Source organism: Pseudomonas frederiksbergensis, from assembly GCF_900105495.1.
Taxonomy (GTDB): domain Bacteria; phylum Pseudomonadota; class Gammaproteobacteria; order Pseudomonadales; family Pseudomonadaceae; genus Aquipseudomonas; species Aquipseudomonas frederiksbergensis.
This window is the reverse complement of the sequence record NZ_FNTF01000002.1, coordinates 801715-859385: the sequence shown is the minus strand read 5'-3', so window position 1 is coordinate 859385 and position 57671 is coordinate 801715. Positions and strand designations below refer to the sequence as shown.

Sequence of the window (57671 nt, the reverse complement as noted above, 5' to 3'; positions counted from 1 at the left end):
ACCACCCCAGTCAACCGCGTACAGGCCGGGCAGTGGCATGGTCGCCGAAGCGCCGGTGATTGATCGTTTCAAACTGCGACTGGAAACCCGTCCGACCCACGTCAGCCGTCGTGATTACGATTTCGAAAAACCACGTCTGAAACTCGACAGCGAGACTACAACCCCGCTGCTGCCGCACCTTGAGGACTACGCTTTCCCGGGCCAGTTCACCCATCGTGAACGCGGTAAACAGCTGGCCAATCGGGCACTGGAACGCCATCGGTCCGATTACCGGCAAGCCAACGGACGCAGTGATCAGAGTGCCATGCGCTGCGGCCATTTCGTCGAGATGACGGAACACCCCCGCGCTGACTGGAATGGCTTGTGGCTTCTGACTGAAGTCGAACATGTTGGCCTGCAACCCGCAGTGCTTGAGGAGTCAATCACCGACAGTCATCCACAGGATGGTTTCAGCCAGGGCTACCGTAACCACTTTGTGGCCACACCTTGGGACGTGATATTCCGACCCGCCCTTGAACACCCCAAACCGAAAATGACGGGAAACCAGCATGCGGTCGTCACTGGTCCGGCCGGTGAAGAGATCTACTGCGACGAGTACGGCCGAGTCAAGGTTCAACTGCTCTGGGACCGTGACGGTCAGCACAATGAACAATCGAGCTGCTGGCTGCGCGTCGCCAGCGGCTGGGCCCATGAACGATATGGCAGCGTGATGATCCCTAGAGTCGGCATGGAAGTGCTGGTGGGGTTCTCCGAAGGCGATCCCGACAAACCTTTCGTCCTCAGCTGTCAGCCTAACGCCTCGACTCCGGTGCCGCTGGATCTGCCCGCTGAGCACACCCGCAGCATTTTCCGTAGCCAGAGCACTCCCGGCGGGGGCGGTTACAACGAATTGCGCATCGAGGACCGGAAAGGTGCCGAGGAAATTGCCCTGCGTGCCCAACGGGATTTTGTCCAGCTCGTGCTCAACGATGAACGCGTTCAAGTCGATAACCAACGCACGGTGGTGGTCGGCGGCCTATCCAGCCACGACCTGCGGGGCGAAGAACAGCACCTCACCCACGGCAACCGCTTGACCGAACTCAAACAGAACGATCACTTGCTGGTTCATGGCGATCGCCATATCCGAACCACCAATCACCTGCTCGATGCCACTCGGCACATTCACCTGACTGCAAACGAACAAGTGGTCATCGACGGTGGTCAGCGCGTGGCGATTCAGGCTGGCGGTCATTGGCTGACGATAGGCCCGGAAGGCATTTTCAGCAGCGTACCTGTTGTGCAGGGCGGGGCTCCGGCCGTGGGCAGGTCGGCTGAGCCTTTGATGCCGGGCGCCTTGCCGCTGTTGAAAGTGACGTTCGATGCGGCCCAGCAGCGCCATGCGTTGATTTCAACCCGCGCCTCGCGCTGCCTGATTTGCGAGGCCGGCCAAGCATGAACCTCTCGACCTCTCTGCCTGAAGACCTGCCATGGAGCGAGCAACAGGCTTTCCTGTTGCTGGACGGCGCGACCTTGAGCGACCTGCCGCAGCGCTTGAAACAACTCAGTCCAGGCGCAAATATTGTTGCGCTGTATAACTGTGCGCCCTTCACTGCGCTGCGCGATATCTCGCCAATGCTGGTGGCGATCCAACAACCTGACGAACCGATTATTCAGTTCTATCGGCAACAGGCGCATGAAGAATGGGCCGTGCTGTTGTTCAGCGCCGCGCCTGCGCATGACGTCGCCCAACACTTGCGCAAACTGCTGATCGTCGAATTGCCCGAAGGTCTGCCGGTGGCCCTGCGTCTGGCCGATGCGGCAGTGGCGCAGGCATTGTTCGCGAGTGGCGATCAGCGGTTGTTCGGTCCCCTTTCTTGTGTGGTGATGGCCGACAGCGTCAGCGCCATTTGGCAGCGTCATCAACCGCGACTGCCCGAATACCCGGAACTGACCACGCCCTATCGCCTGAGCCCTGAACTCAATGCAGCATTGGACCGGGTTGATCGACGTCGCGCGTTGCTCGAACTCGACGCTCATTTGCTCAAAAACTTTCCGGAGCGTCATGGCGGCGAAACCGTGGCTCAGCGTTGGTCAATGCTTGAACAGCTGGAGGCGGAGGCCAGCACGCTGGGTTTGAGCAGCCAATCCGAATTGTTTTATTACGCCAACGTCATGGCTCGGCTGGACGGATCTCCCCTAGGCCAGCATCCCGAGATCAATCGATTGCTGCATAGCCCCTCCCTGCAACCCATCGGCGAGCGCATCGTACTGGCCGCTGACCTGGCCCGCCAATGGGCAAATGAAAGAGGTCGTCCATGAACAAGCCACACCCTGCCGACCTCGCGGCGGCCGCCGCGTCCAAATCCCCCATCGGCTCCCTCGGTGCGTGCCCGCTGCGGCAAACCCACGTGCAGTTGTTGCCCTTGCGTTACGGCCTGGTGGAAAAGCCCCTCGATCCGAGTGCCGAGCTGAAGCTGCCCTACGCCCTGACGACCCGCCCGCTGGGCATCCGCTTGCTGCGCGATGGCTGGTTGTACGTCATCGACAGCGTCACCGGCCATTTGCACGAGTATCAGGTGCTCAACGGAGTGATCAGCGCCTTGCTGCACAAGGGCGCCAAGGTCGATGACGATCAGCGCACGCCCATCGAGGAGCGTCCGGCCTTGGTGTTTTCAAGGCGCAGCACCTTGCAGGTGAGCTTTGCCGAAGTGCAATGGACGGCAGCCAAATGCGCGCAAGTGCTCGACAGCCGCGCCGAGCGCGACCACTTCATGCAAGCCGTCGATCTCGGCCCGGTGCATTGCCAAACCGGTGGCACGCACTTGCTGACGGTCGCGCAAGGCAAACGGTGGCTGGCGGAGATTGCGACCGATCCGGCCCGGCAGGTGCAAGCCGCACAAGACCGCACTGAACAGGAAGCGGAGTCGCCACCGGACGCCGTTCTATTGCCGACGCTGCACGTCAGCGATGCCCCCGAGCACGAACGTGAACCCTATTTGTGGGAGCAGCCGCGGCGTTTTCGCGAGGCGCACATCGGCGAGTTGCTCGGGCGGGTGCGCCCGGCTTATCAGGACGACACGCTGTTTCTGGTGGTGCAGGACGACCTCGGCGTGCTGCGCGACCTGGCCGACTATCAAGACACCGTGGTCGGTTGGGTCGACGACTGGAGCAATGCCGATCACAACGAACGCGATTACCTGCTGGCCTGCTACATCGAATCCCTGAGCCAGCTCAGTGCGGCAGATATCGGCAACCTGGCCGACGCCAGCGACGATCCGCGCGTCCAGGCGCTGTTTGCCGATCTGCAACAGTTGCCGGAGCCGGATCGCGAGCACACCCGCAAAGCCTTGCTGGAGTACCTGAACAAGGGCGGCAAGGTCGCGCCGCTGGACGCTCCCGTGCCCCCGGCACTGGAGCAAGCACGTAAAGAAGCGCAGGCCGAAGCGTTCAAATTCGCCCGGTACCAGGGCGCCACACCCGACTTCACCGCCCACAGCCGCGCCAGTGACGAGGCCGACCGGCGTTACTACGCGCGCCACCATTTCAAGCTCGCCCCCGACGCTTTCGTCGACCGTCACCTCGATACCTTGATCAAGCTCGGCCACGAGCAAAACAAGCGCATCGTCGAGGTGCTCGAAGGCTCCAGCTTCAGTGGCAAACGCGGGGTCAACGACTTCATCCACCGGCCGGCCATGGACGCTGCGCTGTTTCAGCATCGCGACGACCTGGGCCGCTGGAACCGCTTGCTCGAACGCATCACCGCCGACCGCACCCTGCTGGTGGCGGCCGGTCGCTTCCATCGCTCGGCCTGGTATTACGACGCGCAGGATCAAGCGCAATGCCACCAGGCCTTCAGCGCCGAATACGCCTGCCTCAAGGACATCTGCCGCAGCGACCACGCCAGCGAAAAGATGCTGGGCTATCTGGAGCAACACCCGGAACTGACCCGGCCACTGTTCTACACCTTGCCCCTGCGCCTCCAGCCGGAACGGGCCGCGCAATACACGACGTTGTTCAACGCCGGCATGGGGATGTTCAACAACCTGCCGCACTGGTTGGGCGAATTACACAACATCGAACAACCGCACCTGCCGGCGCTCGACGATCTGCCCGAGCCCACCCGCGCCGTCGCCGACGCGGCCCAGCACAGCCTCAGCCCGGCGCTGAACCTGGGCCTGAGCCGCGCGCTGGAAGGCTTCGACCTGGCGGGCGGGAAAGTCCCCGACCTCGACGAACTGTTCCGGCGTCTGCCCAAAGCCTTGTCGCCACGGATCCTCGACGCGGCGAAAACCACCGGCGTGACTTTCACCGTCGCCAGCCCGGCGGAACACGCGGCACTGCAAACCAACCTCAAGGAACTGCTCAGTGAGCGCGACTACCTGAAAATGCTGACCCGTGAGCGCAACCAGTTCACCCACAACAAAAACCGGGCGGGGCACAAGACGCCACGGGCGGTGGAATTGCAGACCGAAATCGTGCGCGTGCGTGCAGAGCTGACGCTGCTCGAAGGCCGCTTGGCCGGGGCGCTGAGCCCGATTGCGGAGCTGCCGGATCAGTCGATGCGTCTGTATGGCGCAACGCCGGCTCGGGCGGGGGTGACGTTGGTGTTTCCGCCGGCGCAGCAGTTGGAGGTGCGGAGTTTGCTGAAAGATATTCGGCTGGGGGTGGGGTCGGTGCCGAATGCGAGTTTGATTCGGAGCGAGGGGATGGGGTCGTTGGTGTTTTTGGTGCAGGGGGTGAATTTGGTTTCGGTCATGAGGGAAACGTTTAACCAATCACGAGACAAGCGTAAGTTGGAGCCGTTGATTGGTGCGAGTTTTACGACTGGTGCGGCGGGATTCACCGCGGCGCAAAGTCTGGCTGATACGGCGTTGAAGGCACGTAGCGCCGCACTCGTCGCGGGTCTTCAGCATCATGCTTTGCAGAATGTGCCTGTGCAGATGGGCAAGATGCATGTTGGTTTGGGTGGCTTTACCTACGTTTTAGGATTTGCCTCTTCAATGGTCAGCCTCATCAACCACCACCAGAATTGGCAACAGGCGACGCGTAGCGGGAATGCTGCGGCGCAGAACAGTGCAGCCCTCGCGACAGCGGGCGCTGCAGGCATGACGACCGTCAATGCCTATGGCTTGAGTCACACCGGTCGTGCCGCGATTAACGTGTTGGTCGCAAAAAACAGCGCCGCAAGAACCGCCGCCTGGGCTGCTGCGGGCACCCGTCTCTCCACCGTGTTCTTCCGCTTCAACCTCGCTGGCGCCCTGTTCACCGTGCTGGAACTGGGGGCACCTGGCTATACAACCGCTACAACCTCAGCGCTCACGATAAGTGGCTGAAAACCACGCCCTGGAGCCTGGATGCGGATGAACGCGGTGACCATACCCTGGATGACTATCAAGGTTACCTGGCCTATTTGCTTCACGCCCCGTATGCGCAACTGGGGCCGAACGCACATGACTCCTGGCTGAAAAACCTGCTGCTAAAGGCCAGGCCCAAGGACATCCATCTGGTGCTGCCAGGGTTCCAGCTCAATGATTTTCAGCCGCCCCTGAGCGGTCAACCGGCTCATCGCCTGGGCATCGGCGCCCACCGTCTTTCCGTTCCTCTGCACAGCCGTGGAGTACCGCGTGAGCGCAAGGACGTGGTCAGTGAGGAAGTCGCAAACAGCCTGCGCATCGTGCAAACAGGCCCCGACCGACTGGTGCTGTGCCTGCAATATCCGGTGGATCCCGACGCCGAATTCACCCCGGCGTCCGAAACGCTGGAGCTGGCGGTCTGTATCCAGACCTTGAACGCCAAGGGCGGGTGGTTTTCTCGTGTTCGGGTCATTCACCTTAACCCCCGTGCGGCGGGACGTTACCCTGCGCTGCCCCGTCAAGCCGTCACCGAGCATCCGCCCATGTTGCTGGTTGAAACCCATTTGCTGGAGTCGGCCGACCATGCCCATCAAGATTGATAGCCCGATGCCTGCGCCGCAACTTGAGCAATCCCGAAAGGCGGGCGATGTGGAGCCTTTTCCCACTGGGAAGATTACCTATCTCGCGCCGTTGCCCCTGCCGACAGCGCTACCGCCGCACGGTCCGCATATCGGGGATCTGAATGAGGTGTTCATGGATTTTGGCTTAGGATCGCCTCAGGTATTTTCATGGCAGGTCATATTAGGATTACCGTTCAGTGGTGCTTTCATGATCACGTTCCTAATCCCGCCAGCGATTGGGTGCATGGGCCTTATGTTCGGATATGACTTCGCTTACACATGGGAATTTGTCATTGATTTATTCTTCGCCATCTATGGATATGCCTTAGTTACCGGCTTCTCCGCCTTAACCATCCTCCTCTGCACTTGGCGCCACACTCACAACAAACGCGCCGCCATCATCCCCACCCGCTTCAATCGCCAACGCCGCGAAGTCTGCTTCATGCCCGAAGACGCCACCGACCCCGTGTTCGTCCCCTGGGAATCCCTCTCGGCCTGGGTCATCGAGGCCCAGGGCGCCACCCAATACGGCATCCACCGCCAATACGGCATGGGCATCGGTTTCCAGCACGGCGAGACCCTCACCAGCGTCGAATTTCCCTGTTTCGGCCTTTCCCTGGCCATCAGTCACTGGGAAGCGATCCGCGGCTATATGGAATACGAAATCCACGACCTCAAACCCATCCAGGACCCACAAGACCTGCAAGGCCCCGACGACCCGCCCCACGAAGGCCTGCACACTTTCCACAACGCCCGCGCGCGCCTGCACCAGCACATCCGCGACGGCCAACGGGGTTGGGTGTCCGGCTTCTTCTGGTACCTGTACCACGTGATGACCCTGTGGACGATTCCCAACCACCTGACCGAATGGGAAATCCGCCGCCTCCAGCAACTGGCCCCGCAGGCCCTGCCCGAAGTGATGCGCCAATGGTCCGCGCCGTTGCCGAAGGAGCAATGGGCGAAACCGAGTGAAGAACTGCTGCGCCTGAGCGCACAGGTCCGCGCCCTGCACAAACGTCAGCGACGACGCCCGATCACCGAGATCTTTGCTGAAGTGCAGCGCTTGAATCCGACGGGCAAGCGTCGCGCATGAGCTATTACAGCCGTAAAGCCCTGCTCGACTATCAGGAAAAACACCCGGAACTGATCCAAAGTGGCAAAGCGACTTATCGCCTGGGGATCGGCGCCCACCGTCTTTCCGTTCCCCTGCACAGCCGTGGAGTACCGCGCGAGCGCAAGGACGTCGTCAGTGAGGAAGTCGCAAACAGCCTGCGCATCGTGCAAACAAGCCCCGAACGGCTGGTGCTGTGCCTGCAATATCCGGTGGATCCCGACGCCGAATTCACCCCGGCGTCCGAAACACTGGAGCTGGCGGTCTGTATCCAGACCTTGAACGCCAAGGGCGGGTGGTTTTCTCGCGTTCGGGTCATTCACCTTAACCCCCGTGCTGCGGGACGTTTCCCTGCGCTGCCCCGTCAAGCTGTCACCGAGCATCCGCCCATGTTGCTGGTTGAAACCCATTTGCTGGAGTTGGCCGACCATGCCCACCAACATTGAAAGCACCCTGCCTGCGCCGCACCTTGAGCAGCCCCGAAAAGCCGGAGATGTGGAACCGTTTCCCACTGGAAAAATCACTTATCTCGCGCCGTTGCCATTACCGACAGCGATACCGCCGCATGGTCCGCATATCGGCGAGCTAAATGAGGTGTACATGGACTTCGGGTTGGGATCACCGCAAGTCTTTATGTGGCAAATGACTCTAGGCTTACCATTCAGCGGAACCTTCATGGTTGTATTTCTTTTTCCGCTATTCACTGGGTTTCTAGGAGTTGTTTTTGGTTACGGTTGGGAAGATATCAGGGGCTCAGTGACCGGTATTTTCGATGAAGGCTATGGCTACGGGCTAGTAACCGGCTTCTCCACCCTAGCCATCGGCCTCGGCGTCTGGCATCACAACCACAACAAGCGCGCCGAAATCATCCCAACCCGCTTCAACCGCCAACGCCGCGAAGTCTGCTTCATGCCCGAAGGCGCCACCGAGCCCGTCTTCGTCCCCTGGGAATCCCTCTCGGCCTGGGTCATCGAAGCCCAGGGCGCCACCCAATACGGCATCCACCGCCAATACGGCATGGGCATCGGTTTCCAGCACGGCGAAACCCTCACCAGCGTCGAATTCCCCTGCTTTGGCCTTTCCCTGGCCATCAGCCACTGGGAAGCCATCCGCGGTTACATGGAATACGAAATCCACGACCTCAAATCCATCCAGGACCCGCAAGACCTGCAAGGCCCCGACGACCCGCCCCACGAAGGCCTGCACACTTTCCACAACGCCCGCGCGCGCCTGCATCAGCGAATCCGCGATGGCCAACGGGGTTGGGTGTCCGGCTTCTTCTGGTACCTGTACCACGTGATGACCCTGTGGACGATTCCCAACCACCTGACCGAATGGGAAATCCGTCGCCTCCAGCAACTGGCCCCGCAGGCCCTGCCCGAAGTCATGCGCCAATGGTCCGCGCCGCTGCCGAAGGAACAATGGGCCAAGCCGAGTGAAGAACTGCTGTGCCTGAGCGCACAGGTCCGCGCCTTGCACAAACGTCAGCCACGACGGCCGATTACCGAGATCTTTGCCGAGGTGCAGCGGGTCGATAGCACGGGCAAACGACGTGCATGAGTTGTAGAGGCGTACTTGAAGGCCCGTTTTTCAATTTTAACTCCTGGGCCATGCGTTAATTGTCGACGGCACTAACAAGCGGGCAAAACAATTGATGTAGGAAAGTTCCTGGTGCCCTGTCCGTAACTTCTGTATTTGTAGAAGAATCCATGCAGTTTTGTTTTACATGTGCCGCATTGCAGGGCGCTTTTAAGTTGACGGCTGTCGTTCATCGTTTTATTCATTGAAAACGTAATATTTCGGAATACTCCTACATTCATCAGTTTTTATTTTTGGCATGCTTCACGCCTTTCTCGGCAGCGAATCGACAATGAAAACGGCGTTGATTGTGCCAAGTGAAAGAGAAGCCTCTAGCCCAGTGGTTATAGGCGGTCTGTCAGACGAGGAGATGTTTTCCTGGCATCGTGCAATATGTAGGGAGATTTCCTACAAGCAATAGAGATGTTTCGTCTTGCTGCTTAATAGATCGCTTGCTAGTTGTCATTCTGATAAACACAAAATGCAAACTTTTAAAAAGTGCGATCTCAAGTCGGTGAGACTTTACTCAACTCGTCGAGAGCGTTTTGTGCCGCTGGCATCTGACTGTAATTCTGACTAAAGGCCATGGATGTCTTATTCAAACAAACTTTCCGCTCATTACCTCGAGCTCGCCAGAACCTCTGTTTCCCAAGAGTGTTTTGCGGGCGAGGATGTTCGTTTTTCGAACGAATATGAGGCATTGGAAAGTGAGCTGGGTAAAGCCTCGTCCATGCACGAAAGCGGTCAGGTCGACTGGCAGAAAATCCGCGAAATCAGTGAAAACCTGCTGCGCACCCAGTCCAAGGATTTGCGTGTTGGCGCGTGGTTGACCTGGGCCCTGTACCAGCGCGAATCCTTCCCGGGGTTACTGGCCGGCCTCGGTGTGTTGCACCACCTGTGTGAAAACCATTGGGCCGACGTTCATCCAAATAAACCCCGCACCCGGACCGCCGCCATCAACTGGTTGGTGCCGCGGCTCGAGCAAGTGCTGAACGAAAACGTTGCGATCAAAGAGCAATTGCCGCTGTTCCGCCGTCTGGTCGAACATCTGGAAGGCCTCGACGCCGCTTGCACCGAGCACTTGGGCGACGATGCGCCGTTGCTGCTGCCGATCTCCCGTCGCTTGAAGAACATGGTTCAGCGCGCCGCCGACAACCAGCCCGAGCCGGGTGTAGTGGGGGCTGCGGTGGCACAGGTCAAACAGGCTGCCACGCAGTTGCTTACTCCTGGCGCGCCGATCGACAACGAGAAAGATGCCCACAAGGCCTTGCGCGCCCAGCAAGACAGCGCCCGTCCGTTATGTGCCTGGTGGCTCAAGCAGAAAGCCACCGACCTGCGCGCCTTGCGCCTCAATCGCACGTTGTTGTGGTTGCCCATCGACGCGGTGCCCGAGCGCAACGCCGAGCAGATCACCGTTCTGCGCGGGGTGCCCGCCGACAAACTCAAGTCCTATCAGGACCGCTATGACCAAGGGAAATACGCTGACCTGCTGGTAAAGCTGGAGGCAAGCCTGGCGAAGGCGCCGTTCTGGTTTGATGGCCAGCGAATGGTGTGGGAGTGCCTCCAGGGGCTCAACGCCGAGATGGCCATGCGCGAAGTGGAAATCCACTTCGCGCTGTTGATTCAGCGCCTGCCCGGCATCATCGAATTGCGTTTCCATGACGGCGTACCGTTCGCTGATCCGGCCACTCGCGCCTGGGTCAGCGCCTACGTCATGCCGCATCTGCAAAGCGCCAGCGCGCCGCGCAAAGTCGAAGTCGCCGACAGTCAGACGGCCTGGGAAGTGGCCCTGGAAGAAGTCTTGCCGATTCTGCGCAAGGACGGCCTCAAGGCCGCCGTGCAGATCCTCAAGCAGGGCTTGCAGGCCGCCCACGGCGGGCGCGTCCGGTTCTCCTGGCAGTTCGCCCTCGCGCGGCTGTGCTTCATGGCCAAGAAATACGAACTGGCCAAGACCCAACTCGAAACCCTTGACCAAACATTACAGGACTCAGGCCTGCACGCCTGGGAGCCCGATCTTGCGCTGCAAGTGCTGCATTTACTGCATAGCTGCTGCGAGTTGCTGCCGCAGAACCATGCCGTACGTGAACGCAAGGAAGAGATTTATCGCAGGTTGTGCCACCTCGATCTTGAAGTGGTACTCGAATAGGCCCCCGGGCCACAACCGCAAGGAGAAAAGCCATGGCCAAAGAAGGCTCGGTAGCCCCCAAGGAACGCATCAACGTCACTTTCAAGCCTGCCACCGGTGGTGCTCAGGAAGAGATTGAATTGCCGTTGAAACTACTGGCAATCGGTGACTACACCCACCGCAAGGACGAACGTAAAGTCGAAGATCGCAAGCCGATCAGCATCGACAAGATGACCTTCGACGAAGTGCTGGCCAAGCAAGAGCTGAGCCTGGCGTTGAACGTGCCGAACCGTCTTCAGGAAGAGGGCAGCACTGAAGAACTGGGCGTGCAATTGCGCGTGAACTCGATGAAGGACTTCAACCCGGCCAGCCTGGTCGAGCAAGTGCCTGAGCTGAAAAAACTGATGGAACTGCGCGACGCGCTGGTGGCCCTCAAAGGCCCGCTGGGCAACGCGCCTGCCTTCCGCAAAGCCATCGAAGGCGTGCTCGCCGACGACGAATCCCGCGGTCGCGTACTGAATGAGCTGGGCTTGAATGCCACAGCCCAGGACGCCGTCCAAAACGTCTGAGCCTCTATCAGTCAAGGAAGCCAACAATGAGCACTAGCGCAGCACAGCAAAATAGCAAAGAGAGCGGCGAATACAGCATTCTCGACAGCATCATCGCCGAAACCCGCCTGACCCCGGACGACGAAGCCTACGACATCGCCAAGCGCGGTGTATCGGCCTTCATCGAAGAGCTGCTCAAGCCGCAGAACAACGGTGAGCCAGTCAAGAAGGCCATGGTTGACCGCATGATCGCCGAGATCGATGCCAAGCTCAGCCGTCAGATGGACGAAATCCTGCACCACCCATCTTTCCAGTCCCTGGAATCGTCGTGGCGTGGTCTGCAGTTGCTGGTCGACCGCACCAACTTCCGCGAAAACATCAAGATTGAAATCCTCAACGTCTCCAAAGAGGACCTGCTGGACGATTTCGAAGATTCACCGGAAGTAATGCAGGCGGGCCTGTACAAGCACATCTACACCGCGGAATACGGTCAGTTCGGTGGTCAGCCGGTGGGCGCGATCATCGCCAACTACTTCATGTCCCCAAGCTCGCCGGACGTGAAACTGATGCAGTACGTCTCCAGCGTTGCCTGCATGTCCCATGCGCCATTCATTGCCGCGGCCGGCCCGAAGTTTTTCGGCCTGGAAAGCTTCACCGGTCTGCCGGACCTGAAGGATCTGAAAGATCACTTCGACGGCCCGCAATTCGCCAAATGGCAGAGCTTCCGCGAGTCGGAAGACTCCCGTTACGTTGGCCTGACCGTGCCACGTTTCCTGCTGCGTAACCCGTACGACCCGGAAGAAAACCCGGTCAAATCGTTCGTGTACAAAGAAACCGTCGCCAACAGCCACGAGCACTACCTGTGGGGCAACACCGCCTACGCATTCGGCACCAAGCTGACCGACAGCTTCGCCAAATTCCGCTGGTGCCCGAACATCATCGGCCCGCAGAGCGGTGGAGCGGTTGAAGACTTGCCGTTGCACCACTTCGAAAGCATGGGCGAAATCGAAACCAAGATTCCGACCGAAGTATTGGTCAGCGACCGTCGTGAATATGAACTGGCCGAGGAAGGCTTCATCTCCCTGACCATGCGCAAAGGCTCCGACAACGCGGCGTTCTTCTCCGCCAGCTCGGTGCAGAAGCCGAAGTTCTTCGGCATCAGCGCGGAAGGCAAGGCCGCAGAGCTGAACTACAAGCTCGGCACCCAATTGCCGTACATGATGATCGTCAACCGCCTGGCTCACTACTTGAAAGTGCTGCAGCGCGAGCAACTCGGTTCGTGGAAAGAACGTACCGACCTCGAGCTGGAACTCAACAAGTGGATTCGCCAGTACGTGGCCGACCAGGAAAATCCGAGCGCCGAAGTGCGCGGCCGTCGCCCACTGCGCGCCGCCCAGATCATTGTCAGCGATGTTGAAGGCGAGCCGGGCTGGTACCGCGTCAGCCTGAACGTGCGCCCGCACTTCAAGTACATGGGGGCCGATTTCACCCTGTCGCTGGTTGGCAAGCTGGACAAAGAGTAAGCGGAGCGACTCATGACCGGATACGGCAGCCTTTTCGAACGCCTGGGTGGCGATGCCGACAAACGCGTCGGCTGGAGCCTCGAGGTCTGCGCCATGGCGTCCGTGGCTGCCCATCTGGCCAAGATGCTCAGTACCCGGGCGGGCAGCGTGCAGACACTGTCCGATTACGGGCTACCCGATCTCAATGACATGCGCCTGAGCCTGCACGACTCCCTGAGTCAGGCCCGTTTGGCCATCGAAAAATTCATCGAAGCCTACGAGCCACGCCTGAGCAATGTGCGTGTCATTTCCCTGCCGCGTGACCACGATCAGCTTCGCCTGTCCTTCAGCATCGAAGGCCTGCTGGAAGTCGATGGTTTCAAGCGTCAGGTCAGCTTCGCCGCGCGCCTGGATGGCAGCGGTCAAGTCAACGTCAGTTAACGACAAACAGGTATTGCGCGTGTCCTTTAACCACTACTACCAAAGCGAACTCACCGCACTTCGCCAGTTAGGTCGTCGATTCGCCGAGCGTAGCCCGGCGTTGGCGCCTTTCCTGGGTCAGGCCGGGCGGGATCCGGACGTGGAGCGGTTGCTGGAAGGCTTTGCATTCCTGACCGGCCGCCTGCGTCAGAAACTCGATGACGAGTTGCCGGAACTGAGCCATTCGCTGATGCATCTGCTGTGGCCCAACTACATGCGGCCGCTGCCGGCGTTCAGCATTTTGCAGTTCGATCCGTTGACGCGATCGGGGCCTGCGGTAATGGTCGAGCGCGACACGCCGGTCGAGAGCATGCCGATCGATGGCGTGCGTTGCCGTTTTCGCACCAGTTATCCGACTGAGGTGTTGCCATTGGATCTGGCCGCGCTGACTTACTCGGTGAAGGGGGACGGTTCGCTGTTGAGCCTGCGTCTGGAGATGAGTGCCGACGGTCATCTCGGCGAGCTGGAACTGAGCCGTTTGCGTCTGCACTTCGCCGGTGAGCGCTACATCAGCCAAATGCTGTACCTGAGCCTGTTGCGCAACCTGGAAGGCATCGAGCTGATTCCGCTGGACGGCTCCGGCACACCAGTCAACGGCGTGAACGGCACGCCGATGGCATTCAAGATGCCGGGCGACTGCGTGCAGCCACTGGGTTTTGCCGAAGAAGAAGCATTGATCCCGTATCCGCTGAACACCTTCCGTGGTTATCGCTATTTGCAGGAGTATTTCGCCTTCCAGGACAAGTTCCTGTTCGTCGACATCAACGGTCTGGACCTGCTCAAGGCCCTGCCGGAAGACACGCTCAAGCAGATGCGTGGCCTGGAGTTGCGCTTCGATATTCGCAAAAGCGGCATTCAGCGCCTGCGCCCGACGCTGGACAATGTGAAGCTCTACTGCACACCGATCGTCAACCTGTTCAAGCACGATGCGTTGCCGATCCGTCTCGACGGCACACAGGACGAATACCTGCTGCTGCCGGCCAAGTTCGACTTGGAAAACTGTGGCGTGTTTTCGGTGCAAACCGTCACCGGCTGGAAGCCAGGCGGCGTCGGTTATCAGGAATACGTGCCGTTCGAATCGTTCGAGCACGACCCGAGTTTTGACGTGCCCAACAGCCGTCCGCACTACAGCATCCGCCAGCGTTCGTCCTCGTTGCACGATGGCCTCGACACGTACCTGAGCTTCGGCATTCGCCACACCGAAGGCCACGAAACCCTGTCGATCGACCTGATGTGCACCAACCAGAACCTGCCGCGCAAGCTCAAGCTCGGCGACATCTGCCTGGGCTGCGAAGAGACGCCGGAGTTCCTGCGTTTCCGCAACATCACCCCGGCCACCCCAAGTTATGCGCCGCCGCTGAACCGTGACTTCCTCTGGAAGCTGATCAGCAACATGTCGCTCAACTACCTGTCGCTGGCCGACGTCAATGCGTTGAAGGTGATTCTCGAAACCTACGACCTGCCGCGCTACTACGACCAACACGCGGAAAAAGTCAGCAAGCGCCTGCTAGGCGGGCTGAAGTCGATCAAACACCAACACATCGACCGCTTGCACCGAGGGTTGCCGGTACGCGGGTTGCGCACCGAGCTGACTATCGACCCGCAAGGGTATATCGGCGAGGGCGACCTGTTCGTTTTCGCTTCGGTTCTCAATGAGTTTTTCGCGCTTTACGCCAGTCTCAATTCGTTCCACGAGCTGCGGGTAAAAAGTACACAGGGAGAGGTGTACCAATGGACACCACGCATGGGCCTGCAGCCCCTGCTTTAAGCAGGCTGACCCGGGTAATACGCGAATATTCGCTGTTTCAGGCTGTTTTGCTGGTAGTCGACCGGCTACGCGAGGCGCACCCGTGCCTCTGCGAAGACGATCTGTACGACCAGCTGGAATTCCAGGCCAATCCGAGCCTGGGTTTCCCTGGCAGTGACGTCGATCGCGTGGAGTTTTTCGAAGAGCACGGGCAAATGCGTGCGCGTTTGCGTTTCAACCTGATTGGCCTGGTGGGTTCCGGCTCGCCACTGCCGGCGTTCTACGGCGAACAGGCCCTGGGCGATAGTGAAGACGGCAATCCGACCCGCAACTTTCTCGACCTGTTCCACCATCGCCTGCAACGGCTGATGCTGCCGATCTGGAAAAAATACCGTTACCGCGCAAGCTTCCAGAGCGGCGCCCTCGACCCGTTTTCGTCGCAGCTGTTTGCGTTGATCGGCCTCGGCGGCGAAGAGATCCGCAAGGCTCAGGAACTGAACTGGAAACGCCTGCTGCCGTACCTCGGCTTGCTCAGCTTGCGGGCGCACTCGGCGGCGTTGATCGAAGCGGTGCTGCGTTACTACTTCAAGCACGCCGAACTGACCATCGAGCAATGCATCGAGCGCAGCGTCGAAATCCTCGACGAGCAGCGCAATCGCCTGGGGCGCGCCAACAGCGTGCTCGGCGAAGACCTGGTGCTGGGCGAACACGTGCGTGATCGCAGCGGCAAATTCCGTATTCACATTCGCGAGCTCGACTGGCAACGCTTCCACGAATTCCTGCCGATCGGTTTCGGCTACCAGCCGCTCTGCGCGCTGGTGCGGTTCACCCTGCGTGACCCGCTCGATTACGACATTCGCCTGGTGTTGCGCCAGGAAGAAATCCGCGAACTGCGCATCGGCGAGCAGAACGCCTGCCGCCTGGGGTGGACCAGTTGGCTGGGCCGCGAACAAGCGGACGGTGTGGTGACCCTGGGCAGCAAAATTCATTAAGGACAGATGACCAATGATCAACGTAGACCTGCAACAACTTATCCAGGCGCTGGACGCCGAAACCCGTCGTGACCTGGAAAGTTCGGCCGAACGCTGCGTCGCCCGTGGCGGCAGCAAGATCCTCGTTGAAGACTTGCTGCTGGGCTTGCTGGAGCGCCCGCAAGGCTTGCTCGCCCGAGCGTTGCAGGATGCTGAAGTGGATGCCGGCGAACTGAGCGCCGCGCTGCAATCGCGGGTCGAGCACAGCGCCTCGCGCAACCCGGTGTTCGCCCCGGAGCTGGTGCAGTGGCTGCAAGACGCCTTGCTGGTGGCCAACCTCGAATTGGGTCAGAGCCAGGTCGAGCAAGCGGCGTTGATCCTCGCATTGCTGCGCAATCCCATGCGCTATGCCGGCAGCCGCTACCAGTCGTTGCTGGCCAAACTGAACATCGAGCGCCTGAAAGAGTTCGCCCTGTCGCAGCAAGAACAACCAGCCACCGGTAAGCCCGCCGTGCCCGGCGAATCGCTATTGCAGCGCTTCACCCACAACCTGACCCAACAAGCCCGCGACGGCAAACTCGACCCGGTGTTGTGCCGCGATGGCGCGATTCGGCAGATGGTCGACATCCTCGCCCGTCGCCGCAAAAACAATCCGATTGTGGTCGGTGAAGCCGGCGTCGGTAAAACCGCGATTGTCGAGGGCCTGGCCTCGCGCATCGCGGCGGGCGAAGTGCCGCAAGTCTTGAAAGGCGTCGAGCTGCTATCGCTGGACATGGGCCTGTTACAGGCGGGCGCCAGCGTCAAAGGCGAGTTCGAACGTCGCCTCAAAGGCGTGATCGATGAAGTCAAAGCCTCGCCGAAACCGATCATTCTGTTCATCGACGAAGCTCACACACTGATTGGCGCGGGCGGCAATGCCGGCGGTTCCGACGCGGCCAACCTGCTCAAGCCAGCCCTGGCCCGTGGCGAGTTACGCACCATCGCCGCTACCACCTGGGCGGAGTACAAGAAGTACTTCGAAAAAGACCCGGCCCTGGCCCGTCGTTTCCAACCGGTGCAACTGCACGAACCGACCGTCAGCGAAGCGGTGACCATCCTGCGTGGCCTGGCTCAGGTCTACGAGAAGAGCCACGGCATCTATCTGCGCGATGACGCGGTGGTTGCGGCGGCCGAGCTATCTGCGCGTTATCTCGCGGGTCGCCAGCTGCCGGACAAGGCCGTTGATGTGCTCGACACCGCCTGCGCTCGCGTGCGCATCAGCCTCGCCGCTGCACCGGAAAGCCTTGAACGCCTGCGGGGTGAACTGGCTGAAGGTGGCCGTCAGCGTCAAGCCCTGCGTCGGGATGCCGAAGCCGGCTTGCTGATCGATCACGAAGCGCTGGACGCTTTGGAAGATCGCCTGGCTGCCGCCGTAGAGGAAAGCGCCGCGCTGGAAACCCTTTGGACCGAGCAGAAAGAACTGGCCGAGCGCCTGCTGGAGCTGCGTCAGCAACTGGCCCAGGCCCGCGAAGCTGCTGCGGTCGAGCCCACTGTCACGGTTGAAGAAGATGCCGAAGGCCGCGTGATCGAAACGCTGGCAGTGGACGAAGTGCAAAACGTCGAAACGCTGGAAAGCGCACTCAACGAAACTCACAACGCGCTGACCGAACTTCAGCTCAAAGAGCGCCTGGTGAGCTTCGAAGTTTGCCCGCGCCTGGTCGCCGAAGTGATCAGCGCCTGGACCGGCGTTCCACTGACGCAATTGGCCCGTGAGCACAATGCCAAGGTCGCGAGTTTCGCCACCGACTTGCGCACCCGCATTCGTGGTCAGGAGCAAGCCGTTCACGCATTGGATCGTTCGATGCGCGCCACGGCAGCCGGCCTGAACAAGCCGGATGCGCCGGTCGGCGTGTTCCTGCTGGTCGGCCCGAGCGGCGTCGGCAAGACCGAAACCGCGCTGGCCCTGGCGGACTTGCTGTACGGCGGTGATCGTTTCATCACCACCCTCAACATGTCTGAGTTTCAGGAGAAGCACACTGTTTCGCGTCTGATCGGCGCGCCGCCGGGCTACGTCGGTTATGGCGAGGGCGGCATGCTCACCGAAGCCGTGCGCCAGAAACCGTACTCGGTGGTGCTGCTCGATGAAGTCGAGAAAGCCGACCCGGACGTGCTCAACCTGTTCTACCAAATCTTCGACAAAGGTGTGGCCAACGACGGCGAAGGGCGCGAGATCGATTTCCGCAACACGCTGATCCTGATGACTTCGAACCTGGGCAGCGAGCGCATCGCCGAGCTCTGTGAAAACGGCGCGCGGCCGTCGGCCGAAGTCCTCGAAGAAACCATTCGCCCGGTGCTGAGCCAACACTTCAAACCGGCGCTGCTGGCGCGGATGCGCGTGGTGCCTTACTACCCGGTGGGCGGCCCGGTGTTGCGCGAGCTGATCGAAATCAAACTCGGGCGTTTGGGCGAGCGCCTGAACCGTCGTCAGCTGGATTTCACTTACTCGCAAGACCTCGTCGATCACCTGGCAGATCGCTGCACCCAGAGCGACAGTGGCGCGCGCCTGATCGACCATTTGCTCGACCTGCACGTGCTGCCGCTGGTGGCTGACCGTTTGCTCGATGCGATGGCCATCGGCGAAAGCCTCAAGCGTGTCCACGCGACGCTCGACGGCAACGCCTGCGTGATGTGCGAGTTCGCCTGAGGTGGGTGTGATGTTCACTCAGATGCCGCAACCGCTGGTCTACGCCGAAGCCTTGTTGGCGCAGTTCGCCAGCTTGTCGCGCGCCGCGGACGGTGCCGCGCTGCTGGGTGACTTCGTGCGCGGGTTGGCCGAGCTCAGCGGTTGCGAGTTGACGCAGTTGTACCTGCTGGACGCGACTCACACGTGCCTGGGGATGAACGCCGAATGCCTCAACGGCATCCTGCAGCCCCGGGAAGCGGCGAGCCTGCCGGCGGACTACAACGGTGAGCAACTGCTGCAATTCGCCCTGTGCCAGAACCGCGTGGTGTGTCTCAGCGAGCTGAGTGGCAGCTTGCACGAAACCAGTTTCCTCCCGCCGCAGGCCATGCCTTGGCAATCGCTGCTGTGCGTGCCGCTGGTCAATCAGCAGAAAGCCGTCGAAGGCTTGCTGCTGTGCGCCACTCGCCGGCACATCGACCTGCAAGGCTTTGCTGATTCTCTCGGCCAACTCGGCTCGTTCGTGCTCGGCCAACTGCGTTTGTTGCAGCGTTTGCGTCAGCCAATCGGTGATGCACGACTGGCGAAAGTCAGCGTCCCGAGCGCCAGTGGTTACGGTTTGATCGGCAAAAGCTCGGCCATGCGCCAGACCTATTCGCTGATCAGCAAAGTCCTGCACAGCCCGTACACCGTGCTGCTGCGCGGCGAAACCGGTACCGGCAAGGAAGTGGTGGCGCGGGCGATTCACGATTGCGGCCCGCGCCGTTCTCAGGCGTTCGTCGTGCAGAACTGCGCGGCGTTCCCCGAGAACCTGCTGGAAAGCGAACTGTTCGGCTACCGCAAAGGGGCGTTTACCGGTGCTGATCGCGACCGTGCCGGGCTGTTCGACGCGGCCAACGGCGGCACCTTGCTGCTCGATGAAATCGGCGACATGCCGTTGTCCCTGCAAGCCAAGCTGTTGCGGGTTCTGCAGGAAGGCGAGATCCGCCCGCTGGGTTCCAACGACACCCACAAGATCGACGTGCGCATCATCGCCGCGACTCACCGGGATTTGTCGGTGCTGGTCAGTGAAGGCAAATTCCGTGAGGACTTGTACTACCGCCTCGCGCAGTTTCCGATCGAGTTGCCGGCCCTGCGTCAGCGCGACGGCGACATCCTCGACCTGGCCCGGCACTTCGCCGACAAGGCCTGCTCGTTCTTGCAGCGCGATGCGGTGTGTTGGTCCGATGCGGCGCTGGATCACCTGTCCGGTTATGCCTTCCCCGGCAACGTGCGTGAACTCAAAGGCCTGGTCGAACGCGCGGTGTTGCTGTGCGAGGGCGGTGAGTTACTGGCCGAGCATTTTTCCCTGCGCATGGAGGCCATGCCGGAAGACAGCAACAACCTGAACCTGCGCGAACGCCTGGAACAGGTCGAGCGCAGTCTGCTGCTCGATTGCCTGCGCAAAAACGACGGCAACCAGACCCTCGCCGCCCGCGAACTCGGGCTGCCCCGGCGCACGCTGCTGTATCGCCTCGGGCGCCTGAACATCACTTTGGGTGACTTCGATGGTTAACCCAATGCCGAGTCATGCACGGCCTGTGGCGAGGGAGCTTGCTCCCGCTGGGCTGCGAAGCGGCCCCAAAACCATGTGCCTCGGAGCCTCAGTCAGGCCGCATCCACTGATTTACGACTGCTGCGCAGCCGAGCGGGAGCAAGCTCCCTCGCCACAGGGGGTTGTGCCAAGGCCGCTGACTAGAGCGCTCGGCTTCACCTCATTCGCTTTTGATAGCGCCGCCCAACCGGGTCGGCGCTTTGCACTTTGTCTACCCCTGGAGACCCTCTGATGCCTGTTCGTCACTGGCAAGCCGTCCTGCTGACCCTCGTCGTTCTATGCGGCCTCGGCGGCTGTAGCGGCAATTACAAATACAACGACAACACCTATCGCCCATTGGGTGATCCGCAGGCGGTCAATCGCGGCAAGTGACCGCAAGGAGTCTCACCATGGAACTGGTTTTCGACATGCTCGGCACCCAGCAGTTCGTGCCCACGGGTTTGCGCAGCAAAACTTTCAAACAGGCCGGTGGCGTGATCGGGCGGCGCAAGGATTGCGACTGGATCATTCCGGACCGCAAGCGTCACCTGTCCAACCACCACGCCTTGATCAGCTACCACGAAGGCACGTTTTTCCTGACCGATACCAGCAGTAATGGCATCCGGGACAGCGAAAGCGGTGCGAACCTGCGCAAGGGCACAGCGACGCGCATCGAGCACGGCAGTGTCTACGTGCTGGGTGGCTTCAAGATCCGTGCGCGACTGGTAAGCGACCCGGCGACATTCGACGTTGAAGTCGGCCGTCCGCAGGCAGCCGGCAGCATCATTCCGGACAACGCGTTTCTCGAACTCGATCCGCTCAATGCCCTCGATCAGCAAGAGCGCGTGTTTTCGGAAATCGACGAACTGATCTCCCCGAGCACGACCCTCTCAGACTCCCGCCAGCGTGCCGACTATGCACGCATCGACATGGAAAGCCTGATAGTGCCGGAGCTGATCAACGCCCCGGCAGAGCCAGCCCCCGCGCCACTGCCCGAAGTGGTCGAGCATCAGAGTGAAGGTTTCTGGGAGCACTTCGGTGCCGCGTTGGGCGTGGACCTCAAAGGCCTCGATCACGACGCCCGCGAAGCGCTGGCACTGAACGCCGCGCGCCTGCTCAAGCAAAGTGTGGGTGGTTTGCAGCAGAGCCTGCGCACCCGCAGCGAACTGAAAAACGAACTGCGCCTGGCTCAAACCACCGTGCAAGGCACTCACAAGAACCCGCTGAAATTTGCCGTCGATGCCAGCGAGGCGCTGGGCATTCTGTTGCAGCCGAGCAAGCCGGGTCAGTGGCCGGCCGAGCAGGCAATCTCCCGTGCGTTCCGCGATTTGCAGGCGCATCAGGTGGCGTTGCTCACCGCCAGCCGCGCTGCCGTTCGCGGCACCCTGGAGCACTTCTCGCCACAGCAATTGACCCTGCGTTTCGAGCGCGACAACAAGCCGTTGCTCGCCACGTCCGGCAGTCGCTGGAGAGCTTACGGGCGTTATCACCAGGCCCTGCGTCAGGACGATGACTGGAGCGAACGCCTGCTGGCCCGCGACTTCGCCCAGGCCTACGAAGAACAGATTCGTCTGATTTCCACCCTTCACACTGACCACCAAGGATGATGCGCATGTCTCGCTGCTCGACCGCTTTTTTCAAAACGCTGACGGCCTTCGCGACCCTGGTGCTGCTGGCCGGTTGCTCGTCGCTGTCGCCGTATTCTCATGTCACCAAGCTCAACCTGAAGCTGACCGCCAGCGATCAGCTGAACCCGGACCTCAACGGGCGTCCGTCGCCGATTGTGGTGCGTCTGTTCGAGCTCAAGCATCCAGTGACGTTCGAGAACGCTGACTTCTTCAGCCTTTACGAGCGCGCCAAGGAATCCCTGGCCCCGGACCTGGTGGCCAGCGAAGAAATTGAGCTGCGTCCTGGTGAAACCGTGGAGATGAAACTCAGCGTGAAGGAGGGCAGTCGCTACGTCGGCATCCTCGCCGCCTATCGCGATCTGCCGGAAACCAGATGGCGCTACACGGTGCAAGTCAGCCCGATGGAAGTCACCCACGCTGATCTGACACTCGACCAGGCCGGTATTCGCAAAAGCAACGGAACGCTCGCCAGGGCGGATGACTGATCATGAATTCCCATAAAGTGATTTGGCAGGAAGGCATGCTGCTGCGCCCGCAGCACTTCCAGCACAACGATCGTTACTACGACCACCAGATGAAGACCCGTACCCGGTTGCTGGGCAGCTACATATGGGGCTTCCTCGACCTGGACATCGACTTGCAGTTTCTCAACATGGGCAAGTTGGTGATCAGCCAGGCCTCGGGGATTCTGCCGGACGGCAGCCTGTTCGACCTCGGCGGCAACACCGAGCCGTTGGCCCTGGACGTGCCGCCGAACACCGGTAACACGCCGATCTACCTGGCACTGCCGCTGGTCACCGGTAATCACATCGAGTCCCGTCGTCCTGAGCAGTCCGACGTGCTGGCGCGTTACACCGCGTACGAAGCGGAAGTCGCCGACTCCAACGCCGGCGACAATTTTGCCAGCCAGGTCAGCTGCGGTCGCCCGGACTTCAAACTGTTGCTTGGTGAGCAGCAGAGCGACCAGGCCTACGTGAAACTGAAGATCTGCGAAGTGCTCGACACCACGCCCGACGGCGTGATCAGCCTCGACCCGGACTTTGTGCCGACCTACATTCAGGCGCATTCGTCCAGTTATCTGCTGTCGTGCCTGAAAGAAGTGATCAGCATGCTTGGTCACCGGGGCGAGACCATCGCCGAGCGGATCGGCTCCAATGGCAAGGTCGGTGGCGCGGAAATCGGCGACTTCATGATGCTGCAGTTGATCAACCGCACCGAAATGCTGCTGCGCCATTACCTCGGTCTGGAACAGGTTCACCCGGAAGCGTTGTATCGCACGTTGCTGACCATGCTCGGCGAGCTGGCGACGTTTTCCAGCGAGAGCAAACGCCCCCGTCTGGACAGCCGTTACCAGCACAGCGATCAGGGCGCGAGCTTCCGCAAGCTGATGGAAGCGATTCGCCAGGTGCTGTCGATGGTACTCGAACAGCACGCCATCGAACTGGTCCTGCAAGCCCGTCAGTACGGGATCATCGTCTCGCCATTGCACGATCACAAACTGTTGGGCTCGGCCTCGTTCGTGCTCGCCGCCAGTGCCAACTGCGACTCCGAAGAACTGCGCCATCGCTTGCCGGCGCACCTCAAGGTCGGTCCGGTGGAGCGTATCCGCCAACTGGTCAACCTGCATCTGCCGGGCATCAAGGTCAAACCATTGCCGGTGGCCCCGCGGCAGATCGCGTTCCACTCCAACAAAACCTATTTCATCCTCGAACTCAATTCCGAAGACCTGGCGCAACTCGAGCGCTCCGGCGGCTTTGCGTTCCACGTGTCCGGCGAATTCGCCGAGCTTGAACTGAAATTCTGGGCCATCAGGAACTGACCGACATGACCAAGGACATGGAACAAAATCAGGACGACAAAACTGTTCTGCTCGACCGTCAGGGCAACGGCCCGGCGTCGAGTCCGCTGACGGACTCCACGGCACCGCCGCGTATCGAACAGTTGGAACAACGGATGATTTACGCCGCGCGTTTGCGCCCGGCCGAAGTGTTCAACATCAGCCTTAATTCACTGGTGTCGGCGGCGTCCGACTTGCTGTCGGAAGTGGTGCGACTCAAGCACAGCGGCAACCGCGAAGACCTGTACGCGCTCAACGAGCGACTGACCGCCAGGCTCAAACTGTTTGAAGTACAAGCGCTGCGCAACGGCGCCGAAAGCAGTCAGATGATGGCCGCGCGTTACGTGCTCTGCACCGTGGCCGACGAAGCCGTCGTGACCACATCGTGGGGCAATAAAAGCGAGTGGTCGCAGATGAGCCTGCTCAGCAGCTTCCACAACGAAACCTTTGGCGGCGAGAAGTTTTTCCAGCTGCTGGATCGCCTGTCGAAAAACCCGGCCAAGCACCTGCCAATGCTGGAACTGATGTACTTGTGCCTGTCCCTCGGTTTTGAAGGCAAGTACCGGGTGCAAGCCCGCGGCGTGCTCGAACTCGAAGGCCTGCGCGACGCCTTGTATCGGCAGATTCGTCAGTTGCGCGGCGACGTGCCGCGCGAACTGTCGCCCCATTGGGAAGGCTTGAACGATCAGCGCCGCAGCCTGGTGCGCATCGTGCCGGCGTGGATGGTGGTGCTGTTCACCGTGGTTTGCCTTGCGGTGATGTATTCAGGCTTCGCCTGGGTACTGGGCGAACAACGCGAAACCGTTCTGCAACCCTATCAGCCGCTTGATTCGGCGGCGGTTCAGCCGCAGCTGTAAATAGAGACCTGTGATGAAAAAGCTTTTCAAGAAAGTCGGCGCATTCTTGCGCCAGACCTGGGTTTGGACCTTGCTGCTGGTGCTGTTTATCGCGCTGCTGGTGTGGTTTGTCGGGCCGCTGCTGGCGGTCGATGATTACAAATTCTGGGAAGGCTCGACTTCGCGCTTGCTGACCAGCAGTGTGCTGTTCCTGGTCTGGGGCCTGACCATGGTCTTCGTCAGTTGGCGCGCTGGCGAACGCAAGAAAGCCTTCGAAGGCAGCGAAGCCGGTCAGGTTCGTATCCGCCGTGACGAGTTGATCGACAAAGACCGGAAAGAGCTTCACCTGTGCTTCAAGGATGCGTTGCAAACCCTGAAGACTTCGAGTCTCTATCGCGGTCGCAGTGAACGCTGGCGCAGTGATTTGCCTTGGTACTTGCTGATCGGTCCGCAGGGCAGTGGCAAGACCAGCCTGTTGGACTTCTCGGGCCTTGAGTTTCCGATCAACAGGATCGATCGACTCTCCCGCAACTCCCAGGGCACTCGGCATTGCGACTGGTATTTTGCCGACCACGGTGTACTGATCGACACCGCCGGGCGTTACCTGACCCAGGCGGATGCCGAAGTCGATGGCAGCGCCTGGAGCCTCTTGCTCGACCTGCTACGCAAGCGTCGGCGCAATCGCCCTTTGAACGGTGTGCTGGTGACCATTCCAGTAGAAACACTGCTGGACAATACCGAGGACGAACTCGACTCCCTGGCTCGGCTGGTGCGTGTGCGTCTGCAAGAGGTGCATCAGAAACTGCACGTCAATGTGCCGGTTTACCTGGTGCTGAGCAAGGCTGACAAGCTGCTCGGTTTCGACGAGTTCTTCGATCAACTGACCCGCGAAGAAAGCGATCAAGTGCTCGGTACCACCTTCGGCAAAGAGCAGGGCGACGCCGACGTCGCCGTCCTGCGCGGCGAGTTCGAAGCGCTGCTGCATCGCCTGAACAGCCAGGTGATCATGCGCATGCACCAGGAGCGCAACACCCAGCGCCGCGGTCGTATCCTCGACTTCCCGCATAAACTGGGGCAAATCGGCGAGCGTCTGTGCCTGTTCGTCGATAAGGCGTTCACTGGTAACCGCTACCAGCGTTTCAGCCAGTTGCGCGGTTTCTACCTGACCAGTGCGCCGCGCCTGACTCAAGAGATGGACCAGACTACCGCTGACGTACTACCGACCTTGCACAGCGGCCGTTCGCGCTTCATTCATCATCTGTTCAGCCGGGTGATTTTCCCCGAGGCCGATCTGGCCGGTCTGGACAAGCGCGAGCGCCGCCGCATCCATTGGGGGCAACGTGCCCTGTACGTGGGCGCATTGGCGGCACTGGTGCTGTTTGGCATGCTGTGGGCGGGCGGCTTCTCAGCCAACTACGAGCGCCTGGAAAACCTGCGTAACCTGACGCAACACTGGACCCAACAACGCTCGGCCCTGACCGCGCGTGATGATTCCATGGCGGCGCTCAAGACCCTCGACACCCGTTACGCGGCGACTCAGGTCTTCCCGAAAAAAGGTGACGTGTCGTACCACGAACGGGGTGGTCTGTACCAAGGCGAAGAGGTCAATCCGGTGGTCGAGGAGGCCTACGAGCGCGAGCTTGAAGCGCAACTGCTGCCACGGGTCGCGACGCTGCTGGAAGGGCAGATCCGCGCCAACATGAAGGACCGCGAACGCTTGCTCAACAGCCTGCGTGCGTACCTGATGCTGAACATGAAAGACCGCCGCGATGCGGGCTGGCTCAAGACTTGGGTCGCCACTGACTGGTCCCTGCGTTACGCCGGCAACACGTCCGTGCAGAACGGATTGAACACGCACTTCGAACGTTTGCTGCAGCAACCGTTTATCTACCCGCTGGACGATCGACTGGTGGATCAGGCGCGTCAGGTGTTGCGCAGCGAGTCGCTGGCCAACGTTGTTTACCGGATGCTGCGCGAGCAGGCCCGCCACCTGCCGGACTATCGTTTGAGCCAACACTTGGGCCCGCAAGGTGCGCTGTTTGTCGGCACCGAATACGTGATTCCGGGTTTCTACACGCAACAGGGTTATCAGCAATATTTCTCGATCCAGGGCACTGCGCTGGTCACCGATATCCTGCGGGACAACTGGGTGCTGGGCGAAGGCTCGGGCATCAGCGGCATGGACTTGCGTCGCCTGATGGTCGAACTGGAGCAGCTGTACTTCCGCGACTACGCCAACTTCTGGAGTGAAGCGGTTGGCCAGGTTGCCTTGCCACCGATCAACCACTCCGGTGAAGGCGCCGAGCAACTGGCGGGCCTGACCTCCGCCAACTCGCCAGTACTGCAGTTGCTGGTGGAAGTGCGCGAGAACACCCGTTTTCCTGTGCTCGCCGACAGTGCCGGTGACGCTGTCGAGTCGGCTGGCAAACTCGGCGAGAAGGGCGGCAAGCTCGGAAAACTCGCGGCAGCTGCAGCTGGCAAAGCCGCAGACATGACCGCTCATATGGCAAAGCAGCTGCCCGACACCGCGAAAAAATCCCTGCAACGCCGCTTCGAACCGCTGCACCGTTTGCTGGATGACAACAATGGCCCGACCGCTGATTTGACCCCGGCCCTGGCGGCGCTCAACGAACTGCAACTGCAACTGGCGAGCCTGGCACGTGCCAGTGCGCCGGAACAGGCTGCGTTCGAAATGGCCAAGACCCGCATGAACGGCCAGCGTGATGCGCTGAGCAACTTGCGCCATGCGTCGAACCGTCTGCCGCGCCCGGTCAGCGTGTGGTTCAACGTGCTCGCCGAAGACACTTGGCGTCTGGTGCTCAACGATTCCTACCAATACCTGAACCAGCGTTATCAGAGCGAGCTGTACAGCTTCTATGGCAAGGCGATCAACAAGCGCTATCCGTTCAGCGCCCACAGCACCAGCGATGTTGCGATCAGCGACTTCCGCGAGTTCTTCAAGGCGCAGGGCATCAACGATCGCTTCTTTGATACGTACATGCGTCCGTTCGTGAGTGGCGATCCAGGCAACTACCGTCTGCGCAGCATCGACGGGCACAGCATGCCGATCTCCAAGGTCTACCTCGACCAGATGGCCGCGGCAAAAGTGATCCGCCAGAGCTTCTTCTCGATCAATCCGGCCGAGCCGCAAGTGCAATTCAAATTGGAGCCATACACCCTCGACCCGGCCGTCAGCCGTTCCGAGTTCAAGTTTGGCGACAAGACCATCGAATACCGTCACGGCCCGATCGTGCCGGTGTCGTTCAAATGGCCGACCGATGCTGAAGACGGTCGCACCAGCCTGGTCCTCGACAAAATGGCTGGCCGCCCGATCGGCATCGAGAAAAACACCGGTCCATGGTCGCTGTTCCGTCTGTTCGACTTGATGCAGACCGAGTACCTGAGCGGTCGCGACGTGCTGGTGCTCAAAGCTGACGTGGGCGGCCTGCGCGCCAATTACTTGCTGTCGAGCCAGCGCACGCCGAACCCGTTCGACATGGGTGTGCTGCGTACTTTCCGTATGCCGGTGCAGCTCTGATGCGGGTTGCCAGCCCCTGGCGCAGCGCTGCGCGTACCGATCCGGGCAAGGTTCGGGCGCGCAACGAAGATGCTTTTCTCGACTGTCCGCAGCAGGGGCTGTGGGTGGTCGCGGACGGCATGGGCGGTCATCAGGGGGGCGACATCGCCAGCCAGTTGATCGTCGCCAGTCTGGCGGAACTGCCGGTTCAGGACGACTTCGACGAACGGCTCAACGGTATTCGCCAGTGCTTGCACTGGCTCAACCGTCGCTTGGGCCAGGAGTTGACCGTCACCGCCGGGCGCCACGACAGCATCATGGGCAGCACCGTGGTGGCGCTGCTGCTGGAAGGCAATCGCGCGGCGTGTATCTGGGCCGGCGACAGCCGTTGCTACCTGTGGCGTGGCCAGCGTTTGTATCAGCTGTCCAAGGATCATTCGCTGCAACAGCAACTGATCGACGAGCAAAACATGAGCATCGAAGACGCCCGCGCGCATCCTTCAGCTCATGCGTTGACCCGCGCGGTCGGGGCTGCCGAGCAGCTGAAGCTGGAGGTGTTGGAACTCGAGGTCTATCCCGGCGATGCGTTTTTGTTGTGCAGCGACGGTTTGTATCAAGGGCTGACCAGCGATGCCATTGGCAACGCCCTGAGCCTGGCTGTGCCGCGAGTTGCGCTGGAACGTCTGTTCGACGCTGCTCTGCGTGGCTCGGCCCGGGACAATCTGACCGCCGTGGTGATCCGCCAATGACTGAACTCATGTCACCGACCGACGACCTGCTGGTGAGCGAGGAAGAAGCCAATAACCTGACTTACTTTGCGTTCGCCAAGCCTCTGAACGCAAAGCCGCATAAGGCCGTGCCGGCGCAGTCCCGGGCCAGGGTCGGTGAACTGCCCGACGTACTCGCAGGCCGTTACCGCATCGAGCGCCTGCTGGGGGCTGGCGGCATGGGCACGGTTTACCGCGCACGGGATTTGCTGAGCGAACAGTTCGGCGACCCCGACCCTTACATCGCGTTGAAAATCCTCAGCGAAGAATTTGCCGAATCGCCGGACGCCAGTGCCTTGCTCTACAGCGAGTTCGCCCTGACCCGACGACTGCGCCACGACAACGTGCTGCGTTTGCACAGCTTTGAAGTGGACACCGACTGCCAGCGAGCCTTCATCACGATGGAACTCATGCGTGGGCTGACCCTGGACAAATTACTCTGCGAGCGGCCCCTGGGCCTGCCGTGGAAAGAACTGCGCGATATCGCGCTGCCGCTGCTCGACGCGTTGGCCTACGCCCACGCTCGCGGCGTGCTGCACGGCGACATCAAACCGAGCAACGTCATGCTCAGTGAAGAAGGCGTGCGCCTGTTCGACTTCGGTCTGGGCCAGGCCGAGGAGGGCATCCTGCCCGGCCTGCCGCAGCTGAGTCGCAGCCGCTTCAACGCCTGGACCCCCGGCTACGCTGCTTCCGAACTGCTCGAAGGCCAACCGCTGTCGGCCCGTGCGGATGTGTACGGCGTGGCCTGCGTGTTGTACGAATTGGCGAGCGGCAAACACCCGTTCCGCCGCTTGCCCTCGACCAAGGCCCGCGACGGCCACCTCGACCGCCAGTTGCACGCCCCCGGGAATCTCCCGAAACAATGCTGGCCAGCCCTGCGAATGGCGCTGGCTTTCGATGTGGCAAAGCGGACCGTCACTGCGGCGCAACTGCGTGACACATTCGCGCGCACCGCCATGGGCGTCATTTCGCCATGGCTGCAACGTCTGCGACTGCGGGCGTAATGGGTGATTGCGCGTGGCGTGTTGAAGGAAATGTCCGAGAGGTTTGGGGGGATCAAGGATTGGGTTTGTAGGGCCGGTATCGGGAAGTGACGCGGAGCGTCACGGGATGCATTCCCACGCGGGAGCGTGGGAACGATCAGGTACGCGGGGGGCGGTAGTTGGAAAGTGTGACTTGGCGGTCATCATGCGAGAAAAGTGGTTCATCTTCTTCTAACGTAAGCAGATAGTGGCGTTCTTGCATGAAGCCGCTACACTGCGCCGGCCGTTCACTTTTCTCTGAGGCTGTGCGCATGAAATTTCGTTTTCTTCTGTGGATGCTGGGTTTGTTGATGGCTAAGGCCAGTCGGACTAATCCTGCGTTTCAGCAGCAGTTGGGTGATAAAGACTTGGTGTTTCAGCTACAGACCCTGGACGGGAAAGTGGCGCGGCATTTCTTTGTGAAGGATCAGCGCATCACCAGCAAGTCCGGCGTGTATGCCGAGCCAGCGTTTGCGATTGCCTTTAAAGATGCGGCATATGGCTTTGCCACGATGCAGGCGAAGAACAAGCAGTTGGCGTTCATGACGGGGATTCAGGACAAGTCGATTCAGATCAAGGGTAACCCGGCGCTGGTGATCTGGTTCCAGGGGTTGACCAAGTATTTGAAGCCGAGGAAGGCGAAGGCTAAAACCAAGGCTTGAGGTTGATGATTAACCCTGTGGCGAGGGGACTTGGCGAAGCGTCGCACCGCCCCGTTGGGCTGCGAAGCGGCCCTGAAGCCTGAGACCTTGGGTGTATCTGACATACCGTGTTGGCTGGGTTTGCGACTGCTGCGCAGTCGAACGGGGAGAAGTCCCCTCGCCACAGGGGGTGGTGGTCAGTTAGACCGAGGTGGATTCATCGCGGGCAAGCCTCGCTCCTACAGGGTTTGGTGATCCGTAGGAGCGAGGCTTGCCCGCGAAGCTTTTCAGGGTTGGCTGAATTGCGAAGCCAGTTCACGCAGCAGCACTTCTGCTTCCAGAACCTTGCTGACCACGTCGTTGGCCTTGTCGCGCGTCAGCCCCACACGCTCCAGTAACGCATCCGGGATGTCTTCATCCGGCCCGGACCCGACTCCGCGGCTACGCAGCAAGCGCACCGCCAGGCACACGAGGTTCGGGTACTCGGCGTAATCGCCGTCGTAACTCGGGTCGTGCTGGAAGCGCAGCGCGGTGGCCAGTTCGTCGGGCATGTCCCAGTAGCGCATCAGCCACGAGCCGATCTGTTCACGGCTGATACCCAGCAAGTGCTGCTCGACGTAGCTGTGGCACAGGTGCGGGTTGACCTCCAGGTGGCGGCAGATCAGCGAGAAATGCGGTGGGAACACGTGGGCCAGCAGCAAGTAGCCAAAGTTGTGCAGCAGGCCGGCGAGGTAGGTCAGGCCGGCTTCCGGGCGCTGGGCGCGGGGCATGGCGCGGGTCAGGCCTTCGATGACGGCGGCGGTGTAGATCGATTGCTGCCAGTACGGCGTGGTGTGTTGCGGATGGTCTTTTGGCAGGCTCAGGGTTTTGCCCAGAGCCAGGCCCAGCGCCAGGTTGATCACCAGGTCGAAACCCAGCACCCGCACGATGGCGTCTTCTACTGAACGAATCTTGCCCGGCGACGCGTAGTACGGCGAGGCTGCCCAGCTCACAACTTGTGCGGCCAGGGCAGGGTCGGTTTCGACGACGCCGGTGATGTCGTCGATGGTGGCGTTGGGGTCGACGCGCAGTTTGATGATTTTCTGCGCGGTCTCGGCCAGCGGCGGAATTTCGATGGTCTCTTCCAGGCGTTGCTGGATGCGTCGCGCGGTGAATGCTTGAACGGCCTGGGTGATTTCCTCGCGGTCATCGTGAGGGCGGTCCAGGTTCGGGCGAATGCTGGTCAGGGCTTCGCCGAAGTTGGCGGCGCTGGCCTTGGTGAGCATGGTCTTGAAGTCTTCGCTGGTGATCTCCAGCAACACGCCCGGCTCGCCCGAGTTGATCAGCAACTTCGGCTCGCGCAGCAGGCATTCTTCATACAGGCACGGTGTACTGGTAAGCGCCGGCATGCCGGGCAGCAGGCTCAGATTGTGTTTGCCGAGCATTTTTACCAGCCGTTCGGTCGACACGGCGGTGAGGCGGCGGCCCGTCAATTCAGCGAGGCTGTTGAGGTCCAGCAATTGGTTCTGCGGGAACAGCACCATGAGGGTGCCCACGGCGTCATCGAGCAGAACAGCCTGCACTTTGCGTGCGGCGTTCAGGCCGTGATGGTCGATGACTTCTTCGTAGGCGATACCCAATTTGCCCAGCATCAGCCGAATAACCGACGGAGCGTGCGGGGTGGCGGGTGCGAGGGCAACTTCGGTCATGGTCTGTATCCGTTGTAAAACAATGGCAGGAGTATAACCAGCTTGCTCAGAACGGTGGTTCAGAAACTGCGACGGTGCTCACACTTGGCCGTATTGCTGCCCATGACGTAGCCAGCGGTCGAGCAGCGGGCTGACGTGATCCGGCCAGCGCTCCAGCAACGCCTGGGCGGCGTCGCGCACGGCGGGCAGCAGATCGGCGTCGCGCATCAGGTCAGCGACCTTGAATTGCAGCAGGCCGGTCTGGCGCGTACCGAGCATTTCGCCGGGGCCGCGCAGCTCAAGGTCTTTCTCGGCGATGACAAACCCGTCGTTGGTTTCGCGCATGATGCCCAAACGCTGACGACCGATCTGGGACAGCGGCGGATGGTAAAGCAGCACGCAATGACTGGCCGCGCTGCCCCGACCGACACGACCGCGCAGCTGGTGCAATTGCGCAAGCCCGAGGCGTTCCGGGTTTTCGATGATCATCAGGCTGGCGTTGGGCACGTCGACGCCGACTTCAATCACCGTGGTGGCGACCAGCAGTTGCAGGTTGCCGGCCTTGAATTCGGCCATGACGGCGGCTTTTTCGACAGGCTTCATGCGCCCGTGGATCAGCCCGACCTTCAGCTCGCCGAGGGCGGCGGTGAGGTCTTCGTAAGTGGTTTCGGCGGCCTGGCAGGTCAGCTCTTCCGACTCTTCAATCAGCGTGCACACCCAATAGGCCTGGCGCCCTTCAGCGCAAGCGCTGCGTACCCGCTCGATGACTTCGACGCGCCGGGTATCGGTGATCAGCACGGTGTTCACCGGCGTCCGGCCGGGCGGCAGTTCGTCGAGGATCGAGGTGTCGAGGTCGGCGTAGGCGCTCATGGCCAGCGTCCGGGGAATTGGCGTCGCGGTCATGATCAGTTGGTGCGGACACATCCGCCCGCCGACGCCTTTCTGTCGCAATGCCAGGCGCTGCTGCACGCCGAAACGGTGCTGTTCGTCGATGATCGCCAGCGCGAGGTTTTTGAACTGCACTTCGTCCTGGAACAGCGCGTGGGTGCCGACCACCATGGGTGTGCCGTTGGCAATCTGCTCCAGTGCGGCCACGCGGTTCTTGCCTTTGAGCTTGCCGGCCAGCCATGCGACTTCAATGCCCAGCGGTTCGAGCCAGCGCTTGAAGGTGATGAAGTGCTGCTCGGCGAGGATTTCGGTGGGCGCCATCAGCGCCACTTGATATCCGGCTTCCAGCGCCTGCAACGCGGCGAGAGCAGCGACCACGGTTTTACCCGCGCCGACGTCGCCCTGAATCAACCGCAGCATCGGCTCGTGCTGACTGAGGTCGTAGGCGATTTCGTTGCCGACCCGTTGCTGAGCGCCGGTCGGGGTGAAACCGAGGTTGGCCAGATATTGAGCCGGCAGCTTGGTGGCTTTCGGCATCGCTGGCGCGCGCAGGGAACGCATGCTCTCGCGCAGGCGCTGCTGGGACAGTTGGTGTGTCAGCAGTTCTTCAAAGGCCAGACGGTGCTGCGCCCAGTGATGACCGAGGGCGAGTTCGTCGACATCGGCATCGGCCGGCGGGTGGTGCAAGTAGCGAATCGCATCGGCCAGCGGCGCCAGTTGATAGTCCCGCGCCAGTTCGGTCGGCAGCCAGTCGGGCAGGCTGGTGGGGCCGAGCATCGTCAGGGTTTGCATGCACAATTGGCGCAAGCGCTGTTGGGTCAGGCCTTCGGTGAGCGGGTAAACCGGGGTGAGGGTTTCGTCCACCGGCGGCGGCTCGTCGCCGGTGATGGCGCGGTATTCCGGGTGGTAGATTTCCAGCCCCGACGCACCGGGCCGTGCTTCGCCGTAGCAGCGAATGCGCGTGCCGCGTTTGAGGCCTTCTTTCTGGGCGTTACTGAAATGGTAGAAACGCAGGCTGAGCCCGCCAGTGCCGTCCTGCAGGCGCACCACCAGGCTGCGGCGACGGCCCATGACCACGTCGGCGCCGCTGACGGTGCCTTCGATCACGGCGTCTTGCCCGGGACGCAAATGGCCGATCGGAACCACGCGAGTGCGGTCCTGATAGCGCAGCGGCAGGTGGAAAAGCACGTCCTGGAGATTCTCCAGGCCGACCTTGGCCAACTTCTCGGCCATGGCTTCGCCGACACCCTTGAGTGCCGTCACCGACACTTGCGACAACTCGGTCATGGCAGCGACTTAGGCCGCAACCACCGGTGCTTGCGGCTTGGCCACCGAGCACAGGCGAATGGAGTCAGCGAGGATTTCAATCGCCTTCGGCCGCGGAAAGCTCGCGCGCCAGGCGATGGCCACGGTGCGGAACGGCACCGGCGGCGTCAGTGGACGCACTTCGATCACACCGGGAGCGTAGTGATGGCTGTCCACCGCCGACAGCGGCAGGATCGAGATACCCAGGCCGGACGCAACCATGTGGCGGATGGTTTCCAGGGAGCTGGATTCCACCGTGGTGTGCTTGGCGCCGTCATTGCCTTTGGCCAGGGTCGGGCAGGCTTCCAGCACTTGATCGCGGAAACAGTGGCCTTCGCCGAGCAGCAGCAGGCTCTTGTCGTTGAGCAGGGCGGCGTCGATGGATTCTTTTTGGGTCCACGGGTGCTGGGCCGGCATCAGGACGTAGAACGGTTCGTCGTAGAGCTGGAGGGTCAGCACGTCGGCTTCGTTGAACGGCAGGGCGATGATGATCGCGTCGAGCTCGCCGTTGCGCAGTTTGTCGCGCAGCACGTGGGTGAAGTTTTCTTCGATGTACAACGGCATCTGCGGGGCGACCCGGTGCAGTTGTGGAATCAGGTGCGGAAACAGGTACGGGCCGACGGTGTAGATGGCGCCGACTTTCAGCGGCGCGGTCAGTTGGTTCTTGCCGGCCTGGGCCAGTTCGCGGATGCCTTGGGCCTGTTCCAGCACTTTCTGCGCCTGGGCGACAATGCCTTCGCCGACCGGGGTCAGGCGCACGGCACTCTTGCTGCGCTCGAAAATCAGCACACCGAGTTCGTCTTCAAGCTTTTTCACGCCCACCGACAGGGTCGGCTGGCTGACGTGGCAACGCTCGGCGGCGTGGCCGAAGTGCTGCTCTTGGGCGAGGGTAACGATGTAGCGTAATTCTGTAAGAGTCATAGCAAGCGTCCATGAAGTTGCGAGCCAAGCATACCGGCTGCAATCGATAGACGCACGTTATCAGACTGAGTGCGTTGAGTGACACAGGGCAAAGCAGGTTTGCCGCTGGCGGATATGCAAAAGGCACCTTTCGGGTGCCTTTCACAGATATTCCTGCTGCCGGAGATCTCTGTGCGAGCCTGCTCGCGAAAGCGGTGTATCAGTCAACATGGATGTTGGATGTGATGGCCTCTTCGCGAGCAGGCTCGCTTGTATGGTAGGACTTGAAGGGAGGAGGAGGGACAAGGCTCGATTCTGACTGTTGACGCAGTACAGACCGTGGGAGATTTCGCCCCTCCTCCTTTCACCCAAGCGCCGATAAAGAATGCATCTGGCTAGACCGACGATAGGAACAAGCCTGCGCCTCTGGGTGAGCCCTTCAAGTGCTTAAAACCATATCCCGGAGGAAATCCAATGGCAATGCCGGTTTCTGTCACAAAGCCGATCGTAGGTGTGGATGTCGCCAAGAATGAACTGGTGATTTATCAGTCTGATGGGGATTTGCTTGAAGAGATTCCCAACACCAAAACATCCATCAAACAGTGGCTGAAGGCGTTGTCGGGGACGGTGGCTATTGCCATTGAGGCGACCAACATTTACCACCTGGACTTCGCTGATCTGGCCTATGAGGCCGGTTGCACGATTTACATGGTGGGAGGCTATGAGCTCAAACATTATCGCGAAGGCGTGAAGATCCGCGCCAAAACCGACGCACTGGATGCCAAGCTACTGGCTCGTTACCTGAAGAACGAAGCCGAGGAGTTGCGTCCTTGGACCCCGCCCTCACCGCTGTACCGCCAGCTCCTGAGCCTTTTCCGCCGCCGCGCAGCCTTGGTCCAGGCCAGGGTCGGCCTGGTGCAGAGCTGGTCGAATGAGCCGCTGCTTAAGGCGGCTTTTGCCGAGCAAGTGAAGTCCATGCAGCAGCTTGAGACGCTGATCGAAAAGACGATCAACGATCAGCTCAAAGAAGCCGGTTTGCTCGGTCAATTGAAGCGCTGCCTGAAAGTTGAGGGTATTGGATTTTTGACTGGGGCCCGCTTGATAACTGCATTTCAGCGAGGAGATTTTAGAAACGCGGATGCCTTTATCGCCTTCCTGGGCATGGATTTACGGGTGGCGAAATCAGGACAGAAGGACGCTCGCCGCAGTTTGACCAAGCGCGGCGACCCCGAGGCCCGCCGACTTCTGCACAATGCAGCGATGTCGGCTAGCCGTACGAAAGCCTGGAAAGGGTATTACGAAGAACAAAGAACGCGGGGTTTCAGCACCACTCAGGCGCTGGTGATGCTGGCTCGCAAGCTTGCTCGGGTGGTATTCGCCTTGCTGAAAGGGCAAAGCGAATATCAGCCAAAAGCCAGTTGAGGGCTTTCCCTCAACCATAGAATCTCCCACAATGGTTCGGCGGTGGTTTAACGCCGGCGTTTTTCCAGCGAGTAAACAAACGGTGCAACGATTTCGATGGCGCCGTTGGTCAACATGTCCGCCGGGGGCTTGGGCAGTGGCTGGGCGCGGCGGATCATTTCCAGGGTGGCCCGGTCCAGATCGGCAGTACCAGAGCCGCCCACCAGTTCGAACGACAACACGTTACCTTCCCCATCCACCACGAAGCGCAGACGGTTCATGCCTTCCTTGCCCCGCGCCTGCGCACTGGCCGGGTACTTCTTGTACTTGGCCAAGTGAGCGAGCAGGGTGCCTTGCCAGCTGGCCTTGGCCGCTTGCTGCGCCGGTGATGGGCCCGGTGCCGGCTGAGCGGATTTCTCCGTTGGCGCCCGAGTCGGTTGCGCGTCGCTCGGTTTTTCCTCGGACGGCTTCTCTTTAGGCGGCTCCGGCTTTTTCTCCACAGGCTTGGGCGGTTGAGGCTTTGGCTTGGGTTTGACCGGTTTCGGCACCGCGATCTCCGCCTTTGGCACTTCAGCCAGCTTCGGTATCGGCAGTTCTTCCACCGGGGCGGGTGGCTGTGGCGGCGTTATCACCTTCGGCGGTGCCGGCGGTGGCGGGGCCGGAACCGGCGCCAACTCGACCATCATCGCCTGCGGCGGCAGCTCGATCGGTGGGCGCGAGGTCCAGTTCAGCGCCAGCGCAACGGCCAGCGCATGGACGCCCAGCACCACGGCCAGGCTCGTGCTGTAACGCGTCAACTTTTGGCGCGTCGTGATCATTTCTTGACTGCCGTCTCGAGTCCGACCAGACCCACCTTCAGGTAACCGGCAGCGCGCAGGTTGTCCATCACGCTCATCAAGTCGCCGTAATCCACGCCTTTGTCAGCCTGGAAGAAGATCGTCGTGTCTTTCTTGCCTTGGGTCCTGGCGTCGAGGGTGGCGCCGAGTGCTTCGGCCTTCACTTCGTCTTCGCCGAGGAACAGGCGCTGGTCAGCCTTGACGCTGAGGAACACGGGTTTCTCTGGTCGTGGCGCCGGTTTGGCGCTGGAAGCAGGCAGGTCGACCTTGATGTCCACGGTGGCGAGCGGGGCCGCCACCATGAAGATGATCAACAGCACCAGCATCACGTCGATGAACGGTGTGACGTTGATTTCGTGGTTCTCGGCCAGATCGTCGTCTGCGCCTTCTTTCAAATGCAAGCCCATGGCTGATTACCCTACTTTGACCATGTGGGGTTGCACGGAGCGCTCGGTGGTCGGCAGGTGATCGAGGTCACGGCTAACCAGCAGCAGGACTTCAGCCGAGGCATCGGAGACTTGTGCCTTGTAACCGGCAATCGAGCGGGCAAAGACGTTGTAGATCACCACGGCAGGAATCGCTGCCACCAGACCCAACGCGGTTGCCAGCAGGGCTTCGGCGATGCCGGGAGCCACGACGGCGAGGTTGGTGGTCTGGGTTTTGGCGATGCCGATGAAGCTGTTCATGATGCCCCACACGGTCCCGAACAGGCCGACGAACGGCGCGGTGGAACCGATGGTGGCGAGTACGCCGGTGCCGCTGCTCATGTTGCGACCGCAGGCTGCAACCAGGCGCTCGAGACGGAAGGCAACGCGTTCCTTGATGCCTTCTTTCTCGCGACTGTTGACCGACAAACGCATCTCTTCCAGGGCGTCATGCACCAGCAAATTGGCGAGGGTGCCTTGCTTGGTGGCTGAAGCGCTGGCTTCTCTGAGCGTGGTGGCTTTTTTCAGGTGGACGATTTCGGTGCGCAGGCGACGTTTGGCGCCCATCAGCTCGAAACCCTTGGCGATCCAGATGGTCCAGGTGATGATCGAGGCGATGGCCAGGCCGATCATCACGATTTTCACGATGATATCGGCGTTCTGGTACATGCCCCACGGCGACAGGTCATGGGCCATGCCCAGGGAGTTGTCGGCCTCGAGGACTTGCGGAACGTCTTCGCCGGTAGCGTCTACGGCTTGGGCCGGATCGGTCGCAGCCGGCGTAACCTGAGCGGCTGGAGCTGGAGCTGGAGCTGGAGCTGGAGCTGGAGCTGTAGCAGCGGTGGCGGCCGGAGCGGCGGGCGCTTGTGCGTCAGCGAAAGTGGCGGTCGGCGCCAGCATCAGGCTGAGCAGCAGGGCGGCCACTGCGCTCCAGGCGCGAGGTCGTTTGGTTGGCGAAGCGGGGAATTGATTGCGTGTCATGCTGGCCGGACCTGAGAGAAAAAGACGGTAAATGTTCTTCCAGGCCTCGTGAGGCCGAGAACAAAAGTGGCGGGCATTATTGCAAGTAATTCTTGTTAACAAAAGTAATAGAGTATCTTTTTTTCCTTCATTGCTAGCCGCTCGTCCATTGCCAGCGCTAGTCTGTGCCTTTCTGATGGGAGTTTTCTGATGTCTGCGCCTTCTGTTTTGATCGCCGGCTGCGGTGATGTTGGCAGTCGTCTGGCTACGCAATTGCTGGCTGGCGGGTGGGAAGTTCATGGCCTGAGGCGTGACGTCTCACGCCTGCCCGCGGGGGTAATTGGCGTTGCCGGTGACTTGTTCAATGAAGACTGTCCAGCGACCTGGCCAGTCGGTGCGGTGGACTACCTGGTGTATTGCGCAGCCGCCACCGATCACGATGAGGCGGGTTACCGCGCTGCTTATGTGCAGGGTTTGCAGCATGTGCTGGAGTGGCTGAACGACTATGGGCAGGTGCCTAATCGCCTGCTGTTCGTTTCCAGCAGCAGTGTGTATGGCCAGCAGGAGGGCGAGTGGGTCGATGAGACCTCGCCGACCATTGCAACAGGCTATTCGGGTCGATTGATGCTGGAGGCGGAGCAAGTGGCGCTCAATAGTGGCATCCCGGCCAGCATCGTACGTTTGACCGGCATTTACGGCCCAGGTCGCGAATGGCTGCTGACTCAGGTTCGTCGGGGTTATCGCGTGGCTGTCGACCCACCGTTGTACGGCAATCGCATTCACGCCGACGACGCGGCGGGGTTGCTGGCGTGTCTGCTTGAAGCGGATCGTCGCGGTGTAGCGCTGGATGACATCTACATTGGTGTAGACGACGCGCCTGCGCCGCTGGCCGAAGTGGTGGGCTGGTTGCGTGAGTATCTGGGCGTGACCGAATGGGCCGAAGACGCAAGCGTGCGCCGCACTGGCAGCAAGCAATGCAGCAATGCCCGGGCGAAAGCCTTGGGCTGGACACCGAAGTATCCGAGCTATCGCGAAGGCTACGCCGCGATACTTGCCCAAGGGAGTTGAGCTGAGCGAGCCTCTAAACAACAGGCGCCTGCGGGCGCCTTTGTTTTTGGGTCATTGTTTTACCAACAGCCACTGGCGTTGGCCGGGGGTGAAGTGGGGGATTTCGTCTGGCCGGGATTGATTGATTGCCCGGAAAATCTCCAGTTGCTTGCCTTTGCGAACGAAAATCCATGTGTCACTCAGGTCGCCCGTGCCCAGATACAAGGTGTCATTGCCTGCACCTTGGCTGGCGCAATCACCGTCCAGGCATAACTCGTATCGATCGGTTCCCGGTAACCCCGAAACGTGGCCATCTTCCGTAAACACGACCATTTGGCCTGTTCCGTGACTGTCGATGATTTCCCACTGTCCGCCCATGTAAGCAGCGTTCAAGGCGCTCCGGAAGGTATCAACCCACCCTGTTTTCGTTTTGGCGGTCTTGCTGGGGCGACTGAACACCTGCTGGGGGACTTGCTCCTTGGCCAGTTGAGTCAGTCGCTTGCCATCCAGGCGCAGCTCGTCAGTGCCGTAGCCGTTGTAGTCGACGGTCCAGGCATTGGGTGACTTTTGCAGCAGTTGGCCCGCACCCACCTCAAAACCGCTGCTCACTTGCGCCTTGCTGGTGTGGGTATTGATGTCCCATTCCAGATTCCGACCATGGGTGTTCAGGGCTTCACGTAAAGACTGGCCTTGGGCCGCTGCATCGATGGCCGCCTGATTGATCCAGATACCGCTGATATCCGTTTCTGCGGGCATAGAGGTACAGCCGCCGAGCAGCAATAGGCCAAGGATAAGCAGTGGGCGCATGATCAATCCTTGGGGGGGCAAAGAATTCGACGGTGCAGGCTAAAGAAAAAGGAGCCCGTAGGCTCCTGTATTCTGTATCACTGTTTTTCCAGCAACCACTTGCGATTACCCGGGGTGAACTGCGGCATTTCATCCGCCTGTGCGGTGTTCACTGCCTGGAGGATTTCCAGTTCCTTGCCCTTGCGCGCAAAGATCCAGGTATTGCCCTGACCATTCGCCTGTAACCACATATTGTCATTACCGCCGCTCATCGATGCGCAATCGCCTGCCAGACACAAGGCATAACGATCCGCCCCCGGCAGGCCGGCAACCTGGCCATCAGCCTGGAATTGCACGGTATTGCCTTCACCGGGACCGCTGACGACTTTCCAGCTACCGCCCATGTAGGCCGAGTACAGTGCGCGTTCAAAACTGGCACCTATCGGTGCGCCGTCCGGCACCGTAACTTGCGCGCGGTCGAAGACTTGCTCCGGCTCATTGTCGCTGGCGACCTGGCTCAGTTGCTTGCCGTCACGCTTGAGCTCACTGGCGGAGCTGCCATAAAAGTCGACCTTCCAGGCGCCGGACTCTTCGCCCAGCAGCTTGCCGTCGACATTTTCAAAACCGTTGGTGTAGCGGGCCTGGCCGGCCTTGGTATTGACGTCCCATTCCAGGTTCGGGCCATAAGCCTGGAGCGCTTCGCGTAGCGGGCCGCCTTTGGCTGCAGCATCGATCGCCGCCTGATTGATCCAGGTGCCGCTGATATCACGATCGGCAGGGTTGCTGGCACAACCGCCCAAGAGTAGGGCGACCAGCGAGAGAGCTAGCGCTTGGCGCATGGTGGAATCCTTTCAAAACAAGATCGGCGCAGCCTTTGGAAGGCTGCGCCGGACACATTACTCGATGACCAGAATGGCATCCATCTCAACCTGCGAACCCTTTGGCAGGGCTGCTACGCCGATGGCGGCGCGGGCAGGGTAAGGCTGGTCAAAGTACTTGCCCATGATCTCGTTGACCTTGGCGAAGTGGCTCAGATCGGTGAGGAAGATGTTCAGTTTGACGATGTCCTTGAACGAACCGCCAGCGGCTTCAGCCACGGCTTTGAGGTTCTCGAACACCTGGACGGTCTGGGCTTCGAAGCCTTCAACCAGTTCCATGGTTTTTGGGTCCAGAGGAATTTGACCCGACATGTAAACGGTGTTGCCGGCCTTGATCGCCTGGGAGTAAGTGCCAATGGCGGCCGGGGCCTTGTCGCTGGTGATAACTGTTTTGGTCATGAATGACTCCTTGTAATGGGGTGGCTTAGGCACGCATGCGGGTGATGCGAATCACCCCGGTCAGTGCACGCAGTTTCTTGATTACGCGGGCCAGGTGTACGCGGTCGTGCACGCTGACCACCAGTTGGACCACGCTGATGCGGCCATCGCGTTCGTCCATGCTGATTTTTTCGATATTGCCGTCGGCCGCGTTGACGCTGCTGGCCAGCAAAGCGATCAGGCCGCGCTGGTGTTCCAGCTCGACGCGCAGTTCGACATTGAATTCGCCGGTGACATCCTTGGCCCACGAGAGCTGGATGCATTTTTCCGGGTTGTGGCGGATTTCGCTGATGTTGCGGCAGTTGTCCAGGTGCACGACCATGCCTTTACCCGCGGACAGGTGGCCGACAATCGGGTCGCCTGGGATCGGCGTGCAGCATTTGGCGTAACTAAGTACCAAGCCTTCGGTGCCGCGAATCGCCAGCGGGCCTTCGGCACTCGGCAGCTGTTCGCCTTCACCCAGCAGTCGGCGGGCGACCACGTAGGCCATGCGATTGCCCAGGCCAATGTCTTCGAGCAGGTCTTCGATCAGTTCCAGGCGGTACTCGGTGAGCATCGCCTTGACGCGCTCGGCGGCTACTTTCTCCAGCGAGCTGTCGAAACCGTTGAGAACCTTGTTCAGCAGGCGTTCGCCGAGGCTGATGGACTCGGAGCGGCGCTGCAGTTTCAACGCATGGCGGATGTGAGTCCGCGCCTTGCCGGTGACCACGAAGTTGAGCCACGCCGGATTCGGTCGCGCGCCGGGAGCGCTGACGATCTCGACCGTGGAGCCGCTTTGCAGCGGTTCGGACAGCGGTGCGAGACGACGATTGATCCGACAGGCAATGCAGCTGTTGCCCACGTCGGTATGCACCGCGTAAGCGAAGTCGACCGCCGTGGAGCCTTTGGGCAACTCCATGATCCGGCCTTTGGGCGTGAACACGTAGACCTCGTCCGGGAACAGGTCGATTTTCACGCTCTCGATGAATTCCAGCGAATTGCCGGCCCGTTGCTGCATCTCCAGCACGCCTTTGACCCACTGGCGGGCGCGGGCATGCGTGCCTTTTGGCTGCTCGTCGCCGCTGGATTTGTACAGCCAATGGGCAGCAATGCCGTTGTTGGCCATTTCTTCCATTTCACGGGTGCGGATCTGAATCTCGATCGGTACACCGTGCATGCCGAACAGCGTGGTGTGCAGCGACTGGTAGCCGTTGGCCTTGGGGATCGCGATGTAATCCTTGAAGCGCCCCGGCAACGGTTTGTACAAATTATGTACAGCGCCCAGCACGCGGTAGCAGGTATCGACCTTGTCGACGATGATCCGGAACGCATAGACGTCCATGATCTCGTTGAAGGCCCGACGCTTGCCGCGCATTTTCTTGTAGATGCCGTAGAGGTGTTTCTGACGACCGCTGACCTCACCCTGAATGCCGTCGATGGCCAGGCAGTGACTGAGTGACTCTTCGATCTTGTTGACGATTTCCTTGCGGTTGCCCCGGGCGCGCTTGACCGCCTGGTTGATCCGCGCGGAACGCATCGGGTGCATCGCCTTGAAGCCGAGGTCTTCGAATTCTATGCGGATGGCGTGCATGCCCAGCCGGTTGGCAATAGGCGCATAGATTTCCAGGGTTTCCTTGGCGATCCGTCGGCGTTTTTCGCCGGACAGGACTTCCAGGGTCCGCATGTTGTGCAGGCGGTCAGCCAGTTTGACCAGGATCACGCGAATGTCGCGGGCCATGGCCATGGCCATTTTCTGGAAGTTTTCAGCCTGGGCTTCGGCCTTGGTCTCGAAGTTCATCTGGGTCAGTTTGCTGACCCCGTCGACCAGTTCGGCCACGGTTTCGCCGAATTGCGCTTGCAGCGCTTCCTTGGCAATACCGGTGTCTTCGATCACGTCATGCAGCATCGCAGCCATCAGGCTCTGATGGTCCATGTGCATGTCGGCAAGAATATTCGCAACCGCGAGTGGGTGCGTGACGTACGCCTCACCGCTGCGGCGGCGTTGGCCGTCGTGGGCTTGTTCGGCGTAGAAGTACGCTCGGCGGACCAGGTTGACCTGGTCCTTGCCGAGGTAGGTCGATAAGCGATCGGCGAGGGCGTCTATGCTCGGCATGATGAAACCTGCCGTTCGCTGTGACCCCGCGCCGTGCTACGTCGACCAGGCATGGCTTAGACGGCCTCGTTGGACTCGTCCTCGAACGCTGCGAACAGCGGTTCGTCTTCGACGATTTCAGCGTTGGCGATGAACTCGTAGCTCATCAGGCCTTCAGCGATTTCACGCAAGGCTACAACAGTAGGCTTGTCGTTTTCCCACTGAACCAGTGGCTCTTTGCCGCCGGTGGCCAGTTGACGGGCACGCTTGGTAGACAGCATGACCAGCTCAAAGCGGTTTTCCACGTGGTTTAGGCAATCTTCAACGGTTACGCGGGCCATGGTATTCCTCGGAGCGAATGCAATATGCGCGCTGCCCGGTTGGGCGAGCGGACTCGACAGTTTAAAAAATCACCAGCGATTAGGGAAGCGCTGATTTTTTGACCAAGCCCTTCAACGCGCTGCAAGTGCCAATGTAAAGCCCTTGCAACGGTTTTGGGAAGAGCTGTTTAGCCGAGCAATTCGGCCAAAAGTTTTCCGTGCCGCTGCTGCTGGCGCTTCTGATGCAGCTGATTGGCGCGGAAAATCGCCTGCAAATCGCGCAGTGCCTGGGCGAAATCGTCGTTGATGATCAGGTAATCATAGTCAACGTAGTGACTCATCTCGCTGACGGCTTCGCGCATCCGGCCTTCGATGATCTCGTCGCTGTCCTGACCGCGATTGGTCAGGCGCTGGTGCAAGGCTTGCAGGGACGGCGGCAGAATGAAGATCGAACGAGCCTGGGGCATCAACTTGCGCACTTGCTCGGCGCCTTGCCAGTCGATTTCCAGAATCAGGTCGTGGCCTGCGTCGAGGGTCTGCTGCAAGTGGCTTTGCGAGGTGCCGTAGAGATTGCCGAACACTTCGGCGCGCTCCAGGAAGTCGCCATGTTCGCCCATCTTCACGAACGCTTCGCGGGAGACGAAGTGATAGTTCACGCCGTTCACTTCACCGGGGCGCATGGCGCGGGTGGTGTGGGAGACGGAGACGCGGATCTCCTGATCGGCGTCAGTCAAGGCCTTGACCAGGCTGCTCTTGCCCGCGCCCGAAGGGGCGGAAATGATGTACAGGGTGCCGGTGCTGTGGGTCATGTGGGGTTTGCCTTACTCAATATTCTGCACTTGTTCGCGCATCTGCTCGATCAACACTTTGAGGTTGACCGCCGCCTGGGTGCTGCGCGGGTCGAAGGCTTTGGAGCCCAGTGTGTTGGCTTCGCGGTTGAGCTCTTGCATCAGGAAGTCCAGGCGCCGACCGGCAGCGCCACCGGATTTGAGTACCCGGCGAACTTCGATGATGTGAGTGCTCAGGCGATCCAGTTCTTCGGCGACGTCGCTCTTTTGCGCGAGCATGACCATTTCCTGCTCCAGCCGCTGCGGGTCCATCTCGGCCTTCATGTCGGCGAAGCGGTCGAGGACCTTCTGGCGCTGGGTGGCAAGCATCTGCGGCACCAGTTCGCGCAGGGTCACCACGTCTTCCTCAATGGAGGTCAGGCGATCGTTGATCAACCGCGCCAGCTCCGCGCCTTCGCGCTCGCGGCCGGCCTTGAGTTCTTTCAGGCCTTCGTTGAACAGCGCCAGGGCTTCGGCATTCAGGGCTTGCGGGTCGGTCGCATCGCCCACCAGCACGCCAGGCCAGGCCAGGACTTCCAGCGGGTTCAGCGCGGCCGGATTTTTGATCAGGCCGGCGATGGTCTCTGCGGCGGCGACCAGTTGCGCGGCGCGCTCGCGGTCCACTTGCAGGGGTTTGTCGGTATTTTCTTCGGTGAAGCGCAAGGTGCATTCGAGCTTGCCCCGGGAGATTCCTTGGCGCAGGGCTTCGCGGACTGCGCCTTCGAGGTCGCGAAAGGACTCCGGCAGACGCAAGTGCGGCTCCAGGTAACGGCTGTTGACCGAGCGCAGTTCCCAGCTAAGGGTGCCTTGGGCGCCGGCTTTCTCGACGCGGGCGAAGGCGGTCATGCTGTGCACCATGGAGGTACCTCGCAATGCAGGTCCATGCGTTACCAAAGGTTTCGCAGGCCTGATCTATATGAATTTAAGCCCAGAGGCAGCAAAGGCGCAGGATTGTAGCGCAGTGGGGCGAATGCGCCCAAACACACGAAGTGACAAAGGGCTGCAGGCCGTCGGTAAAGCGCTATTGCGGGCCTTCAGTCGTCGGGGGATTTTTTAGAAGTGCCCACTCGTGGCCCTGCGGCTCTATAATGCTCCGCAGTTTTCCGTCCCCCGTACAGGTATTCCCTATGAAACGTCCAAGTGGTCGCGCTGCCGATCAGCTCCGCTCGATCCGCATTACCCGCAACTACACCAAACACGCCGAGGGATCCGTACTGGTCGAGTTCGGTGATACCAAAGTCATCTGCACCGTCAGCGTCGAGAACGGCGTGCCGCGTTTCCTTAAAGGTCAGGGCCAAGGCTGGTTGACCGCTGAATACGGCATGCTGCCGCGCGCCACTGGCGAGCGTAACCAGCGTGAAGCGAGCCGCGGCAAGCAAGGCGGCCGCACCCTGGAAATCCAGCGTCTGATCGGTCGTTCCCTGCGCGCTGCGCTGGACATGTCCAAGCTGGGCGACGTCACCCTGTACGTCGATTGCGATGTGATCCAGGCTGACGGCGGCACCCGCACCGCGTCCATCACCGGCGCCATGGTTGCACTGGTCGATGCCTTGAAAGTGATCAAGAAGCGCGGCGGCCTGAAAGGCGGCGACCCGCTGAAGCAAATGATTGCTGCCGTATCGGTGGGCATGTACCAGGGCGAGCCGGTACTCGACCTCGACTACCTGGAAGACTCGGCCGCCGAGACCGACCTGAACGTGGTGATGACCAGCACAGGCGGCTTCATCGAAGTCCAGGGTACTGCCGAAGGCGCTCCGTTCCAGCCAGAAGAACTGAACGCTATGCTTGAGTTGGCGAAGAAAGGCATGACGGAAATCTTCGAGCTGCAAAAGGCTGCACTGGCTGACTGATCGGACTATTCCACGCAAGGAGGACGCTATGAGTGACGAGCAACAGCTGCTTCCCACACCGAGCAAAGAGGTTCGGCAGTGGGCAATGTTTTGTCACCTGTCCGCCTTGCTGGGGATCTGGATTCCGTTCGGTACGCTGATCGGCCCGCTGATTCTCTGGCAGATGAAGCGCGAGATGGACCCCTTTGTTGATGCTCAAGGCAAGGAGGCGCTGAACTTTCAGATCACCGTCGCCATTGCCTCCGCCATCTGCTTCCTGCTGATGCTGGTGATCGTCGGGTTCTTCCTGTTTGGTCTTGTCGCGATTGGTGCACTGGTGCTGACAATCATTGCCGGGGTGAAAGCCAATGAAGGGGTGCCTTACCGGTATCCGTTTACCTGGCGGTTGATCAAGTAAGCCATACAACACAGATCCCCCTGTGGGAGCGAGCCTGCTCGCGATGAGGCATTCACATTCAACATTAATGTGACTGGTCTACCGCTATCGCGAGCAGGCTCACTCCTACAAAGAGCCAGAAATCAGCGTGCACAAAAAAGCCGACAGCGATGTCGGCTTTTTTGCATCTGCGAAACGACGCTTAGATGGTCAGCGTCCAGTCGTAGTCCACGATCAGCGGCGCGTGCTGAGAGAACCGTGGCTGACGAGGCAAACGCGCGCTACGTACGAAGCGACGCAAGCCTGGTGTCAGCAACTGATAGTCGAAACGCCAACCGAGATTGAGCATTTCAGCCTGTTCGTTATCCGGCCACCAGCTGTACTGGTCGCCTTCACGGCTGACTTCACGCAGGGCATCGACATAGCCCATGTTGCCGACAATCTCGTCCATCCAGGCACGTTCAGGTGCCAGGAAGCCCGGGGATTGCTGGCTGTCGCGCCAGTTCTTGATATCCAGCTTCTGTTGCGCCACGTACAGCGAGCCACAGTAAATGTACTCGCGACGTTTGCGTCGCTGTTTATCCAGATAACGGGCGAAATCGTCCATTAGCTTGAACTTCTGGTTCAAGTCTTCATCGCCATTTTGCCCCGAAGGGAGCAGTAAGGTCGCGATGCTGACCTTGTCGAAATCGGCTTGCAGGTAGCGCCCGTAGCGGTCGGCCGTCTCGAAGCCGAGACCGCTGATGACTGCCTTCGGTTGCAGCCGCGAATACAAAGCCACGCCACCTTGGGCGGGAACTTCGGCTTCGCAGGCATAAAGGAAGTAGCCATCCAGTTGGAAGGCTGGATCGTCCAGTTCAAAGGCGGAGGCGCGGGTGTCCTGCAGGCAGATGACGTCGGCATTCTGTGCTTGCAGCCAACTGAGCAACCCTCGCTCCACTGCAGCCTGAATACCATTGACGTTCACACTGATGATCCGCATAAATGGCCCCAAAAATCGCGTGCGTGTATGATACACGGCGTCAACCTAATTAGCTAAATCCGTGGTATTTGGGGTTTTTTTCATGCAAGCGTATCAGCGCGATTTCATTCGTTTTGCCATCGATCGCGGCGTTTTGCGCTTCGGCGAGTTCACCCTGAAGTCCGGACGCACCAGTCCTTACTTCTTCAATGCCGGCCTGTTCAACTCAGGGAAGGCCCTTGCGCAGCTGGGGCGTTTCTACGCGGCAGCCATCGTCGAGAGCGGTATTTCGTTCGACGTTTTATTCGGTCCGGCCTACAAAGGCATCCCTTTGGCGGCGACCACCGCAGTGGCCCTGGCCGAGCATCATGACCGTGATTTGCCATGGTGCTTCAACCGCAAGGAAGCGAAGGCTCACGGCGAGGGCGGCAGTCTGGTCGGCGCACCGTTGACCGGCGACGTGCTGATCATCGACGACGTGATCACCGCTGGCACCGCCATCCGCGAGGTGATGCAGATCATCGCTTCCCAGAACGGCGCCAAGGCGGCGGGCGTGTTGATCGCCTTGAACCGTCAGGAGCGTGGCAACGGTGAGTTGTCGGCCATCCAGGAAGTGGAGCGTGACTTCGGCATTCCGGTGATCAGCATTGTTTCGCTGAACCAGGTGCTGGAATTCCTGGCGGATGACCCGCAGCTCAAGCAGCACCTGCCAGCGGTTGAAGCCTACCGCGCCCAGTTCGGCGTCTGACCACAATCCCCCTGTGGGAGCGAGCCTGCTCGCGATGAGGTCTTTACATTCAAAGTTGATGTGACTGAAAGACCGCTATCGCGAGCAGGCTCGCTCCTACAGGGATCGCAGGCAAAAAAAGACCTCGCTCAGACTGGCTGAACGGGGTCTTTTTTTGTCAGTGCAGTCTTCGCCATTTCCCTATCAGTTTGAATGCCAATCCCAGATTGAACAGCGCAAACACCAGCAGCGCCAGGACGACTAGCACGTAGAGCGTGCGATCCACATCGAAATCCCACAGATCCAGCGTGCTGCTTCCCATGATCCTCACGGCGGCAGGGAAATTGACGTAAAACAGCGCCATGAAGGCGGCCGTCAGCGGTAGAGCGCGGCCGAACAAAGCGTTCATTACTGTTTTCCGGCTGCGTTTTCTGGCGAGTGGACCTGGTTGTTTTTCATCCAGTTCCAACGCTTCATGCAACCTTGGCCAGGCCAGGTTGAACATGAAGGTGGTCAGGGTCAGCAGCAATCCACTGACCGCGACGATGTCACTGAACGGCATTCAGGCCCAGTGTCAGGCATAACAACGCGTGGGAATCTTCACTGATTTCGAACTGCCCGGCGCTGCCTTTGCGTTTTGTAATGGGTTTGAAAGTCGGCTCGTTCTGGGTAATCAGCATGTTCAGCTCATCACGGATGACGTCGGAGCTGATCACCACCAGATAAACCGTCTGCGCATGCTCTGCCGTCTCAATCACGGCCCTCATGCTGTGTTGAAGGATTTCGTCCAGCTGATTGCGAAAGCGCGAAACCGTGTTTTTCAGCAGGGTTTTGCTTTGGCTCTGGGTCAGCTGAAAAATCGTAGATATCTGAGATTCGGTCGGCAATGTCTGCCCGAAGTAGCTTTGAATCAGATATAGCAGGCGATCCTGCTTCGCTTCATCGGCCCGACTCGGCATCCCGCCTTCAACCAGCATTTTCAAGTATTCGGTCAGGCTCGCCTTGGCGATTCGCTGCAGGGCGTGGGCGATTTCGTGGTCGGAAATCTTCAGGGTCTTTTTGACCGGCTCCTTCTGCTCCTGCTCGAAAGCCTGGGCGTCGATCGTGAACGAGATCTGCATTTTTCAGCCCCCTCGGGATTACTTGGAAGGCTTGTTTGGATACGGATCTGCCACGGCGTCACCCTGGCCGGTCAGGATATTCCAGCCATTGAGTACGTGGGTGCTGGGTTTGAAGTCTGGACACGGCGGGAGCGAAGTCTTTGACTGATTGGTGTATTCGCGCCCGCAGTCTGCGCACTCGTAAGTGCCGGCTGAAACATCACTGCCGTAGGGAACGTGGTCTTTTTTCATGGGGAAGATCTCCTGTGGATACAGGGAAGATCCTAGGCGGACGAATGCTAGTTGGATGTCGGACGTTTCGCTTAATCAAGTCAGACATTTCCTGCGCGCATAAAAAAGATCGCAGACTTCGTCAGCTCCTACGGAATATTCGTACATCCGTAGGTGCTGCCGAAGCCTGCGATCTTTTAAGGCTTTATCAATCAGGGACGCTTGCGATTGCTGATCAAGGTACCCACACCGGTATCGGTGAAGATTTCCAGAAGAATCGCGTTCGGCACCCGGCCGTCGATGATCAACGAGCTGCCCACACCGCCTTGAACCGCTTCCAGCGCGCAACGAATCTTCGGCAGCATGCCGCCGTAGATGGTGCCATCGGCGATCAGGTCGTCGACCTGTTGAGTCGTCAGGCCGGTCAGAACCGTGCCCGACTTGTCCATCAGGCCGGCGATGTTGGTCAGCAGCATCAGCTTTTCAGCTTTCAGCGCTTCGGCGACTTTACCGGCCACCAGGTCAGCGTTGATGTTGTACGACTCGCCGTTGGAACCGACACCGATTGGCGCGATCACCGGGATGAAGTCACCTTTGACCAGCAGGTTCAGCAAGTCGGTGTTGATCCCGACCACTTCACCGACCTGGCCGATGTCGATGATTTCCGGTTGAGTCATCTCCGGCGTCTGGCGGGTCACGGTGAGCTTTTTCGCGCGAATCAGCTCGGCATCTTTACCGGTCAGGCCGATGGCGCTGCCGCCATGACGGTTGATCAGGTTGACGATGTCCTTGTTGACCTGGCCGCCGAGGACCATTTCCACCACGTCCATGGTTTGCGCGTCAGTCACGCGCATGCCATCGATGAAGTGGCTCTCGATCGACAGGCGCTTGAGCAGGTCGCCGATTTGCGGGCCGCCGCCGTGAACCACCACCGGGTTGATGCCGACGGCTTTCATCAGCACGATGTCGCGGGCGAAGCCGGTTTTCAGCTCCTCGCTCTCCATCGCGTTGCCGCCGTATTTGATCACCAGCGTCTTGCCGACATAGCGGCGAATGTAAGGCAGCGCTTCGGACAGGACCTTGGCGGTGTTGGCGGCGGCTTCGCGTTCGAGGGTCATTCAGGGCTCCGGGTGCTTCAGAAAATCAAAACGGTAATTGGAGATCGGGGGCAACACGCTTCAACTGGACTTTGAAAACGTCCTTGATGCGTTGCAATTCAGCCTCGTCATCGGCCTCGAAGCGCAGCACCAGCACCGGTGTGGTGTTGGAGGCGCGCACCAGGCCCCAGCCTTTGGCGTAGTCGACTCGCACGCCGTCAATGGTGGTCAGGTCGGCGCCTTCGCCCCACTTCGCGTCGTGCAGAGCATCAATGATGCTGAATTTGCTCTCTTCGGTCACATGGATATTGATTTCCGGCGTAGAAATATCGTTCGGGAAGGTCGCAAACAGCTCTTCCGCGGTGGATTTTTCCTTGCTGAGGATCTCCAGCAGGCGCGCGGCGCTGTAAATGCCGTCGTCGAAACCGAACCAGCGTTCCTTGAAGAAGATGTGCCCGCTCATTTCGCCGGCCAACAGGGCGCCAGTCTGTTTCATTTTCTTTTTGATCAACGAGTGACCGGTCTTCCACATTAGCGGACGGCCGCCGTATTCCTTGATCAGCGGCGTCAGGCGACGGGTGCATTTGACGTCGAAGATGATTTCCGCGTCCGCATTGCGCGCCAGCACGTCACGGGCGAACAGCATCAGCAGGCGGTCGGGGTAGACGATGCTGCCGGTGTTGGTCACCACGCCGACGCGGTCGCCGTCGCCGTCGAAAGCCAGGCCCAGGTCGGCATTGGTTTCCTTGACCTTGGCGATCAGGTCGACCAGGTTTTCAGGCTTGCCCGGGTCCGGGTGGTGATTCGGGAAGTTGCCGTCGACGTCACAGAACAACGGGATGACTTCGCAGTTCAGGGCTTCGATCAGTTGCGGGGCGATCACGCCGGCCGCGCCGTTGCCGCAATCGACCACGACTTTGAGGCGACGAGCCAGTTTGATGTCCTGGACGATTTCGGTGTTGTAGCGGTCGAGGATCTCGACCTGGGTGATGCTGCCCTTGCCGCTGCTCAGGTTGTTGGTCTTGAGGCGTTCGTGCAGGGCCTGGATCTGTTCGTTGGCCAGGGTGTCGCCAGCGATGACGATTTTGAAGCCGTTGTAGTTCGACGGGTTGTGGCTGCCGGTGAGCATCACGCCGGATTTGCCGGCCAGCACGTTGGCGGCGTAGTACAGCGCAGGCGTTGGCACCAGGCCGACGTCGCTGACGTGGCAACCGCTGTCGGCGAGGCCTTTGATCAGTTGTTCGACCAGTTCCGGACCGGACAGGCGACCGTCGAGGCCGACCGAAACATTCGGTTCATCCTGGGCCAGGCTCTGGGAACCGATGGCGCGACCGAGCCAATACGCGGTTTCAGCGTTCAAGAATTCCGGGACGGTGCCGCGAATATCGTAGGCGCGGAAGATGCTGTCAGGGAACTTGGGTGCGACTTGGACTGGGGTGCTCATCTGTAGGAATGCTCCATCTCGAAAGTGGCTGGACCTGCCGGCGAAAAACTCGTCGGCAGGCTCAAACTGAAGGGTATGACGGTGTTTTCCACCGAGAGTTCGTGGTGTGAAAAGGCCATGACCCCGACATCAGCGTGTAATGGAGCGGCCAATGCCTTGATTTTCAGTGATATACCTTTCAGATGACGTCTGTGCAATTTGTGACGAGGGAGCTTGCTCCCGCTTGAGTGCGTAGCACTCACAAAAATCGGTTATGACTCACAGAGTTTGGGGCCGCTTCGCTGCCCAACGGGGGCAAGCCCCCTCGCCACAGGGTTGCCATCTTTCGGATCAGTGGCTGCCGGAGTGGCCGAACCCGCCCGTGCCACGCTGGGTTTCGACAAACTCTTCGACCATTTCAAAATGTGCTTGAACCACCGGCACCAGCACCAATTGGGCCAGGCGTTCGCCTACCACCATGTTGAAATCGGTCTGGCCACGGTTCCAGCACGACACCATCAGTGGGCCCTGGTAATCGGAGTCGATCAGGCCAACCAGGTTGCCCAGCACGATGCCGTGCTTATGGCCAAGGCCCGAGCGCGGCAGAATCAGTGCCGCCAAGCCCGGATCGCCAATGTAGACGGACAGGCCAGTCGGGATGAGCAGGGTTTCGCCCGGCTTGATGACTGTGTCTTTTTCCAGCATGGCGCGCAGGTCGAGGCCGGCGGAACCGGGCGTGGCGTATTGCGGCAGCGGGAATTCGGTACCGATGCGTGGGTCGAGGATCTTGGCTTGCAAAGCGTGCATGTAAATTAAACCTGGTTCAGACGTTCGGCGATAAAAGTGATCAGCTGGCGAGCGATTTTGCTCTTGCTGGTCTGGGCGAAAAGTGTGGCGTGTAGCTGGCGGTCGATCACGCTGCAGGCGTTTTCTTCGCTGTTGAAGCCAATGCTCGGGTTGGCGACGTCGTTGGCGACGATCAAATCGAGGTTCTTGTCTTTCAACTTGCGCGCAGCGTAATCGAGCAAATGTTCGGTTTCGGCGGCGAAGCCGACACTGAACGGACGGTCGGGGCGAGTGGCAATGGTGGCCAGAATGTCTGGGTTACGCACCATCTGTAGCAACAAGCCGTCGCCGTTCGTAGGGTCTTTCTTGAGTTTCTGTGGGGCGACGACTTCCGGCCGGTAGTCCGCGACCGCAGCCGAGGCGATGAACAGGTCGCAAGGGATTGCGGCTTCGCAAGCGGCGAGCATGTCGCGGGCGCTGACCACATCGATGCGTGTGACGCGATCCGGGGTCGGCAGGTGCACCGGGCCGGTGATCAGCGTTACACGGGCGCCGGCTTCCACCGCGGCTTCGGCCAGGGCAAAGCCCATTTTTCCGGAGCTGTGGTTGGTGATGTAGCGCACCGGGTCGATGTTTTCCTGGGTCGGGCCTGCGGTGATCAGCACGTGTTTGCCGGTCAGCGCCTGACGCTGGAAGCAGTCCGCCGCACATTGGGCGAGGTCGGTGGCTTCGAGCATGCGACCCATGCCGACGTCGCCGCAGGCCTGGCTGCCGGAGGCTGGGCCGAAGCTTTTCAGGCCGCGGCTTTCGAGGGTTTGCAGGTTGGCCTGGGTGGCCGGGTCGCGCCACATGGCCTGGTTCATCGCCGGGGCAACGGCGACCACGGCGTCGGTGGCCAGCACCAGCGTGGTCAGCAGGTCGTCGGCAATGCCTTGGGCCAGGCGGGCAATGAGATCCGCGGTGGCGGGGGCGATCAGCACCAGGTCGGCCCATTTGGCCAGCTCAATGTGGCCCATGGCAGCTTCGGCCGCCGGGTCGAGCAAATCGAGGTGGACCGGATGCCCGGACAAGGCCTGCATGGTCAACGGTGTGATGAACTCGCTGCCGCCGCGGGTCATGACCACGCGCACTTCGGCGCCCTGGTCGATCAGGCGGCGAACCAGGTCGGCGCTCTTGTAGGCAGCGATGCCGCCGCCGACGCCCAGAACGATGCGTTTCCGATACAGCCGCTGCATAGGTCTGCCTTTCATTTCGTTGATGACTGCATGGCGATACCCCCTCCCCAGGGATGAAATCGCCCGCAAAAAAGATGGGCTACGATATCACAGCGACCGCAACGGAACAGCGGCGCCCACAGACCAGGGAGGTGCTATGAGTATTCGCGATTGGCCTGCGGCGGAACGGCCGCGGGAGAGGTTGCTTGAGTTGGGCTCGGGGAGCCTTTCGGACGCCGAGCTGTTGGCGATTTTTTTACGAACGGGTGTGTCGGGTAAAAGCGCGGTAGATCTGGCGCGGCACCTGTTGAATCAGTTTGGCAGCCTGCGTTCATTGCTTGAGGCCGATCAGGAGGCGTTCAGCAGGCAGTTGGGGCTGGGGCCGGCGAAATTCGCTCAGTTGCAAGCGGTCCAGGAAATGAGCCGGCGGCATTTGGCCGAACGTGCGCGCCAAAAAAACGCGCTGGAAAACCCGCAGGCGGTTCGTGATTACCTCAAGTCAATGCTGCGCCATGAGCCTCACGAGGTGTTCGGCTGTCTTTTTTTGGATTCCAGGCATCAAGTGCTGACCTTTGAAGTGCTGTTTCGCGGGTCCATCGACAGTACGAGTGTCTATCCGAGACAAGTGGTTAAACGCGCATTGGCCCACAACGCCGCAGCGTTGATCCTCTGTCATAACCATCCGTCGGGAAATTCCAATCCCAGCCAGGCCGACCGAGTGCTGACCAAACGCCTGCAAGAGGCGCTGGACCTGATCGATGTGCGGGTGCTCGATCATTTCATCGTCGGGGACGGTGATCCGCTGTCCATGGCCGAGTACGGCTGGATGTAAGTGGAAGGGCGGATTAAGCGAGCCCATGTGGGAGCGAGCCTGCTCGCGATGGCGTCGTGTCAGTCAAACTATTCGGTGACTGGCACTCTGCAATCGCGAGCAGGCTCGCTCCTACAAGGGGGGGCGGATTATTTTAGGTTGACCTTGGAGTAATCCTGGCGGCCGAACGGGCTCACTTGATAACCCTCAACGTCCTTGCGCGTCAGTGCGAAGGCGGTCGGGTGGGCCAGCGGCAGCCACAGCGCCTGCTGCTGGATCTGTGCCTGGGCCTGTTCGTAGAGCTTGGTGCGCACACCTTGCTCGCCGGTGGTCTTGCCGGCGCTGATCAGCTTGTCCAGGTCCTGGTTGCAGTAGCGCGCGAAGTTGGTGCCGGACTTGACCGCGGCGCAGGAAAACTGCGGCGTGAGGAAGTTGTCCGGGTCGCCGTTGTCGCCCGCCCAGCCCATGAACAACAGATCGTGTTCACCGGCCTTGGCGCGGCGAATCAGCTCGCCCCATTCGATCACCCGAATTTCCGCCTGAATGCCGATTTCCGCGAGGTCCGATTGCAGCATTTGCGCGCTGAGGCTCGGATTCGGGTTGAGCAGGCTGCCAGAAGGGCGGGTCCAGATGGTGGTCTTGAAACCGTCCTTGAGCCCGGCCTTCGCCATCAGTGCTTTGGCTTTTTCGACGTCGTGCGAGTAACCCGGCAGGCCTTTGGCATAGCTCCAGGTGTTCGGCGGGTATGGACCGTTGGCAGGTTCGGCGGTGTCTTCGAACACGGCTTTGACGTAGTTGGTCTTGTCGAAGGCGAGGTTGATGGCCTGGCGCACTTCAGGCTTGTCCAGCGGCGGATGCTGGCTGTTGATGCCAACGAACGCGGTCATGAAGGCGTCAGTCTTTTCCACTTTCAGGGTCGGTTCTTTCAGCGCTGCCTGTACGTCCAGAGGCTTGGGCGACAGGGCGATCTGGCATTCGTTGCGGCGCAATTTCTGCAGCCGCACGTTGGCGTCGGGGGTAATGGCGAAAATCAGCGGGTCCACCGAAGGCTTGCCACGGAAGTAATCCGGGTTGGCCTTGTAGCGAATCGAGGCGTCTTTCTGGAAACGCGTAAAGATGAACGGACCGCTGCCGATCGGCTGGCTGTTGAGCTTCTCCGGGGTGCCGGCCTTCATCAGTTTGTCGGCATATTCGGCGGAGTAGATCGAGGCGAAGCCCATGCTCAGGGTCGCGAGGAAAGTCGAATCCGGGTGGTCGAGGGTGAACCGTATGGTCAGCGGGTCCAGTGCGTCGATCTTCTTGATCAATGCCGGCAACTGCATCGACTGGGCGTGCGGGAAGCCGCTCTGGGCGACCTTGTGCCATGGGTTGGCCGGGTCGAGCATGCGGTCGAAGCTGAATTTCACGTCTTCGGCGGTCAGGTCTCGCGAGGGATTGAAGTACTCGGTGCGTTGGAATTTCACCTGTGGGTGAAGCTTGAACACATACGTCAGGCCATCGGGTGTGACTTCCCAGCTGTCCGCGAGGCTGGCGACCACCTTGCCACTGGCGGTATCGAAGTCCACCAGACGGTTCATCAGCACGTCGGCCGAAGCGTTGGTGGTGGTCAGCGAGTTGTATTGCACCACGTCGAACCCTTCCGGGCTTGCCTCAGTGCAAACGCTCAGAGCGGCGGCATGAGCCAGCGGGCTCAGCAGAAGAGGGGCGAGCAACAGCGGTAGGGCAGCGAGGCGCATGGTCGGATTCCTTTACAGATCGAAGGCCCATCTGCAAGTGCAGTCTGGAAAAGGCTTACCCTAGTGGGCTCTTTTGCAAATGACTATCTCCTTTTTCAATTTAAGTGGACTATGT

Annotated in this window: 51 protein-coding genes and 1 pseudogene (1 of these 52 running past the window's edge); 30 read left to right on the top strand and 22 right to left on the bottom strand. The window is 60.3% G+C overall.

The window, feature by feature from the left end:
* The 24 genes from BLW70_RS04620 to BLW70_RS04510 form a co-directional block, all read left to right on the top strand.
* Positions 1-1435, top strand: partial view of a type VI secretion system Vgr family protein gene (locus BLW70_RS04620; RefSeq protein WP_074880410.1) — the 3' portion only. 566 nt of this gene lie to the left of the window's left edge; the window shows 1435 of its 2001 coding nt (coding positions 567-2001); its start codon lies off the left edge, out of view; the stop codon is at positions 1433-1435.
* Entirely contained in the window at positions 1432-2298 is an 867-nt protein-coding gene (locus BLW70_RS04615) for a DUF4123 domain-containing protein (RefSeq protein WP_074872022.1), read from the top strand. Before BLW70_RS04620 ends, BLW70_RS04615 begins: the two co-directional genes overlap by 4 nt.
* Complete coding sequence (locus tag BLW70_RS04610) at positions 2295-5312, top strand: toxin VasX (RefSeq protein WP_235864984.1); 3018 nt, start codon at positions 2295-2297, stop codon at positions 5310-5312. Before BLW70_RS04615 ends, BLW70_RS04610 begins: the two co-directional genes overlap by 4 nt.
* 77 nt (positions 5313-5389) lie before the next feature.
* Positions 5390-5932: a hypothetical protein gene (locus BLW70_RS30990; protein ID WP_235864983.1), complete on the top strand. Its 543-nt coding sequence runs from the start codon at positions 5390-5392 to the stop codon at positions 5930-5932.
* Positions 5916-7046: a DNA-binding protein gene (locus BLW70_RS04605; protein ID WP_074872020.1), complete on the top strand. Its 1131-nt coding sequence runs from the start codon at positions 5916-5918 to the stop codon at positions 7044-7046. Before BLW70_RS30990 ends, BLW70_RS04605 begins: the two co-directional genes overlap by 17 nt.
* Positions 7043-7510 (top strand): hypothetical protein, encoded by a 468-nt coding sequence (locus BLW70_RS04600; protein ID WP_074872018.1) that lies wholly within the window; start codon positions 7043-7045, stop codon positions 7508-7510. The genes BLW70_RS04605 and BLW70_RS04600 overlap by 4 nt, the downstream gene beginning before the upstream one ends.
* A gap of 310 nt (positions 7511-7820) precedes the next feature.
* Positions 7821-8624 carry a hypothetical protein gene (locus BLW70_RS04595; RefSeq protein ID WP_235864982.1) on the top strand — a complete coding sequence of 268 codons (804 nt, stop codon included), beginning with the start codon at positions 7821-7823 and terminating at the stop codon, positions 8622-8624.
* A 607-nt stretch (positions 8625-9231) separates the two neighbouring features.
* The gene (tssA, locus tag BLW70_RS04590; protein WP_074872014.1) at positions 9232-10788 is read left to right on the top strand and encodes a type VI secretion system protein TssA; all 1557 of its coding nucleotides are present in this window, start codon (positions 9232-9234) and stop codon (positions 10786-10788) included.
* A gap of 32 nt (positions 10789-10820) precedes the next feature.
* Positions 10821-11336: a type VI secretion system contractile sheath small subunit gene (gene tssB, locus BLW70_RS04585; RefSeq protein WP_074872013.1), complete on the top strand. Its 516-nt coding sequence runs from the start codon at positions 10821-10823 to the stop codon at positions 11334-11336.
* 26 nt (positions 11337-11362) lie between these two features.
* The gene (gene tssC, locus BLW70_RS04580) at positions 11363-12838 is read left to right on the top strand and encodes a type VI secretion system contractile sheath large subunit (protein ID WP_074872011.1); all 1476 of its coding nucleotides are present in this window, start codon (positions 11363-11365) and stop codon (positions 12836-12838) included.
* A gap of 12 nt (positions 12839-12850) precedes the next feature.
* On the top strand, positions 12851-13258 hold the full coding sequence (gene tssE, locus BLW70_RS04575) for a type VI secretion system baseplate subunit TssE (RefSeq protein WP_074872010.1): 408 nt from the start codon (positions 12851-12853) through the stop codon (positions 13256-13258).
* 19 nt (positions 13259-13277) lie between these two features.
* Positions 13278-15065 carry a type VI secretion system baseplate subunit TssF gene (gene tssF / locus BLW70_RS04570; RefSeq protein WP_074872008.1) on the top strand — a complete coding sequence of 596 codons (1788 nt, stop codon included), beginning with the start codon at positions 13278-13280 and terminating at the stop codon, positions 15063-15065.
* Positions 15029-16036 carry a type VI secretion system baseplate subunit TssG gene (gene tssG / locus BLW70_RS04565; RefSeq protein WP_074872007.1) on the top strand — a complete coding sequence of 336 codons (1008 nt, stop codon included), beginning with the start codon at positions 15029-15031 and terminating at the stop codon, positions 16034-16036. Before tssF ends, tssG begins: the two co-directional genes overlap by 37 nt.
* Positions 16037-16049: 13 nt before the next feature.
* Entirely contained in the window at positions 16050-18698 is a 2649-nt protein-coding gene (gene tssH / locus BLW70_RS04560; RefSeq protein ID WP_074872005.1) for a type VI secretion system ATPase TssH, read from the top strand.
* Between the two features lie 10 nt (positions 18699-18708).
* Positions 18709-20229 (top strand): sigma-54 interaction domain-containing protein, encoded by a 1521-nt coding sequence (locus BLW70_RS04555; protein ID WP_074872003.1) that lies wholly within the window; start codon positions 18709-18711, stop codon positions 20227-20229.
* Between the two features lie 270 nt (positions 20230-20499).
* Positions 20500-20640, top strand: coding sequence for a hypothetical protein (locus BLW70_RS04550; protein ID WP_007894589.1), 141 nt, complete (start codon positions 20500-20502; stop codon positions 20638-20640).
* A 17-nt stretch (positions 20641-20657) separates the two neighbouring features.
* A complete protein-coding gene (gene tagH, locus BLW70_RS04545) occupies positions 20658-21854 on the top strand; it encodes a type VI secretion system-associated FHA domain protein TagH (RefSeq protein ID WP_074872001.1) in 1197 nt (398 codons plus the stop codon).
* A 5-nt stretch (positions 21855-21859) separates the two neighbouring features.
* On the top strand, positions 21860-22360 hold the full coding sequence (tssJ, locus tag BLW70_RS04540) for a type VI secretion system lipoprotein TssJ (protein WP_074871999.1): 501 nt from the start codon (positions 21860-21862) through the stop codon (positions 22358-22360).
* A gap of 2 nt (positions 22361-22362) precedes the next feature.
* Positions 22363-23694, top strand: a complete 1332-nt coding sequence (tssK, locus tag BLW70_RS04535) for a type VI secretion system baseplate subunit TssK (protein WP_074871997.1) — start codon at positions 22363-22365, stop codon at positions 23692-23694.
* Positions 23695-23699: 5 nt separating this feature from the next.
* On the top strand, positions 23700-24569 hold the full coding sequence (gene icmH, locus BLW70_RS04530) for a type IVB secretion system protein IcmH/DotU (RefSeq protein WP_074871996.1): 870 nt from the start codon (positions 23700-23702) through the stop codon (positions 24567-24569).
* Between the two features lie 13 nt (positions 24570-24582).
* Positions 24583-28086 (top strand): type VI secretion system membrane subunit TssM, encoded by a 3504-nt coding sequence (gene tssM / locus BLW70_RS04525; protein ID WP_074871994.1) that lies wholly within the window; start codon positions 24583-24585, stop codon positions 28084-28086.
* Positions 28086-28814 (top strand): PP2C family protein-serine/threonine phosphatase, encoded by a 729-nt coding sequence (locus BLW70_RS04520; protein WP_074871992.1) that lies wholly within the window; start codon positions 28086-28088, stop codon positions 28812-28814. Before tssM ends, BLW70_RS04520 begins: the two co-directional genes overlap by 1 nt.
* Positions 28811-29836 carry a serine/threonine-protein kinase gene (locus tag BLW70_RS04515; protein WP_074871991.1) on the top strand — a complete coding sequence of 342 codons (1026 nt, stop codon included), beginning with the start codon at positions 28811-28813 and terminating at the stop codon, positions 29834-29836. The genes BLW70_RS04520 and BLW70_RS04515 overlap by 4 nt, the downstream gene beginning before the upstream one ends.
* A gap of 290 nt (positions 29837-30126) precedes the next feature.
* Positions 30127-30516: a helicase gene (locus BLW70_RS04510; protein WP_074871989.1), complete on the top strand. Its 390-nt coding sequence runs from the start codon at positions 30127-30129 to the stop codon at positions 30514-30516.
* A gap of 266 nt (positions 30517-30782) precedes the next feature.
* On the opposite strand, the gene BLW70_RS04505 is transcribed toward BLW70_RS04510, so the two are convergent.
* The 3 genes from BLW70_RS04505 to BLW70_RS04495 all read right to left on the bottom strand — a co-directional run bounded on the left by BLW70_RS04505 (position 30783) and on the right by BLW70_RS04495 (position 35276).
* The gene (locus BLW70_RS04505) at positions 30783-32183 is read right to left on the bottom strand and encodes an aminoacyl-tRNA deacylase and HDOD domain-containing protein (RefSeq protein ID WP_074871987.1); all 1401 of its coding nucleotides are present in this window, start codon (positions 32181-32183) and stop codon (positions 30783-30785) included.
* A gap of 78 nt (positions 32184-32261) precedes the next feature.
* Complete coding sequence (gene recG / locus BLW70_RS04500) at positions 32262-34337, bottom strand: ATP-dependent DNA helicase RecG (protein ID WP_074871985.1); 2076 nt, start codon at positions 34335-34337, stop codon at positions 32262-32264.
* A gap of 9 nt (positions 34338-34346) precedes the next feature.
* Positions 34347-35276 (bottom strand): hydrogen peroxide-inducible genes activator, encoded by a 930-nt coding sequence (locus tag BLW70_RS04495; protein WP_008150125.1) that lies wholly within the window; start codon positions 35274-35276, stop codon positions 34347-34349.
* A 453-nt stretch (positions 35277-35729) separates the two neighbouring features.
* Between BLW70_RS04495 and BLW70_RS04490 the strand changes: the two genes are divergently transcribed.
* Positions 35730-36677: an IS110 family RNA-guided transposase gene (locus BLW70_RS04490; RefSeq protein ID WP_074871984.1), complete on the top strand. Its 948-nt coding sequence runs from the start codon at positions 35730-35732 to the stop codon at positions 36675-36677.
* A 47-nt stretch (positions 36678-36724) separates the two neighbouring features.
* Here BLW70_RS04490 and BLW70_RS04485 read toward each other — a convergent pair whose 3' ends face one another.
* Genes BLW70_RS04485 through exbB form a run of 3 tightly spaced genes read right to left on the bottom strand, consistent with a single transcriptional unit; the run spans position 36725 to position 38898 of the window.
* Positions 36725-37474, bottom strand: a complete 750-nt coding sequence (locus BLW70_RS04485) for a TonB family protein (RefSeq protein ID WP_074871982.1) — start codon at positions 37472-37474, stop codon at positions 36725-36727.
* A complete protein-coding gene (gene exbD / locus BLW70_RS04480; RefSeq protein ID WP_074871980.1) occupies positions 37471-37899 on the bottom strand; it encodes a TonB system transport protein ExbD in 429 nt (142 codons plus the stop codon). The genes BLW70_RS04485 and exbD overlap by 4 nt, the downstream gene beginning before the upstream one ends.
* A 6-nt stretch (positions 37900-37905) precedes the next feature.
* A complete protein-coding gene (gene exbB, locus BLW70_RS04475) occupies positions 37906-38898 on the bottom strand; it encodes a tonB-system energizer ExbB (RefSeq protein WP_074871978.1) in 993 nt (330 codons plus the stop codon).
* 189 nt (positions 38899-39087) lie between these two features.
* Here exbB and BLW70_RS04470 point away from each other — a divergent pair, with 189 nt between their 5' ends.
* The gene (locus BLW70_RS04470; protein WP_074871976.1) at positions 39088-39945 is read left to right on the top strand and encodes an SDR family oxidoreductase; all 858 of its coding nucleotides are present in this window, start codon (positions 39088-39090) and stop codon (positions 39943-39945) included.
* Positions 39946-39996: 51 nt separating this feature from the next.
* On the opposite strand, the gene BLW70_RS04465 is transcribed toward BLW70_RS04470, so the two are convergent.
* The 7 genes from BLW70_RS04465 to BLW70_RS04435 all read right to left on the bottom strand — a co-directional run bounded on the left by BLW70_RS04465 (position 39997) and on the right by BLW70_RS04435 (position 46102).
* Complete coding sequence (locus BLW70_RS04465) at positions 39997-40731, bottom strand: hypothetical protein (RefSeq protein WP_074871974.1); 735 nt, start codon at positions 40729-40731, stop codon at positions 39997-39999.
* 77 nt (positions 40732-40808) lie between these two features.
* Positions 40809-41549 (bottom strand): hypothetical protein, encoded by a 741-nt coding sequence (locus BLW70_RS04460; protein WP_074871972.1) that lies wholly within the window; start codon positions 41547-41549, stop codon positions 40809-40811.
* 57 nt (positions 41550-41606) lie between these two features.
* Entirely contained in the window at positions 41607-41987 is a 381-nt protein-coding gene (locus BLW70_RS04455; protein WP_003229509.1) for a RidA family protein, read from the bottom strand.
* A gap of 25 nt (positions 41988-42012) precedes the next feature.
* Positions 42013-44118, bottom strand: coding sequence for a bifunctional GTP diphosphokinase/guanosine-3',5'-bis pyrophosphate 3'-pyrophosphohydrolase (spoT, locus tag BLW70_RS04450; RefSeq protein WP_033059343.1), 2106 nt, complete (start codon positions 44116-44118; stop codon positions 42013-42015).
* 56 nt (positions 44119-44174) lie between these two features.
* Complete coding sequence (rpoZ, locus tag BLW70_RS04445; RefSeq protein ID WP_007894670.1) at positions 44175-44438, bottom strand: DNA-directed RNA polymerase subunit omega; 264 nt, start codon at positions 44436-44438, stop codon at positions 44175-44177.
* A gap of 167 nt (positions 44439-44605) precedes the next feature.
* The gene (gene gmk, locus BLW70_RS04440; RefSeq protein WP_074871970.1) at positions 44606-45226 is read right to left on the bottom strand and encodes a guanylate kinase; all 621 of its coding nucleotides are present in this window, start codon (positions 45224-45226) and stop codon (positions 44606-44608) included.
* Positions 45227-45238: 12 nt separating this feature from the next.
* Positions 45239-46102, bottom strand: coding sequence for a YicC/YloC family endoribonuclease (locus tag BLW70_RS04435; protein WP_008150145.1), 864 nt, complete (start codon positions 46100-46102; stop codon positions 45239-45241).
* A gap of 269 nt (positions 46103-46371) precedes the next feature.
* On the opposite strand from BLW70_RS04435, the gene rph reads away from it, so the two are divergent.
* Positions 46372-47094: a ribonuclease PH gene (gene rph / locus BLW70_RS04430; RefSeq protein ID WP_074871968.1), complete on the top strand. Its 723-nt coding sequence runs from the start codon at positions 46372-46374 to the stop codon at positions 47092-47094.
* A gap of 28 nt (positions 47095-47122) precedes the next feature.
* Complete coding sequence (locus BLW70_RS04425; RefSeq protein ID WP_074871966.1) at positions 47123-47491, top strand: DUF4870 domain-containing protein; 369 nt, start codon at positions 47123-47125, stop codon at positions 47489-47491.
* Positions 47492-47672: 181 nt separating this feature from the next.
* Here the strand turns inward: BLW70_RS04425 and BLW70_RS04420 are convergent, their stop codons facing one another.
* Positions 47673-48452, bottom strand: a complete 780-nt coding sequence (locus tag BLW70_RS04420; RefSeq protein WP_007934608.1) for an exodeoxyribonuclease III — start codon at positions 48450-48452, stop codon at positions 47673-47675.
* A gap of 82 nt (positions 48453-48534) precedes the next feature.
* Here BLW70_RS04420 and pyrE point away from each other — a divergent pair, with 82 nt between their 5' ends.
* Complete coding sequence (pyrE, locus tag BLW70_RS04415; RefSeq protein WP_074871964.1) at positions 48535-49179, top strand: orotate phosphoribosyltransferase; 645 nt, start codon at positions 48535-48537, stop codon at positions 49177-49179.
* Between the two features lie 157 nt (positions 49180-49336).
* On the opposite strand, the gene BLW70_RS04410 is transcribed toward pyrE, so the two are convergent.
* The 7 genes and pseudogenes from BLW70_RS04410 to coaBC all read right to left on the bottom strand — a co-directional run bounded on the left by BLW70_RS04410 (position 49337) and on the right by coaBC (position 55030).
* Positions 49337-49720, bottom strand: a complete 384-nt coding sequence (locus BLW70_RS04410; protein ID WP_074871962.1) for a hypothetical protein — start codon at positions 49718-49720, stop codon at positions 49337-49339.
* On the bottom strand, positions 49707-50279 hold the full coding sequence (locus BLW70_RS04405; RefSeq protein WP_074871960.1) for a hypothetical protein: 573 nt from the start codon (positions 50277-50279) through the stop codon (positions 49707-49709). The genes BLW70_RS04410 and BLW70_RS04405 overlap by 14 nt, the downstream gene beginning before the upstream one ends.
* An 18-nt stretch (positions 50280-50297) precedes the next feature.
* Entirely contained in the window at positions 50298-50510 is a 213-nt protein-coding gene (locus BLW70_RS04400) for a hypothetical protein (protein ID WP_074871958.1), read from the bottom strand.
* A 191-nt stretch (positions 50511-50701) separates the two neighbouring features.
* Positions 50702-51607 carry an acetylglutamate kinase gene (gene argB, locus BLW70_RS04395; protein WP_074871956.1) on the bottom strand — a complete coding sequence of 302 codons (906 nt, stop codon included), beginning with the start codon at positions 51605-51607 and terminating at the stop codon, positions 50702-50704.
* Positions 51608-51632: 25 nt separating this feature from the next.
* Positions 51633-53009: pseudogene (locus BLW70_RS04390) on the bottom strand (phosphomannomutase/phosphoglucomutase); the annotation flags it as partial.
* Between the two features lie 351 nt (positions 53010-53360).
* Positions 53361-53816, bottom strand: a complete 456-nt coding sequence (dut, locus tag BLW70_RS04385) for a dUTP diphosphatase (protein WP_007894692.1) — start codon at positions 53814-53816, stop codon at positions 53361-53363.
* A 5-nt stretch (positions 53817-53821) separates the two neighbouring features.
* Positions 53822-55030, bottom strand: coding sequence for a bifunctional phosphopantothenoylcysteine decarboxylase/phosphopantothenate--cysteine ligase CoaBC (gene coaBC / locus BLW70_RS04380; protein ID WP_074871951.1), 1209 nt, complete (start codon positions 55028-55030; stop codon positions 53822-53824).
* A 136-nt stretch (positions 55031-55166) separates the two neighbouring features.
* Between coaBC and radC the strand changes: the two genes are divergently transcribed.
* The gene (gene radC, locus BLW70_RS04375; protein WP_074871949.1) at positions 55167-55841 is read left to right on the top strand and encodes a RadC family protein; all 675 of its coding nucleotides are present in this window, start codon (positions 55167-55169) and stop codon (positions 55839-55841) included.
* Between the two features lie 128 nt (positions 55842-55969).
* Here radC and BLW70_RS04370 read toward each other — a convergent pair whose 3' ends face one another.
* The gene (locus BLW70_RS04370) at positions 55970-57556 is read right to left on the bottom strand and encodes an ABC transporter substrate-binding protein (protein ID WP_074871947.1); all 1587 of its coding nucleotides are present in this window, start codon (positions 57554-57556) and stop codon (positions 55970-55972) included.
* Positions 57557-57671: the final 115 nt, after the last annotated feature.

Bases quoted from the DNA above. Each gene is read 5' to 3' on its own strand.
- BLW70_RS04615 (WP_074872022.1), top strand. From the start codon at position 1,432: ATGAACCTCTCGACCTCTCTGCCTGAAGACCTGCCATGGAGCGAGCAA.
- BLW70_RS04610 (WP_235864984.1), top strand. From the start codon at position 2,295: ATGAACAAGCCACACCCTGCCGACCTCGCGGCGGCCGCCGCGTCCAAA.
- BLW70_RS04605 (WP_074872020.1), top strand. From the start codon at position 5,916: ATGCCCATCAAGATTGATAGCCCGATGCCTGCGCCGCAACTTGAGCAA.
- BLW70_RS04600 (WP_074872018.1), top strand. From the start codon at position 7,043: ATGAGCTATTACAGCCGTAAAGCCCTGCTCGACTATCAGGAAAAACAC.
- tssA (WP_074872014.1), top strand. From the start codon at position 9,232: ATGTCTTATTCAAACAAACTTTCCGCTCATTACCTCGAGCTCGCCAGA.
- tssB (WP_074872013.1), top strand. From the start codon at position 10,821: ATGGCCAAAGAAGGCTCGGTAGCCCCCAAGGAACGCATCAACGTCACT.
- tssC (WP_074872011.1), top strand. From the start codon at position 11,363: ATGAGCACTAGCGCAGCACAGCAAAATAGCAAAGAGAGCGGCGAATAC.
- tssE (WP_074872010.1), top strand. From the start codon at position 12,851: ATGACCGGATACGGCAGCCTTTTCGAACGCCTGGGTGGCGATGCCGAC.
- tssG (WP_074872007.1), top strand. From the start codon at position 15,029: ATGGACACCACGCATGGGCCTGCAGCCCCTGCTTTAAGCAGGCTGACC.
- tssH (WP_074872005.1), top strand. From the start codon at position 16,050: ATGATCAACGTAGACCTGCAACAACTTATCCAGGCGCTGGACGCCGAA.
- BLW70_RS04555 (WP_074872003.1), top strand. From the start codon at position 18,709: ATGTTCACTCAGATGCCGCAACCGCTGGTCTACGCCGAAGCCTTGTTG.
- BLW70_RS04550 (WP_007894589.1), top strand. From the start codon at position 20,500: ATGCCTGTTCGTCACTGGCAAGCCGTCCTGCTGACCCTCGTCGTTCTA.
- tagH (WP_074872001.1), top strand. From the start codon at position 20,658: ATGGAACTGGTTTTCGACATGCTCGGCACCCAGCAGTTCGTGCCCACG.
- tssJ (WP_074871999.1), top strand. From the start codon at position 21,860: ATGTCTCGCTGCTCGACCGCTTTTTTCAAAACGCTGACGGCCTTCGCG.
- tssK (WP_074871997.1), top strand. From the start codon at position 22,363: ATGAATTCCCATAAAGTGATTTGGCAGGAAGGCATGCTGCTGCGCCCG.
- icmH (WP_074871996.1), top strand. From the start codon at position 23,700: ATGACCAAGGACATGGAACAAAATCAGGACGACAAAACTGTTCTGCTC.
- tssM (WP_074871994.1), top strand. From the start codon at position 24,583: ATGAAAAAGCTTTTCAAGAAAGTCGGCGCATTCTTGCGCCAGACCTGG.
- BLW70_RS04520 (WP_074871992.1), top strand. From the start codon at position 28,086: ATGCGGGTTGCCAGCCCCTGGCGCAGCGCTGCGCGTACCGATCCGGGC.
- BLW70_RS04515 (WP_074871991.1), top strand. From the start codon at position 28,811: ATGACTGAACTCATGTCACCGACCGACGACCTGCTGGTGAGCGAGGAA.
- BLW70_RS04510 (WP_074871989.1), top strand. From the start codon at position 30,127: ATGAAATTTCGTTTTCTTCTGTGGATGCTGGGTTTGTTGATGGCTAAG.
- BLW70_RS04505 (WP_074871987.1), bottom strand. From the start codon at position 32,183: ATGACCGAAGTTGCCCTCGCACCCGCCACCCCGCACGCTCCGTCGGTT.
- recG (WP_074871985.1), bottom strand. From the start codon at position 34,337: ATGACCGAGTTGTCGCAAGTGTCGGTGACGGCACTCAAGGGTGTCGGC.
- BLW70_RS04495 (WP_008150125.1), bottom strand. From the start codon at position 35,276: ATGACTCTTACAGAATTACGCTACATCGTTACCCTCGCCCAAGAGCAG.
- BLW70_RS04490 (WP_074871984.1), top strand. From the start codon at position 35,730: ATGGCAATGCCGGTTTCTGTCACAAAGCCGATCGTAGGTGTGGATGTC.
- BLW70_RS04485 (WP_074871982.1), bottom strand. From the start codon at position 37,474: ATGATCACGACGCGCCAAAAGTTGACGCGTTACAGCACGAGCCTGGCC.
- exbD (WP_074871980.1), bottom strand. From the start codon at position 37,899: ATGGGCTTGCATTTGAAAGAAGGCGCAGACGACGATCTGGCCGAGAAC.
- exbB (WP_074871978.1), bottom strand. From the start codon at position 38,898: ATGACACGCAATCAATTCCCCGCTTCGCCAACCAAACGACCTCGCGCC.
- BLW70_RS04470 (WP_074871976.1), top strand. From the start codon at position 39,088: ATGTCTGCGCCTTCTGTTTTGATCGCCGGCTGCGGTGATGTTGGCAGT.
- BLW70_RS04465 (WP_074871974.1), bottom strand. From the start codon at position 40,731: ATGCGCCCACTGCTTATCCTTGGCCTATTGCTGCTCGGCGGCTGTACC.
- BLW70_RS04460 (WP_074871972.1), bottom strand. From the start codon at position 41,549: ATGCGCCAAGCGCTAGCTCTCTCGCTGGTCGCCCTACTCTTGGGCGGT.
- BLW70_RS04455 (WP_003229509.1), bottom strand. From the start codon at position 41,987: ATGACCAAAACAGTTATCACCAGCGACAAGGCCCCGGCCGCCATTGGC.
- spoT (WP_033059343.1), bottom strand. From the start codon at position 44,118: ATGCCGAGCATAGACGCCCTCGCCGATCGCTTATCGACCTACCTCGGC.
- rpoZ (WP_007894670.1), bottom strand. From the start codon at position 44,438: ATGGCCCGCGTAACCGTTGAAGATTGCCTAAACCACGTGGAAAACCGC.
- gmk (WP_074871970.1), bottom strand. From the start codon at position 45,226: ATGACCCACAGCACCGGCACCCTGTACATCATTTCCGCCCCTTCGGGC.
- BLW70_RS04435 (WP_008150145.1), bottom strand. From the start codon at position 46,102: ATGGTGCACAGCATGACCGCCTTCGCCCGCGTCGAGAAAGCCGGCGCC.
- rph (WP_074871968.1), top strand. From the start codon at position 46,372: ATGAAACGTCCAAGTGGTCGCGCTGCCGATCAGCTCCGCTCGATCCGC.
- BLW70_RS04425 (WP_074871966.1), top strand. From the start codon at position 47,123: ATGAGTGACGAGCAACAGCTGCTTCCCACACCGAGCAAAGAGGTTCGG.
- BLW70_RS04420 (WP_007934608.1), bottom strand. From the start codon at position 48,452: ATGCGGATCATCAGTGTGAACGTCAATGGTATTCAGGCTGCAGTGGAG.
- pyrE (WP_074871964.1), top strand. From the start codon at position 48,535: ATGCAAGCGTATCAGCGCGATTTCATTCGTTTTGCCATCGATCGCGGC.
- BLW70_RS04410 (WP_074871962.1), bottom strand. From the start codon at position 49,720: ATGCCGTTCAGTGACATCGTCGCGGTCAGTGGATTGCTGCTGACCCTG.
- BLW70_RS04405 (WP_074871960.1), bottom strand. From the start codon at position 50,279: ATGCAGATCTCGTTCACGATCGACGCCCAGGCTTTCGAGCAGGAGCAG.
- BLW70_RS04400 (WP_074871958.1), bottom strand. From the start codon at position 50,510: ATGAAAAAAGACCACGTTCCCTACGGCAGTGATGTTTCAGCCGGCACT.
- argB (WP_074871956.1), bottom strand. From the start codon at position 51,607: ATGACCCTCGAACGCGAAGCCGCCGCCAACACCGCCAAGGTCCTGTCC.
- dut (WP_007894692.1), bottom strand. From the start codon at position 53,816: ATGCACGCTTTGCAAGCCAAGATCCTCGACCCACGCATCGGTACCGAA.
- coaBC (WP_074871951.1), bottom strand. From the start codon at position 55,030: ATGCAGCGGCTGTATCGGAAACGCATCGTTCTGGGCGTCGGCGGCGGC.
- radC (WP_074871949.1), top strand. From the start codon at position 55,167: ATGAGTATTCGCGATTGGCCTGCGGCGGAACGGCCGCGGGAGAGGTTG.
- BLW70_RS04370 (WP_074871947.1), bottom strand. From the start codon at position 57,556: ATGCGCCTCGCTGCCCTACCGCTGTTGCTCGCCCCTCTTCTGCTGAGC.